Origin of the sequence: Burkholderia sp. BCC0044, assembly GCF_902832955.1 — a bacterium.
Taxonomy (GTDB): Bacteria; Pseudomonadota; Gammaproteobacteria; order Burkholderiales; family Burkholderiaceae; genus Burkholderia.
The window spans coordinates 1085221-1142891 of record NZ_CADFDO010000001.1; the positions used below are offsets into that span (position 1 = coordinate 1085221).

General features: G+C 66.6%; 49 protein-coding genes and 2 tRNA genes (1 of these 51 running past the window's edge). 20 read left to right on the plus strand and 31 right to left on the minus strand.

Annotation, left to right across the window (positions count from 1 at the left end):
• The 5 genes from HWX14_RS04770 to wecB all read right to left on the minus strand — a co-directional run.
• Nucleotides 1-596, minus strand: partial view of an HlyD family efflux transporter periplasmic adaptor subunit gene (locus tag HWX14_RS04770; protein WP_175881757.1) — the beginning only. 676 nt of this gene lie to the left of the window's left edge; only the first 596 of its 1272 coding nucleotides appear in the window; its start codon is at nucleotides 594-596; its stop codon lies beyond the left edge, outside the window.
• A 164-nt stretch (nucleotides 597-760) separates the two neighbouring features.
• Nucleotides 761-1003, minus strand: a complete 243-nt coding sequence (locus HWX14_RS04775; protein ID WP_175881758.1) for a hypothetical protein — start codon at nucleotides 1001-1003, stop codon at nucleotides 761-763.
• A gap of 691 nt (nucleotides 1004-1694) precedes the next feature.
• Nucleotides 1695-4019, minus strand: coding sequence for a xanthine dehydrogenase family protein molybdopterin-binding subunit (locus HWX14_RS04780; protein ID WP_175881759.1), 2325 nt, complete (start codon nucleotides 4017-4019; stop codon nucleotides 1695-1697).
• Entirely contained in the window at nucleotides 4016-4477 is a 462-nt protein-coding gene (locus HWX14_RS04785) for a (2Fe-2S)-binding protein (protein WP_175881760.1), read from the minus strand. The genes HWX14_RS04780 and HWX14_RS04785 overlap by 4 nt, the downstream gene beginning before the upstream one ends.
• Nucleotides 4478-4930: 453 nt before the next feature.
• Complete coding sequence (gene wecB / locus HWX14_RS04790) at nucleotides 4931-6148, minus strand: UDP-N-acetylglucosamine 2-epimerase (non-hydrolyzing) (protein ID WP_175881761.1); 1218 nt, start codon at nucleotides 6146-6148, stop codon at nucleotides 4931-4933.
• A 1183-nt stretch (nucleotides 6149-7331) separates the two neighbouring features.
• Here wecB and HWX14_RS04795 point away from each other — a divergent pair.
• From HWX14_RS04795 to glmS, 7 genes are all read left to right on the plus strand, one after another.
• Nucleotides 7332-8894 carry a glycosyltransferase gene (locus HWX14_RS04795; protein WP_175881762.1) on the plus strand — a complete coding sequence of 521 codons (1563 nt, stop codon included), beginning with the start codon at nucleotides 7332-7334 and terminating at the stop codon, nucleotides 8892-8894.
• 3 nt (nucleotides 8895-8897) lie between these two features.
• Nucleotides 8898-9893, plus strand: a complete 996-nt coding sequence (locus HWX14_RS04800; protein WP_175881763.1) for a polymer-forming cytoskeletal protein — start codon at nucleotides 8898-8900, stop codon at nucleotides 9891-9893.
• Between the two features lie 10 nt (nucleotides 9894-9903).
• On the plus strand, nucleotides 9904-10917 hold the full coding sequence (locus HWX14_RS04805; RefSeq protein ID WP_175881764.1) for a YaiO family outer membrane beta-barrel protein: 1014 nt from the start codon (nucleotides 9904-9906) through the stop codon (nucleotides 10915-10917).
• Between the two features lie 13 nt (nucleotides 10918-10930).
• The gene (locus HWX14_RS04810) at nucleotides 10931-11704 is read left to right on the plus strand and encodes a hypothetical protein (protein WP_175881765.1); all 774 of its coding nucleotides are present in this window, start codon (nucleotides 10931-10933) and stop codon (nucleotides 11702-11704) included.
• Nucleotides 11705-12034: 330 nt separating this feature from the next.
• The gene (locus HWX14_RS04815) at nucleotides 12035-14173 is read left to right on the plus strand and encodes a polysaccharide deacetylase family protein (RefSeq protein ID WP_175881766.1); all 2139 of its coding nucleotides are present in this window, start codon (nucleotides 12035-12037) and stop codon (nucleotides 14171-14173) included.
• 92 nt (nucleotides 14174-14265) lie between these two features.
• Nucleotides 14266-15354 (plus strand): hypothetical protein, encoded by a 1089-nt coding sequence (locus HWX14_RS04820; RefSeq protein ID WP_175881767.1) that lies wholly within the window; start codon nucleotides 14266-14268, stop codon nucleotides 15352-15354.
• Nucleotides 15355-15403: 49 nt separating this feature from the next.
• Entirely contained in the window at nucleotides 15404-17221 is a 1818-nt protein-coding gene (gene glmS / locus HWX14_RS04825; RefSeq protein WP_175881768.1) for a glutamine--fructose-6-phosphate transaminase (isomerizing), read from the plus strand.
• A gap of 51 nt (nucleotides 17222-17272) precedes the next feature.
• Here glmS and HWX14_RS04830 read toward each other — a convergent pair.
• Both HWX14_RS04830 and HWX14_RS04835 read right to left on the minus strand, forming a co-directional pair.
• A tRNA-Arg gene (locus HWX14_RS04830) sits at nucleotides 17273-17349 on the minus strand.
• Between the two features lie 185 nt (nucleotides 17350-17534).
• On the minus strand, nucleotides 17535-18365 hold the full coding sequence (locus HWX14_RS04835) for an undecaprenyl-diphosphate phosphatase (protein ID WP_021157259.1): 831 nt from the start codon (nucleotides 18363-18365) through the stop codon (nucleotides 17535-17537).
• Between the two features lie 479 nt (nucleotides 18366-18844).
• Between HWX14_RS04835 and HWX14_RS04840 the strand changes: the two genes are divergently transcribed.
• The 5 genes from HWX14_RS04840 to HWX14_RS04860 all read left to right on the plus strand — a co-directional run bounded on the left by HWX14_RS04840 (nucleotide 18845) and on the right by HWX14_RS04860 (nucleotide 24362).
• On the plus strand, nucleotides 18845-19756 hold the full coding sequence (locus tag HWX14_RS04840; protein WP_175881769.1) for an aldose epimerase: 912 nt from the start codon (nucleotides 18845-18847) through the stop codon (nucleotides 19754-19756).
• 131 nt (nucleotides 19757-19887) lie between these two features.
• Complete coding sequence (locus tag HWX14_RS04845; protein ID WP_175881770.1) at nucleotides 19888-20589, plus strand: peptidoglycan DD-metalloendopeptidase family protein; 702 nt, start codon at nucleotides 19888-19890, stop codon at nucleotides 20587-20589.
• Between the two features lie 367 nt (nucleotides 20590-20956).
• The gene (locus HWX14_RS04850) at nucleotides 20957-22576 is read left to right on the plus strand and encodes an acyl-CoA synthetase (protein WP_175881771.1); all 1620 of its coding nucleotides are present in this window, start codon (nucleotides 20957-20959) and stop codon (nucleotides 22574-22576) included.
• Between the two features lie 72 nt (nucleotides 22577-22648).
• On the plus strand, nucleotides 22649-22972 hold the full coding sequence (locus HWX14_RS04855; RefSeq protein ID WP_175881772.1) for a DUF2288 domain-containing protein: 324 nt from the start codon (nucleotides 22649-22651) through the stop codon (nucleotides 22970-22972).
• Between the two features lie 10 nt (nucleotides 22973-22982).
• Complete coding sequence (locus HWX14_RS04860) at nucleotides 22983-24362, plus strand: MATE family efflux transporter (protein ID WP_175881773.1); 1380 nt, start codon at nucleotides 22983-22985, stop codon at nucleotides 24360-24362.
• Nucleotides 24363-24381: 19 nt separating this feature from the next.
• Here the strand turns inward: HWX14_RS04860 and HWX14_RS04865 are convergent, their stop codons facing one another.
• Nucleotides 24382-24558, minus strand: coding sequence for a hypothetical protein (locus HWX14_RS04865; protein ID WP_175682797.1), 177 nt, complete (start codon nucleotides 24556-24558; stop codon nucleotides 24382-24384).
• 136 nt (nucleotides 24559-24694) lie between these two features.
• On the opposite strand from HWX14_RS04865, the gene HWX14_RS04870 reads away from it, so the two are divergent.
• Nucleotides 24695-24865, plus strand: coding sequence for a hypothetical protein (locus HWX14_RS04870; RefSeq protein ID WP_006476323.1), 171 nt, complete (start codon nucleotides 24695-24697; stop codon nucleotides 24863-24865).
• A gap of 206 nt (nucleotides 24866-25071) precedes the next feature.
• Here HWX14_RS04870 and HWX14_RS04875 read toward each other — a convergent pair whose 3' ends face one another.
• The gene (locus tag HWX14_RS04875; RefSeq protein ID WP_175881774.1) at nucleotides 25072-25878 is read right to left on the minus strand and encodes a GNAT family N-acyltransferase; all 807 of its coding nucleotides are present in this window, start codon (nucleotides 25876-25878) and stop codon (nucleotides 25072-25074) included.
• Nucleotides 25879-26048: 170 nt separating this feature from the next.
• Complete coding sequence (gene sixA / locus HWX14_RS04885; protein WP_175881775.1) at nucleotides 26049-26510, minus strand: phosphohistidine phosphatase SixA; 462 nt, start codon at nucleotides 26508-26510, stop codon at nucleotides 26049-26051.
• A 160-nt stretch (nucleotides 26511-26670) separates the two neighbouring features.
• On the opposite strand from sixA, the gene HWX14_RS04890 reads away from it, so the two are divergent.
• Nucleotides 26671-26747: transfer RNA gene (locus tag HWX14_RS04890), tRNA-Pro, on the plus strand.
• A 219-nt stretch (nucleotides 26748-26966) separates the two neighbouring features.
• A complete protein-coding gene (locus tag HWX14_RS04895) occupies nucleotides 26967-27404 on the plus strand; it encodes a hypothetical protein (RefSeq protein ID WP_175881776.1) in 438 nt (145 codons plus the stop codon).
• A 132-nt stretch (nucleotides 27405-27536) separates the two neighbouring features.
• Here HWX14_RS04895 and ppx read toward each other — a convergent pair whose 3' ends face one another.
• Nucleotides 27537-29051: an exopolyphosphatase gene (gene ppx / locus HWX14_RS04900; protein ID WP_011545094.1), complete on the minus strand. Its 1515-nt coding sequence runs from the start codon at nucleotides 29049-29051 to the stop codon at nucleotides 27537-27539.
• 281 nt (nucleotides 29052-29332) lie between these two features.
• On the opposite strand from ppx, the gene ppk1 reads away from it, so the two are divergent.
• Nucleotides 29333-31396 (plus strand): polyphosphate kinase 1, encoded by a 2064-nt coding sequence (ppk1, locus tag HWX14_RS04905; RefSeq protein ID WP_175881777.1) that lies wholly within the window; start codon nucleotides 29333-29335, stop codon nucleotides 31394-31396.
• A gap of 93 nt (nucleotides 31397-31489) precedes the next feature.
• Here ppk1 and phoR read toward each other — a convergent pair whose 3' ends face one another.
• The 11 genes from phoR to HWX14_RS04960 all read right to left on the minus strand — a co-directional run bounded on the left by phoR (nucleotide 31490) and on the right by HWX14_RS04960 (nucleotide 43715).
• Nucleotides 31490-32809, minus strand: coding sequence for a phosphate regulon sensor histidine kinase PhoR (gene phoR, locus HWX14_RS04910; RefSeq protein WP_175881778.1), 1320 nt, complete (start codon nucleotides 32807-32809; stop codon nucleotides 31490-31492).
• 57 nt (nucleotides 32810-32866) lie between these two features.
• On the minus strand, nucleotides 32867-33568 hold the full coding sequence (phoB, locus tag HWX14_RS04915) for a phosphate regulon transcriptional regulator PhoB (protein WP_006750313.1): 702 nt from the start codon (nucleotides 33566-33568) through the stop codon (nucleotides 32867-32869).
• 29 nt (nucleotides 33569-33597) lie between these two features.
• Complete coding sequence (gene phoU, locus HWX14_RS04920) at nucleotides 33598-34302, minus strand: phosphate signaling complex protein PhoU (protein WP_006476334.1); 705 nt, start codon at nucleotides 34300-34302, stop codon at nucleotides 33598-33600.
• A gap of 18 nt (nucleotides 34303-34320) precedes the next feature.
• Nucleotides 34321-35169, minus strand: a complete 849-nt coding sequence (gene pstB / locus HWX14_RS04925; RefSeq protein ID WP_006490515.1) for a phosphate ABC transporter ATP-binding protein PstB — start codon at nucleotides 35167-35169, stop codon at nucleotides 34321-34323.
• A gap of 15 nt (nucleotides 35170-35184) precedes the next feature.
• On the minus strand, nucleotides 35185-36078 hold the full coding sequence (gene pstA / locus HWX14_RS04930) for a phosphate ABC transporter permease PstA (protein WP_175881779.1): 894 nt from the start codon (nucleotides 36076-36078) through the stop codon (nucleotides 35185-35187).
• Nucleotides 36075-37061 (minus strand): phosphate ABC transporter permease PstC, encoded by a 987-nt coding sequence (gene pstC, locus HWX14_RS04935; RefSeq protein ID WP_175881780.1) that lies wholly within the window; start codon nucleotides 37059-37061, stop codon nucleotides 36075-36077. Before pstC ends, pstA begins: the two co-directional genes overlap by 4 nt.
• 94 nt (nucleotides 37062-37155) lie before the next feature.
• Entirely contained in the window at nucleotides 37156-38190 is a 1035-nt protein-coding gene (pstS, locus tag HWX14_RS04940; protein ID WP_175881781.1) for a phosphate ABC transporter substrate-binding protein PstS, read from the minus strand.
• A 447-nt stretch (nucleotides 38191-38637) separates the two neighbouring features.
• Nucleotides 38638-39993 (minus strand): phosphoglucosamine mutase, encoded by a 1356-nt coding sequence (glmM, locus tag HWX14_RS04945; protein ID WP_175881782.1) that lies wholly within the window; start codon nucleotides 39991-39993, stop codon nucleotides 38638-38640.
• Between the two features lie 27 nt (nucleotides 39994-40020).
• Entirely contained in the window at nucleotides 40021-40962 is a 942-nt protein-coding gene (folP, locus tag HWX14_RS04950; RefSeq protein ID WP_175881783.1) for a dihydropteroate synthase, read from the minus strand.
• Between the two features lie 28 nt (nucleotides 40963-40990).
• Complete coding sequence (gene ftsH / locus HWX14_RS04955; protein ID WP_175881784.1) at nucleotides 40991-42886, minus strand: ATP-dependent zinc metalloprotease FtsH; 1896 nt, start codon at nucleotides 42884-42886, stop codon at nucleotides 40991-40993.
• A 166-nt stretch (nucleotides 42887-43052) separates the two neighbouring features.
• Nucleotides 43053-43715 carry an RlmE family RNA methyltransferase gene (locus HWX14_RS04960; protein ID WP_050015207.1) on the minus strand — a complete coding sequence of 221 codons (663 nt, stop codon included), beginning with the start codon at nucleotides 43713-43715 and terminating at the stop codon, nucleotides 43053-43055.
• A gap of 193 nt (nucleotides 43716-43908) precedes the next feature.
• On the opposite strand from HWX14_RS04960, the gene HWX14_RS04965 reads away from it, so the two are divergent.
• Entirely contained in the window at nucleotides 43909-44436 is a 528-nt protein-coding gene (locus tag HWX14_RS04965; protein ID WP_126360703.1) for a YhbY family RNA-binding protein, read from the plus strand.
• A gap of 69 nt (nucleotides 44437-44505) precedes the next feature.
• On the opposite strand, the gene HWX14_RS04970 is transcribed toward HWX14_RS04965, so the two are convergent.
• From HWX14_RS04970 to gloB, 8 genes are all read right to left on the minus strand, one after another.
• Nucleotides 44506-44964, minus strand: a complete 459-nt coding sequence (locus tag HWX14_RS04970; RefSeq protein ID WP_175882350.1) for a DUF4149 domain-containing protein — start codon at nucleotides 44962-44964, stop codon at nucleotides 44506-44508.
• A gap of 14 nt (nucleotides 44965-44978) precedes the next feature.
• Nucleotides 44979-45455 carry a transcription elongation factor GreA gene (gene greA / locus HWX14_RS04975; protein ID WP_027784079.1) on the minus strand — a complete coding sequence of 159 codons (477 nt, stop codon included), beginning with the start codon at nucleotides 45453-45455 and terminating at the stop codon, nucleotides 44979-44981.
• A gap of 118 nt (nucleotides 45456-45573) precedes the next feature.
• Complete coding sequence (carB, locus tag HWX14_RS04980) at nucleotides 45574-48828, minus strand: carbamoyl-phosphate synthase large subunit (RefSeq protein WP_175881785.1); 3255 nt, start codon at nucleotides 48826-48828, stop codon at nucleotides 45574-45576.
• A 49-nt stretch (nucleotides 48829-48877) separates the two neighbouring features.
• Entirely contained in the window at nucleotides 48878-49537 is a 660-nt protein-coding gene (gene leuE, locus HWX14_RS04985; protein WP_175881786.1) for a leucine efflux protein LeuE, read from the minus strand.
• A 37-nt stretch (nucleotides 49538-49574) separates the two neighbouring features.
• Entirely contained in the window at nucleotides 49575-50720 is a 1146-nt protein-coding gene (carA, locus tag HWX14_RS04990; RefSeq protein ID WP_175881787.1) for a glutamine-hydrolyzing carbamoyl-phosphate synthase small subunit, read from the minus strand.
• 365 nt (nucleotides 50721-51085) lie between these two features.
• Nucleotides 51086-52303 carry an MFS transporter gene (locus tag HWX14_RS04995; RefSeq protein ID WP_175881788.1) on the minus strand — a complete coding sequence of 406 codons (1218 nt, stop codon included), beginning with the start codon at nucleotides 52301-52303 and terminating at the stop codon, nucleotides 51086-51088.
• 157 nt (nucleotides 52304-52460) lie between these two features.
• Entirely contained in the window at nucleotides 52461-54038 is a 1578-nt protein-coding gene (locus tag HWX14_RS05000) for a transglycosylase SLT domain-containing protein (protein WP_175881789.1), read from the minus strand.
• 151 nt (nucleotides 54039-54189) lie between these two features.
• Nucleotides 54190-54996 carry a hydroxyacylglutathione hydrolase gene (gene gloB, locus HWX14_RS05005; RefSeq protein WP_175881790.1) on the minus strand — a complete coding sequence of 269 codons (807 nt, stop codon included), beginning with the start codon at nucleotides 54994-54996 and terminating at the stop codon, nucleotides 54190-54192.
• A gap of 18 nt (nucleotides 54997-55014) precedes the next feature.
• Here gloB and HWX14_RS05010 point away from each other — a divergent pair, with 18 nt between their 5' ends.
• From HWX14_RS05010 to dnaQ, 3 genes are read left to right on the plus strand one after another with little or no spacing between them, the layout of a single operon-like run.
• On the plus strand, nucleotides 55015-55827 hold the full coding sequence (locus HWX14_RS05010; RefSeq protein WP_208456174.1) for a class I SAM-dependent methyltransferase: 813 nt from the start codon (nucleotides 55015-55017) through the stop codon (nucleotides 55825-55827).
• A complete protein-coding gene (gene rnhA, locus HWX14_RS05015; RefSeq protein ID WP_050015189.1) occupies nucleotides 55824-56267 on the plus strand; it encodes a ribonuclease HI in 444 nt (147 codons plus the stop codon). The genes HWX14_RS05010 and rnhA overlap by 4 nt, the downstream gene beginning before the upstream one ends.
• Before the next feature lie 40 nt (nucleotides 56268-56307).
• Nucleotides 56308-57042 (plus strand): DNA polymerase III subunit epsilon, encoded by a 735-nt coding sequence (dnaQ, locus tag HWX14_RS05020; RefSeq protein ID WP_175881791.1) that lies wholly within the window; start codon nucleotides 56308-56310, stop codon nucleotides 57040-57042.
• A 27-nt stretch (nucleotides 57043-57069) separates the two neighbouring features.
• Here the strand turns inward: dnaQ and HWX14_RS05025 are convergent, their stop codons facing one another.
• Nucleotides 57070-57402 (minus strand): YnfA family protein, encoded by a 333-nt coding sequence (locus HWX14_RS05025; protein WP_011545077.1) that lies wholly within the window; start codon nucleotides 57400-57402, stop codon nucleotides 57070-57072.
• Between the last annotated feature and the right edge of the window lie 269 nt (nucleotides 57403-57671).

Consider the following 57671-nt stretch of genomic DNA (forward strand, 5'->3'; position numbering starts at 1 on the left):
GCCTCGCGCTGCTGCGCCTGGTCCTTCGAGATGTAATCCTGCGCGAGCAGGCCGCGATAGCGCGTCGCGCCGTCGGCCGCGATCGACGTGCGCAGCCGCTGGGCCGCGAGCTGGTCGTCGATTTGCGCGAGCGCGCCTTTCAGGTTCGCGATCTTCGCGCGCAGCGTGTCGCGCTCGTCCTGCTGCAGGCTGCGCGTCTTGTCGATTTCGGTGAGCAGCGACGCCTTGCGCTGTCGCGCCTGCGCGATCAGCGCGGCTTGCGTGGCGCCTGCCGCCGCGCTTTGCAGGTCGGTCGACACCGTATAGAGCGTCTGCCCGCGCGTCACGCGCTGCCCTTCCTTCACGTCGCGCTCGACCACGATGCCCGGCTGCAATGCATAGACCTTGACCAGCCCGGAATCCGGCATCACCACGCCGCTGACCGTCGTGCGCCGCGTATAGGTCCCGAACGCGAAGAACAGCACCACGCAGGTGGCCATGACCAGCGCGACGGCCGTCAGCAGCGTCATGGACATCGGGTGCACGAGCACGATGTCGCCCATCACGCGCATCCGTTGAGCCTGTGCCGCTTCAGAACGAAAGAGACCGAACTCCATTTTCACCCAGCGTATCGCCACATTTCGGAATCAGCTTCCACCCGCTGCCACGCATCGGAACCGGCAAAAGCGATCCGGTATACAAGGAAGACCCGTGCATACCGGATCGTCGGTTCCATCATCGGGAAACGCGGCGGCTACCGCGTCGCCTCAATGGCGGCAACTCAGTAAATCGGGCCGCCGAACAGGCCGTCGAGCAGGTTCACGGCGGCGGTCGTGATCGTCTCGCCGATGTTGTATGCCTGCTTGACCGGTGCGGCGAAGATGCCGAACGTCAGCGCATTGCCGATGCTCTCCGCGGTGCTGCCGCCCCATTCGATGATGTTGCCCAGTGCGGAGGGGATACCCGGGCCGCTGTAGTAGCCACCGGCAACCTGGGCGATTTCCTGCTGATTCAGCTCTTGCATTGCATTTCTCCAGTTTTAAAATGCTAGATAACCCATCTAGCGAGGCATCGAACCACGCCGCGATTGCGACGCAGATCAATACGTTAAATACATTTAAACTTTCGAACGGCGCAATCGCATCGTTCGAGCCGATTTAAACTGATGCACTTATTCCATTCGAATGGCGCGCAAAACCCCGACGACTCGAATCAATCGATCGACTTTTCACCCTGATCGGCAACCGGACAGTGATCGACTGACGACCCGCGATTATTCCTCGCCTCGCGCGGCGCCCGGCCAGAAGGCCGCCGGGCAACGGACGCGCAGGCGCCACCGTGCATGGATGCCGCGGCGTCCGCACGTCGTGAAACTCGAAAAGTGAAATGAGTACGAATACCCGCCCGAGGATCGACCGAGAATAATCGCGTGCTAAATGTCGTTCACCGAATCAAACCAAACATCATTGAACGGCCGATCGACACCAGATATCCCCTCTGAAATTTTTACCGCACTGAATTCGACGGCCCAATGATCGGACACTTTCCGTACGCTCTTTGTACGATACCGCACCATCGGGCTAACCCGATATTTCGAGGCGATTCATTCTATTTTTATTGAGAATGCCTAACTTGAATACGGCGATTGAATGCCCTCAGTTGATTCTCGAAAGTGCGCGCCGGGCCATGCAGACGGCCCGGCGCGCAACACGTCACTACGCCGCCTTCGGCTTCGACAACTGATCCGCGACGGGCAGGCTGCGGATGCGCGTGCCGGTCGCCGCGAAGATCGCGTTGGTCAGCGCCGGTGCCACGGGCGGCAGGCCCGGCTCGCCCACGCCGCCGAGGGGCGTCGCATAGTCGTCGGGCGCCACCAGATGCACGCGGATTTCGCGCGGCGCCTCGTTCATCCTCAGCACCTGGAAGCCGTTGAAGTTGCTCTGCTCCGGGTGGCCGTCCTTGAACGTGATCTCGCCGTGCAGTGCAATGCCGAGCCCCATCACCACCGCGCCCTCGAGCTGCGAGCGCACGCGCTCCGGATTGACCTGCGGCCCGCAGTCGATCGCGATGTCGACGCGCGGCACCGAGATCTTGCCGTCCGCGCCGACCTGCACCTCGCACACCACCGCCGTGTACGACACGAAGCTGCGATGCGCGGCGATTCCGAGCCCGTGCCCCTTCGGCCGCTTGCGCCCCCAGCCGGCTTCGCGCGCGACCGTCTCGACCACGCGCCGCAGCCGGCCCGTGTCGACCGGATACAGCGCGGGATCCTCGCCGTAGTTCACGTTCTTCACCGCGATGTGCGGCTCGAAACGCCGCGCGGGCCCGATCAGGTCGAGCAGGAAATCCTTCGGATCGCGGCCGGCCGCATGCGCGAGCTCCGACACGAAACTCTGGATGCCGAACGCATGCGGGATGTTGTACACCGAGCGGAACCAGCCGATCCGCGTGTGCGCTTGAGCGGCCGGATTCTCGATCCGCACGTTCGGAATCGCGAACGGCAGATCCGCGATGCCTTGCGCGAGCTCGCCGGGCTGCTCGTGCACGACGCCGGCGCGAAACGTCGACTGGATCGACGGCGCGACCGTGCGATGCTGCCACGCGACCACCTTCCCCGCCGCATCGATCCCGCCGTCGAATGCTTCGAGCGATACCGCGTGGAAGTAGTCGTGCGCGATGTCGTCCTCGCGCGTGAACGTCAGTTTCACCGGCGCGCCGACCGCCTTCGACAGCAACGCGGCTTCCACCACGTAATCGGGCTTCGACTTGCGGCCGAAGCCGCCGCCGAGCAGCGTCACGTTGACCGTCACGCGCTCGGTCGGCACGCCGAGCGCCTTCGCGATCTCGTCGCGCGTGGTCTGCGGCGCCTGCGTGCAGGTCCACACCTCGCAGCGGCCGTCGGCCACGCGTGCGACGGCCGCGGGCGGCTCCATCGTCGCGTGCGCCAGATGCGGGATGTAGTAGGTCGCGCGCACGCGTTTCGCGGCGCCGGCGAGTGCGACCGCCGCATCGCCGTCGTTGCGGATCACGTCGCCCGGCTGCGCGGCGGCCGCTTCGAGCGTCTTGCGATACGCGGCCGAGTCGTAGTCCGCATGCGGCCCGCGCTTCCAGTCGATCTTCAACTGCGCGCGGGCCTGGATGGCCGTCCACGTATCGCGCGCAATGACGGCCACGCCGCCGAGCGGCTGGAAGCCGAACGGCAGCGGCGTCGACGCCAGTTGCACGACCTTGACGACACCCGGCAGCTTTTCAGCGGCCGTTGCGTCGAATGACCCCACCGTATCGCCATAGACCGGCGGGCGCGCGACGACCGCGTACAGCATGCCGTCGAGCCGCGTGTCGATCCCGTACTGCGCACGGCCGCCGACGATGTCGCGTCCGTCGATCAGCGCCGTCTTGCCCTTGCCGATATAGCGGAAGTCGGCGGGCGCCTTCAGCGCCACGCTTTTCGTATCGGGCACCGGCAGCGCGGCGGCCCTCGCGGCCAGTTCGCCGAAGCCGAGCGTGCGTCCGGTTTTCGTGTCGACGACCTCGTGCACCGTCGCCTTCACCTGGCGCACGTCGACGCCCCACGTCGCTGCCGCGGCCTGCTCGAGCATCGTGCGCGCGGCCGCCCCCGCGCGGCGCAGCGCGGCGAAGCTCTGGCGCAGGCTGCGCGAACCGTCGGTGTTCTGGTTGCCGTAGCGCGGCTCGTCGCCGACCGCTTGCGCGACCTTCACGCGCGCCCAGTCCGCGCCCAGCTCGTCGGCCACCACGAGCGCGACGCTCGTGCGCACGCCCTGCCCCATCTCGGAGCGGATGCAGGTCACCGTGACGGTGCCGTCCGGTGCGATCGCAACGAACAAGTTCGGATCGTCGCGCAACCCGTGCGGCATTCCCGCGCCGCCATACTGCGGATTCGCGCTGACGGGCGGCTGCACCGGCGCGGCCGCCTGCGCGAGCGCCGGCACGCCGAACGCGAGCAGCAGCCCGCCGGAGGCGAAACCGCGCAGCAGCGCGCGACGGCTTTCGTTGTGGACGGAGAGTTCGGGCGCGCTCATGCGGCACCTCCGCGGCGCACGGCCAGCCGGATCGCCGCGCGAATGCGCGTATAGGTGCCGCAGCGGCAGATGTTGCCGGACATCGCATCGTCGATGTCGGCGTCGCTCGGATGCGGATTCGCCTTCAGCAGCGACGCGGCCTGCATGATCTGCCCGGACTGGCAGTAGCCGCATTGCGCGACGTTCAGTTCCTGCCACGCCTGCTGCAGCGGATGCGTGAGATCGGTCGACAATCCCTCGATCGTCGTCACGCGCTTGCCGGCGGCGACCGCGACGGGCGTGATGCACGCGCGGATCGCGACGCCGTCGAGATGCACGGTGCACGCTCCGCACAGCGCCATCCCGCAGCCGAACTTGGTGCCGGTGTGGCCGAGCACATCGCGCAGATACCAGAGCAACGGCATGTCGGGATTGCCGTCGAAGTGCTGCTCGCTACCGTTGACGGTCAGCGTGATCATCGTTCACCTCCTGGTTGCGATGCCCGCCGGGCAGGCACCGAGTGGGGATTCGAACGGCGCGGCACCCATTCCGAACGACCAGGCAGGCGTGGCGCCGTTTCGTCGACCGTGTCGCGTGCAGGCACGGCCGGGCGGATGCTGCGAACGATGCTGCTGCCGGTTGCTTGCGCAACCTTTCAACCTCACTCGGGCCAGCTGCTCGTCCGCATGGATCGCCGCCCGCATTATCGAACCATTTCGGATTCGACGTCGGATTGGGCGGATTCCGGAGTTTTAGGCAAGCGGGGAGAAAACACGGACGGAAACCGGACGTGTCGGTGGCGAGACTTCCGAATGCAGCGGGGAAATTCGTTCCGGGTCGTACACGCGCAAGCATCCGGCCGACCTTGCGGCCGGACCGGATGCCTGACGACTGGGTAGAACGAGCCGGAAGACGCTAGCGCGCGGGCCGCCTCACGGCGACCGCAACGCCTGCAACCCGAGCGTGAGCGCGTTGAACGACATTTCCGCCGCGCCCATCGAGAAGCTGGTCGTCTTCGTGGGCACGCCGGGCGTACGCATCAGCGCGTGAACGATCCGCTCGCTCGCATGGCCGTCGCCGTACGGATTGCTCGCGCGCGACATTTCCTCGTACGCGCTCTCGCTGTCGAACAGCCGCGACGCCTCCCACACGATCCGGTCCTGATCGGTGCCGACGAGCCGCGCGGTGCCGGCCTGTATCGCTTCGGGCCGCTCGGTCGTCTCGCGCGTGACGAGCACCGGCTTGCCGAGCGCGGGCCCCTCTTCCTGAATGCCGCCCGAATCCGTGATGATGAAATGCGCGCGCGACATCAGGAATACGAACGAAAGATATTCCTGCGGCTCGATCAGGTAGATGTTGGGCACGCCGCCGAGCCGCGCGCGCGCCGGCTCCCGCACGTTCGGGTTCAGGTGCAGCGGATAGACGAACTGCGCATCGCGATAGCGGCTCGCCAGCGTGCACAGCGCGTCGCAGAAATGCCGGAACGGTTCGCCGAAACTTTCGCGACGATGCCCGGTGATCAGCACGACGCGCCGCGACGGTTCGAGAAACGGGAAGTACGCGGCGATCTTGTCCGACAGCGCGGCGGTGCGATCCAGCATGCGCTTGACCTCGTGCAGCGCATCGATCACGGTATTGCCGGTCAGCGAGACGGCCCCACCTGGCACGCCCTCGCTCAGCAGGTTGTCGCGTGCCTGCCCGGTGGGCGCGAAATGCCATGACGACACCGCATCGGTCACGCGGCGATTCAGCTCCTCCGGCCACGGCGACCAGATGTCGCCGCTGCGCAAGCCGGCTTCCACGTGACCGACCGGCAGATAGCGATAGAACGCGGCAAGGCTCACCGCGAGCGTGGTCGTCGTATCGCCGTGCACCAGCACGACGTCCGGCCGAAAATCGTCGAAGACCACGCCGATCGCCTGGAGAATGCCGGTCGTCACGTCGGTCAGCGTCTGGCCTTGCCGCATCAGGTTGAGATCGTAGTCGGGCTTGATGTCGAACAGCGTCAGCACCTGGTCGAGCATTTCCCGATGCTGCGCGGTCACGCACACCCGGGCGTCGACATCCGTTTGCGCCTTCAGCGCACGCACCAGCGGCGCCATCTTGATGGCCTCCGGCCGAGTCCCGAACACAAGCAAGATCTTCTTCATCGTTATCCTCGTTTAGCCGCCTCGCGCCCGGCGATCCCGCACGCGGCGCGAAGCATGTATTCGGGCGGCGCATCCCGTGCTCGCACGCGATCGACACGCGGCGATGTTGCCGGGCGAGCGCACCGCTTCGTCCGCGCGGTCCGGGCCGCGCGAATCGTCGTACCACCGGCGTCCCGTTGCACTGAATCCATCACGTCATGAGCCGTTCCTCGCTGTGTCGAGCGTCACGTCCTCCCACTACAGCAATATTCAAACCAACCGGCCCGCATCCCGGCCCGCTTCGTTCCGCGGCCATCGCGCGCGGACGGTGCGTTACGGAATGTTTCACAACTGCTACGGACGGTCGCATCGCCGGATCGACACGACAACGATAAACAGCCGGACGCCCGCGCGATCCGTCTGACGCCGTCGTCCGACGAATCGCGCATGCATGTCGAGCATTCGTCACGACGCGAATCGCGCGTACCTTTCGATGCGCTTTGCGTCGCCTCGATTCGCCACTTTCGTCTGTGCAGCGCATCGCGCGTGCGCGAGCGTCGACCGCCGTCGCGCACGCAGGAATTCGTCCGTCACCGACGGTGCTTGCGTCGCACGAATCCGGTCGCGGGAAATGTTGCGAATGTGTAACGCCGATCCGAAACCGGCAAATACATCGGAGTCCCGTCTATTCGTCACATGTGATGGCCGCAATCGTTCCGACCGCCGGACCGACGCGCACACGACGAGCGACACACGGCGCCCCGTCGTGCCAAGCGACACCCGGCAAGACATCATCGACAGGTTCGACGACCCGGTCGCCGCACGATGGGCGTGATGCGCGCGCCCGACCGTGCGGGGTCGCATGCGACGCATGCACGCTGATTCGTCATTGAATCAAAACACGCCGACCGCACGCGTGCTGCATCCGTTTCCCGTGCGCGGCCCCTTGCTGCACGGGGCATCGCGGCAGATGGCTCACGCCTTGCTTAATGTCAGACAGGTACGTCCCGAAGCACTCGCATGGCAGCAGACAGACGGGGACGCCATAGCAACGAAGCCGGGAGGCGACGCGACGCGTCCGTCCGGGGCAACCGACGACCGCCCCGATGCGACGAACGCGCCACCGCTTCCCATTGACGTCCGCGCGATCCACGGAGCGCCTTCAGCTCTCATCGGTCGTCGTCGCGGGCACGGGGACGAGGACATGAAACGAACGCGGGCGGCGTCACTCTGCGAGCAAGGCATCCTGCTGCTGATCGTGCTCGCCTGCTCGCTGCTCGTGCACGACACCGCATCGCAGGCGAGCGCCGAACCGGCCGGGTTCGGCGTGCCCGCCGCAACCGCCCCGACCACCGCAACCGCCGCGATTGCGATGGAGCACACCGCACTCGATAGCGCGACGCTCCCGCTCGCAGAGCAGGCCTCGCCCGATCCGGATGCATCGCTCGCGCCGCCGCCCGCCCGCACACCGGACATCACGTTCGATCCCGAGCTGTTGCTGATGCCGTGCGTGGCGTACCTGTGGCTGTTCACGCTGCTGACGTGCGGGTACGCCGCACGGCACTACGTATTCAGCCTCGACCGCCTGTTCAAGCCGCAGCATGCGCCCTACCGGACGATGACCCACGGCGACTGGCCGCGGCTCACGGTCTTCGTCGCCGCCCACAACGAGGAAACCGTCATCGTCGATTGCCTGATGGCGCTGCTGGCGACGACCTACCCGCGCGACCGGCTCACGATCGTCCCGGTCAACGACCGCTCGACCGACAACACCCGCGCATTGATCGACGAAGTGCGGGCGCTCGCGCCCGAACTGATCCAGCCGTTTCACCGCGAAACCGGCAAGCCGGGCAAGGCAGCCGCGCTGAAGGATGCGCTGCGCTTCATCCGCGGCGACATCATGGTGGTATTCGACGCCGACTACCTGCCGCGCCCGGGGCTGCTGAAGGAACTCGTCGCGCCGTTCTTCGATCCGGAAGTCGGCGCGGTGATGGGCCGCGTGGTGCCGCAGAACGCCGACAGCAACCTGCTCGCGCGGCTGCTCGATCTCGAGCGCGCGGGCGGCTATCAGGTCAACCAGCAAGCCCGCAACAATCTCGACCTGGTGCCGCAATACGGCGGCACGGTCGGCGGCATCCGCAAGGGCGCGCTCGACGCCGTGGGCGGCTGGTGCGACGACACGCTCGCCGAAGATACCGACATGACCTACCGCCTGCTGCTGAGCGACTGGCGCACGGTCTATCTGAACCACGCCGAATGTTATGAGGAAGTGCCGGAGCGCTGGGCCGTCCGCGCGCGGCAACTGACGCGCTGGGCGAAGGGCCACAACCAGACGATGCTGCGCTATCTGGTGCCGGTGCTGCGCAATCCGCTGATCTCGCGGCGCTGCCGGCTCGACGGCGCACTGCTGCTCGGCGTGTTCGCGATGCCCGCGCTGCTCGCGCTCGCGTGGAGCGCCGCGCTCGCGCTCTACCTGTTCAACGGCGTCAACTCGACCGAGCTCGGCCTGCTCCTGTCGCTGTTCGCGCTGTTCTCGTTCAGCACCTTCGGCAACTTCGGCGTGTTCTTCGAGATCGTCGTCGCCGCCCGGCTCGACGGCCGCGCGACGCGTTTGCGGCTCGTGCCGGTCAACGTCGTCGGCTTTTGCGTGACGATCGCGGCGGTCGTCTCCGCGCTCTGGGGGCTCGCGCTCGACGCCGTGTTCCGCCGCGAACTGAAATGGGACAAGACCGAGCGTTTTCGCCGGCAGTTGAAACCGGAGCGATGATCGATGACGACCTTCAATGTGATGGTGCCGGTGGCCGGCGTGCTCACCCTGCCGTTCCTGCCGATGCTGCATGAACTGATCCGGCGCAGCGACGTCGCGGCGCTGCCGATCGGCGACGGGCCGTTCGTCGATCAGCCGCTGCTCGCCGCGCGCTGGCACGACGCGCTGCGCGCGCACGTGGCCGGCACGCCGCCGCCGGATGCGTCGATTGCGCCGCCGTGGCAAGCGCTCGGGCTGGCCGTCCAGCACGCGGATGCAATCCAGGTCGCACGCGACGCGCATCGCGACGACGTGCTCTACGCCGATCGCACGGTCACGCTCGACGAAGGCGCGCGGGCGGCGTACGCATTCGCCGACCAGCGCATCGACATCCGCGCCGGCGCGACGATCGGCACGCTCGCGCATGCGCCGCTGATCGACGTCGACGATGCGGTGCTGCGCGGCGTCGTGGTCGGCGACACGGTGCGCCTGCGCGGGGCCGGCGGCTTCGCGTGCCTGTATGGCGAGCCGCTCGTCTTCGGCGCGGCGCCCGACCCGCGGCCCGCGGATACACCGGCCGCCCCGCGCCGCGCGGTCTCGCTCACCCGCCACTTCGCGTCGCTGCCGCATCGCTTCCTGCACGGTCGCTACCTGCTGCCGTGCGACGTTCGCCTGCCCGCGCACACGGTCGTGCAAGGCAACCTGATCGTCGAAGGGACGGTCGTCCTCGGCGAAGGCTGCGTGCTGCGCGGCAGCGTCAAGGCGCATCGCGTCGAACTCGAGCGCCACGCGTTGCTGCACGGCGCGGTATTCGCGCGCGACGACGTGCTGCTCGCCAGCGCAAGCTGCATCGACGGCGTCGTGTCGGCCGGCGGCCTGCTGCGACTGACGGGTGCGCGCATCGGGGTCGCCGGTCATCCGGTCAGTGCGTGCGCACGCGACGTCTCGATCGTCAATCATGCCTGCGTGCATGGCGATCTCGTGGCGTGGCGCAGCGGCTGGTTCCACACATCCCGTTAAGGAGCGCCTCATGTCCGATCGCCCCAGCCATCGCGGTCCGCGCGTGCCGGTTGCCACCCTCGCGATGCTGTGCGGCGTCGCCTTCGGCGCGCCCGCGGCGCTGGCGGAGCAGCCGGACGATGCCGCCGCCGCGCCGGCCGTGCAGCCGCCGGACCCCGCGACCATCATCACGCCACGGATGCGCGACGAGTCGATGTTCGTGCGCGTGGAGGCCGAAGGCCTGCCGGACGGCGTGCCGCTCGCGGAGTTCACGCCCGAGGACACGAACCGGCCGCCGCTGCCCGATGCAGTCGTCACACATGTGCAGGCGCCGCAGGAATCGCACACCGAATTGACGCTCGGCTATTCGAACGCACACCTGACGCACGGCTACGGCGACTGGTACGGCGTGCACCTGCGCGGCGTCTATCAGGATGCCGGCCGCACCGTGCTCGGCGAACTGGCGCAATTGCATCGCTTCGGCGAAAACACGCAGCTCGGCGCGCTGACCTACGTACAGGATCTGGGCCCCGACTGGTTCGGCGGAATCGGCTTTTCCGGCACCACGTCAGGCACGATCCTGCCGAGTGCGCGCGTCGACGTGTCGATCAACCGCAAGCTATTGTCCGATCGTTCGCTGGTCGCGTCGCTCGGCGCCGGCTACGCGTGGAACCGCAGCGGCCACCGCGATCAGCTCTATCACGCGGGCGTGATCTGGTACGCATTGCCGAAGTGGATTTTCGAGGCGGGCGCGAACTATACGGTCGATTCGCCCGGATCGGTGAAGGCGCCCGCGTACTACGGCGCCGTCACCTACGGCGAAGTCGGCAAGAGCGTGATCGTGCTGCGCGGCGGCGTCGGCCGCGAGGCGTATCAGGTCACCGGCTCGGGCTCGCAGATCGCGGATTTCCGCAGCCACGAGATCACCGCGAAATGGCGCTACTGGTTCACGCGCAAGTGGGGAACGCAACTCGAATTCGACTATTACCACAACCCGTACTACTCACGAATCGGCGGCGAGCTCAGCGTCTTCTATCGCTGGTAACCGGGCGGGCGCCATGCAGACGCATCCCGTCCGTCCTCCCGTCGATCGTTCGCTGCGCACCCACGCGTATCCGCAGCGCTGGCTGTCGTCGATCGCGCTGCTGACGCCCGCGCTGTACGCGGCGCTGTGGTTCGGATTGCCGCTCGCGTGGCGCTACTGGCGCGCGGTCATGGCGTGGGGCGCGCACCAGATCGATCCGGCGCTTCACGTGATCGTGATCGGCTATCCGCCCGACGCGCCGCGCGTGCCGCTGCTGTCGATCGACGTCGCGGCCCGCATGCCGGGCGGCATGCTGCTGGTCGCCACCGCCGCGCTCTGTGCGATCGGCTTCGCCGTATCCTTCATCCGGCGCACGCGCTGGCTGCCCGTTGCATATCTGTTACGTATCGCGAGCTTCACCCAGCTGCTGATCTGCGCGTACTTCTGGCTCGCGCCGGGCACGTTCCCGTATGTCCCGCAACTGCACCTGCGCGACATGTTCGTGCTGCACGGCGCGGCGATCGCGCTGATCCCGCTGGTCATGGCCGCGCTGTACTACCCGCTCGATTTCTCGCTGCTGCAAAAGGCCGTCGCGTCGCTGCTGGTGCTCGGCTACTTCGTGCTCGCGCTGCCGTTCGTGATGCTGCTGCACGCGACGATCGTCCATCACGGCTCGCTGCTGTTCCTGCCGTTCTGCTATTTCCTGCTCGGCGGGCCGCTGCTGATCGGCCTGCTGGTCACGCTCTACACCTACTGCGCAAGCTGGCCCGGCGCGCTGACGCGCGATCGCGATTCCGTCTGCCGATAGCGCGTCCAAACGCGCCGTATCAGCGATGAAACGAATCCGGCGTGTTTCCGGACCCGCCGCGCGACCCGCGCCGCAGGAAGCCAGCAGGACCGGGCTTCCTGCGCCAATGGCACGTTGTTCGCTTCTTTCACTACGTCGTATCGAGTCCTCTCATCGGCGAAGGCAGCGCGGCACACCGGCGCATGGGCGCAATCCGGCCGCCGTCGACACGCACCGCTCGATACCCGACGAACCGGACAGCCGCACACACCTACGGGGCTGGATTGGTCGACCTGGCGGCACGCGCATCACGGCTGCCGCATGCCCCATTCCTTGAGCGAGGAGCACACCATGTTGGCAAAGTCAGGCAAGTTCTTGCGGATCCTGTTCGCGCTGTTCGCGCTCGCGTTCGCATTCAGTCCGGGCGGCGTTCAGGCGGCCACCAACCAGCTCCTCCTGTTGGTGCCCGACACGCTGACGCTGCCCGATTCGCGCGTGTCCGCATGGCTCGACAGCGCGCAGGAAGAAGGGCTGCAGATCACGGTGATGACCGACAGCCAGTTCATGGCGGCCGGCGCATCGCTGTCGCAGTATCCGGGCCTGATCCTGCCCGACCAGGTGCACACGACGGCCAGCGACACGCTCGTGACGGCGATCCAGAACTACGCGCTGAACGGCGGCAAGGTGATGCTCGTCTACGATTTCGGCGTGCTGAATTCAGCCGGCTTCTACGTCAGCCCGAAATCGCGCTTCAGCAGCATGGCCGGTGTCGACTACGTGCTGTATGACCAATACGGCGGCAACATGATCGGCCTCGGCAACGTGACCGGCATGAGCAGCTGGCTGCGCACGCTCCAGGTGCCTCCCGGCAAGTCGATGGCTTGGAGCACGACTTCGTCGACCACCACGACCGCGAGTGCGCTCGCATCGACGAGCACCTCGGGCGCGTCGACGAACGCGTCGTCGGGTAGCGCACAGTTTCTGGCCGCCAGCCCGTCGAATCCGGGCGGCCTCGCCAATTACAACCACGACGCATGGTTCAAGTACACGACGCCGCCCACGGGCAGCGGCGTGCTGAACCAGACGGCCCCGAAGCTGACCGGCACCGTGACCGGCAAGCTGAAGAAGACCACGGCGTATACCGCCAATTCGCTCCTGAGCACGTCGACCGGCAAGACGGCCAACACGCTCGCGTCCACGCTGGCCACCACCACCGACACGCTCGAAGGCATCTCCGGCTACGTGTACGGCTTCCTCACCTATCCGAGCTTCGTCACGCAGGGGACGTACACCGGCACGACGATCCTGACCTCGCCGACCTTCGGGCTGGTGTCCGGCTACAACACGTATGGCAACGGCGGCGTGCTGTTCGTCAACCTGCCGCTCGCCTACCTCGACGGCCAGACCGACGGCATGCTGATCCACGGCTACCTGCATTATTTCGGCACGCAGATGCTGAACCTGCCGTCGCTGTCGGCGCTGCCGAAGGCGATGGCCGGGCTCGTGTTCAACTGGCACTTCTGCGCGGGCGACCAGATCCAGCCGGCGCTGCAACTGAAGAACCTCGGCGTATGGAATAACGGCCCGTTCTCGCTCGTGATCACTGCTGGCCCGGACGAAGCGACCTTCGGCGACGGCAACGGCATCAACCTCGCGAACAACCCGACCGCTCAAAACCTCGTCAAGTATTTCCTGACCAAGGGCCATCGCGTCGGCAGCCACGGCGGCTGGATTCATGATTACTGGGGGGCGAATGCGAGCGAAACGAACGCGAGCACGTTCACGCAGTACCTCGTGATGAACCATCAGGCCGTCCAGGCCGCGACCGGCCAGCCGGACGTCGAATATGCGGCGCCGGAAGGCAACACGCCGACCTGGTCGGTCAACTGGCTCGAAAGCAACGGCTTCAACGGCTACTACTTCACCGGCCACACCGGCTCGGCACCGACCCGCGCATACCGCAACGGCGCGCTGCTGAACCCGGGCCTGTGGGCTTACCCCGTGATGCCGTTCGGCAAGTACGCGACGTTCGAGGAGTTCCAGCAATACGCGGTGCCGACGGCCGACGTGAACAACTGGTACGCATCCCTGATGAACTTCGTCGTCGCGAACCGCACGAGCCGGCTGATCTACGCGCATCCGCTGGGCGCGTCGTCCTACACGTCGACGTTGTCCGCGATCTTCTCGCAAGCCAATACGCTGAAACTGACGGGTCAATTCAAGTGGTACACGATGAGTGACATCACGACCTTCGATCGTGCACGCCTGAACGTCACGTGGTCGGCCACCGACACGGGCAGCGGCTGGACGTTCGCCGCCAGCCACCCGACCAGCCTCGCGAACATGACGTGGCTGCTGCCGAAGAAGGGCTTTGCAATGCCGGTCATCACGCAAGGCTTCGGCAGCGTCGGCATCACCGACTCGACGTACTGGCTCGTGACCGCGAACAGCGGCACCAGTCTCAAGTTCACCAGCGCCAAGGTGCACTGAGCCGCGACATCGACACACCCGCCGGCGCGCGACGCGGCCAACGCCGCGCCCGGCGGGATTTGCGCAAGACTATCGCGCAGGAGCCCCCCATCATGAACCGGCCCGCGCTTTTCCCGGCCGCACGCGCACGCGCGGCGGCCATCGCCCGGCTATGCCGCCGGTGGTGCGTCGCCTGCTGTGTCGCCGCATGCGGCGGCGCGCTGCAGGCGAGCGCCGCCGAACTCCAGCTCAACGGACTCTACCAACGCCCCGACGGCGCGATCACCGTGCGCCTGAACGGCGCCGGCATCGATCCTTATTTCGCGGCGAAGGCGCTGCTCGGCGCCGCCGATGCGGGGCTCGACGCGCATCAGGCCGCGCTCGCATGGATTGCGTGGCTGTTGCCGCGCCAGCGTCCAGACGGCGGCTTCGATCGCTACTGCATGAAGAGCGGCCAGTACAGCTCGTGCGCCGAAGCCGACGCCGACGACGCGATGATGGCGACCTGGATCGAACTGCTCGCCCGCTTCGCGCCGCCCGAGGGCCTGCCCGCCGCATGGGAACTCAGCCTGAATCGCGCGGGTGCGCATCTGGATACGCTGCTCAGCAAGCCCACCGGCGTCTACCAGATCTCGTCGACGCTGCACGTCGCGCTGCTGATGGACAACGTCGAGGTACACAGCGCGTTCCAGGCGCTCGCCGCGTACTACGTCCGCCATGCCGACTACACGCACGCCGGCCCGTGGAGCCAGCGCGCCGACCGGCTGGCGTCCGCGATCCTGAAGGTGTTCTGGCGGGGCACGCAGTCCGGCTTTCGCGCGAGCACGCAGCGTATCAGCGACACGACGTTCTATCCCGCCAAAGTCGCGCAGGTCTTTCCGCTCCTGTCCGGCATTCAGGTTCCCGAACAATCGAGCGAGGCGATCTACGGGCAGTGGATGCAGAAGTACGGCAAAACCTGGCTGCAACTCGCAGGCTCCGATTATCCGTGGGGCTTGATCGCACTGGTCGCATTCAAGATGCGCGACTGGAACACGGTCGCGTGCTGGCATGCCCGATCCGGCCCGTACCGTCACGGCGCCCACTGGAACGTACTGGAGGAGGCGCTTTATCTGGCATTCGAAAGCCGGATGGCCGACCCGGTCGCACCCGCTCAATGCGGCTTCACGACGGCGGCGACAACGGAGACCGCGTCACGCTGATCCACGCGTGCGCACGGTCCGGGGACATCTACAGGGAAGGAGACGTGTCATGTGTGGCATCGTCGGCGCGGTCGCGCAACGGGATATCGTCCCGATTCTGATCGAAGGTTTGCGCCGCCTTGAATATCGCGGCTACGATTCATGCGGGGTCGCGACGGTCGTCGACGGCCAGGCACGCCGCGAGCGCAGCATGTCGCGCGTCGCCGATCTCGACGCCCACGTGCGCAGCGCCGGCCTGACCGGCAGCACCGGCATCGCGCATACGCGCTGGGCAACCCACGGCGCGCCGGCCACCTGCAACGCGCATCCGATTTTCTCGCGCGACGAAATCGCACTCGTGCACAACGGCATCATCGAGAACCACGAAACGTTGCGCAAGCAACTGTCTGACGAACACTACGAGTTCGACGGTCAGACCGACACCGAGGTGGTCGCGCACCTGATCCACAGCAAGTATCGCGGCGACCTGCTCGCCGCCGTACGCGATGCGACCTCGCAACTGCACGGCGCCTATGCGATCGCGGTGTTCAGCAAGCATGAGCCGCAGCGGCTGATCGGCGCGCGGGCCGGCTCGCCGCTCGTCGTCGGCGTGAAGGACGGCGAATGCTTTCTCGCGTCCGACGCGCTCGCGCTCGCCGGCATCACCGACCGCTTCATCTTTCTCGAGGAAGGCGACATCGTCGAACTGACGCCGGGCGGCGTGCGGGTGCTCGATCGCATCGGCGCGCCGGTCGAACGCGCGATACAAACCGTTTCGTCCACGCAGGGCGTGGTCGAGCTCGGGCCATACCGGCACTTCATGCAGAAGGAAATCTTCGAGCAGCCGCAGGCCGTGGCCGCGACCATCCCCGACGCCGGGCTGTTCGATCCCGCGGTGTTCGGCCCGGACGCCGCGCGCGCGTTCGAGCAGATCGACAACGTGCTGATTCTTGCGTGCGGCACGAGCCATTACTCGGGCCTGACGGCACGCCGCTGGCTCGAGACGATCGCGCGCATCCCCGCGCAGGTCGAGATCGCGAGCGAATACCGCTACAGCGACGCGCTCGCGATGCCGAATACGCTGGTGGTCAGCGTGTCGCAATCCGGCGAGACCGCCGACACGCTCGCCGCGCTGAAGTACGCACAGGCGCTCGGCCACATCGACACGCTGGCGATCTGCAACGTGCCGACCAGCGCGATGATGCGCCAGACCGGCCTGCGCTTCCTGACGCGGGCCGGCCCGGAAATCGGCGTCGCGTCGACCAAGGCGTTCACGACGCAGCTCGTCGCGCTGTTCATTCTCGCCGTCACGCTCGGGCGGCTGCGCGGCTATGTCGACGACGCGCAGCTCGCGCGCTATACGATGCAGTTGCGGCGCCTGCCGGGCGCGCTCGAGGACGTGCTGGGGCTGGAGCCGCAAATCGAGCGCTGGGCGGCGGAATTCTCGCGACATGAAAACGCGCTGTTCCTCGGACGCGGGCTGCACTACCCGATCGCGCTCGAAGGCGCGTTGAAGCTGAAGGAGATTTCGTATATCCACGCGGAAGCGTATCCGGCGGGCGAGCTGAAACACGGGCCGCTCGCGCTCGTCACGCATACGATGCCCGTCGCCACGATCGCGCCGAACGACGCGCTGCTCGAAAAGCTCAAGTCGAACATGCAGGAAGTGCGGGCGCGCGGCGGGCAGCTTTATGTGTTCGCGGATGCCGATACGCGAATCGACAACGGCGAAGGCGTGTCGGTGCTGCGGATGCCGGATTACTACGGGTTGTTGTCGCCGATCTTGCACGTCGTGCCGTTGCAGTTGCTCGCGTATCACGCAGCGTGCTTGCGGGGGGCGGATATCGACAAGCCGAGGAACCTGGCGAAATCGGTGACGGTGGAGTGAGGTGTTTTGCGTGCCCGGGGCGGGTGCGCGAAGGTCGTCAAGCGATCAAACTGGCCCGCCCTACACGATTCGAACGTGTGACCTACGGCTTAGAAGGCCGTTGCTCTATCCAACTGAGCTAAGGGCGGTCGGGGAGAAAAGACACAGCCTGACACGGGCCGGCATTCGGCATCGGGCTTTTGAGCAACGGGCAGCGTCAGCAACACCGCCCCCACCCACTCAAACCCCCGAAACAAAACGGGCCCGGCATGAAGCCGAGCCCGAAATTATACCCGATCATCGCGTCAGATCACGCGAGACGGCGCCCGCGCCATCAAACCGGCTGCGGATGCAGCATGAACCAGCCGAGGCAGAACACGCCGGCGATCACGCAATACACGCCGAACGACGCGAGCCGGCCGCGCCCTTCGAAATAGCGCATCAGGAACCGCACGCTCAGGTACGCGGCGATCGCCGTCAGCACGCCGCCGAGCAACGCATCGGCGAGCTGGTCGCGCGCATGGAACAGCTTCGGCAGTTCGAGCACGCCCGCGGCAAAGATGATCGGCGTGCCGAGCAGGAACGAGAATTCCGCCGCCTTCTCCGCCGTCAGCCCGGCCGCATTGCCGGCGATCATCGTCAGCCCGCTGCGCGAGAAGCCCGGAATCAGCGCACCGATCTGCGCGAGGCCCACGAAGAACGCCTGCTTGAATGTCATCTTCTCGGGCGCCTGATGCGCACGGCTGCGCTGGATGCGATCGCCGAGCCACAGCAACACGCCGTTGACGATCAGCGCGATCGCGACGATCCGCAGATCGTGAAACACGCGTTCGATGCGCTTCTCGAGCAGCAGCCCGACGATGCCGGTCGGAATCGTGCCGATGATCAGCGCCCACATCAGGTGGCCGTCATCGTTCTTGCGGCCGCCGAGCTGCGCGAAGAAACCGCCGATCAGCGCGATCCAGCGCGCGCGGAAGTACCACAGCAGCGCGAGCGCGGTGCCGAGGTGAAGCGCGACGAGGAACGGCAGCAGTTGCGGCGCGTGCTTGTCGATGTGCATGCCGAACAGCGCCGGCACGAGCAGCGTATGGCCGAGGCTGCTGACGGGGAAGAGTTCGGTGACGCCCTGCAGGACGCTCAGGAATACCAGAAACCAGAGGCTCACGCGTCGGTCCTTTTAGTGAAGATCAAGCGGGAAGGAAGGCGGACGACGCGATGCGCGTCCTGGAAAACGCGCCCCGATTATGCCGAGCCAGGATTACTGCGCCAAGGCATTTGGCAGGATATTGCGGCAATGCACACAAACACTTGCAACTTGTAAGCACTCAGAAAGCAAAAAGCCCGCCATTTGCATGGCGGGCCTGTCGACTTCGGCAGGAATTGCCGTCAGCGGCCGAGCTGATAGAAAAATAATACCGTGCTGCCGGTGAACATGCCGAACAGTGCGATTCCCATTGCCATTGCCAGATCCATGGCCCCCTCCACGAAGTGTCATGACCCGGCAACATCACCGGTTTAGAGGCATTATCCCGACCGTCGACAATGTTAAAAACTCGCAATTTCCCCAGAAGGGTTTTCCCCGACCGGCCGCGGCCCGATAATGGAACGCGCATTGCCCCCGTCACCCGCCCAACCCGATTCGCCATGCCGATCTTCCAGCAACACGACATTCACGAACTCCACGCCGGCCCGTCGCTCGTCCGGGTCGCCCCGCAATTCGGCGGCCGCCTGCTGTCCTGGCACGTCGATGGCGAACCGGTGATCTTCTGGCCGGAAACCGCCGACTGGAGCAACCTCGCCCGCGTGCGCGGCGGCAATCCGCTGCTGTTCCCGTTCCTCGGCCGCCACCGTGTCGACGGTGAAATCGGCCGCTGGCGCGATGCGGCCGGCGTCGTCCGCGACCTGCCGATGCACGGTTTCGCGCGCGATCTCCCGTTCGACGCGCACCCGTCGGCCGACGGCGCCGCGCTGTCGATGACGCTCGACGCGAACGACGCGCTGCGCGCGAGCTATCCGTTCGATTTCCGGTTCGAAACGACCTACCGGCTCGCCGATGCGCATACGCTCGACGTCGCGCTGACGACGACCAATCGCGGCGACACGCCGCTGCCCTATTACGCCGGTCACCATTTCTACTTCGCGCTGCCGCACGGCGAGCGGGCCGATACCCTTCTCGAGTTGCCGCCGACGCACCGTTGCCAGCAGCGCGCGGACGGCTCGATCAGCCCGCCCGAACCGGGCGCAGCGCGCTACCGCCTCGACGATCCGGACATCCTCGACCGCTTCCACTGCCTCGACGGCGAGCCGTCCGCGCCGGTGCGCATCGTGATGCCGGGCCGTCGCCGCACGATCGAAATCGCGCTGGACGTGCCGGGTTCGATCCCGTGGTACGCGGTCACGACGTGGACCGAAAAGCCGGATTCCGACTTCTATTGCGTCGAGCCGTGGCTCGGCCTGCCCGATGCGATCCACAACGGCCTCGGGCTGCGCATGATTGCGCCGGGCGCGACCGAAACGGCCGCGCTGCGGATCCGCGTCGCCCCGCTCGCCGGCTGATTCGACGCGCACCGAACCGGGGCACGGCGGCCCGGTTGCCACCGAAACTGCGGTGCGCGGGTCGAACCCGTTAAAATCGGACGTTTTGTGTTGCCTGCCGCGTCACGCGCGGCGGGGTTTTGCGAGGTTCAATGTTCGGAACAACAACGAAGCGACTCTTCGCAGCCGCCTGCGCCGCCCTGCTCGTCGCGTGCGGCTCCGCGCCCGTCGGCCCCGGGTTCTATCGCGTCGAGCGTGGCGACACGCTGTACAAGATCGCGCGCGACAACCGCACGTCGGTACAGAACATCGTGCGCTGGAACCAGATGACGAATCCCGATGCGATCGAAGTCGGCCAGGTGCTGCGCGTCGCGCCGCCGCCCGGCACGGCCACCGCATCGACGCCGTCGACCACCGGCACCGGCAGCGCGGGCCGTGCGCGCCCGGCGCCGTCCGCACCGGTCGAATCGGCCGTAAAGCCGGCCACGAGCATCGCGCTGATCTGGCCGGCGGCCGGCAACGTGGTGCGCACGTTCGACGGCTCGAAATCGAAGGGCATCGACATCGCGAATTCGCCGGGCACGCCGGTGGTCGCGGCCGCGCCGGGTGTCGTGGTCTATGCCGGTAACGGGCTGCGCGGCTACGGCAACCTGATCATCCTGAAGCACAACGCCGATTACCTGACCGCCTACGCGCACAACCGCGCGCTGCTGGTGAAGGAAGGCCAGTCGGTCACGCAGGGGCAATCGATCGCCGAGATGGGCAACAGCGACAGCGATCGCGTCGCGCTGCATTTCGAGCTGCGCTATGGCGGCCGCTCGATCGATCCGTCACGCTACCTGCCGGCGCGCTGAGCGCACGACAGACGACACGCGACGCCGGCGCGCATCGCGTGCCGTCGCGGCGAAAACGGAAAAAATCGCGTCAGCGCTTGCGCAGACGTCCGGTGAAACGGCCGGACAATGGATCGACGTGACGAGCAAACGCTACCAGCACCCCGATTCCGATCAGGCTGAACCCCGCAGCTATCAGAAGCAAATCCATGGTCACACCACTGTTTTGTCTTGATCTTATGCGTCATTGTGGAATCGTGCACTGAGCCTCGCCTATTGGACGAGTCCGAACATTCCCTATCAGCAAACACCATTGTGGATTCGTCCGCGTGAAATCCTGATGTACGCCGTTCACCCGATGCCACGCTGACGCCCAGGAGACCATGCGATGCTGCCCGCCGCCGACCGCTACGACCACCTCCTCGCCCGCTTCCACTGGGGCATTCCGGCGCGCTACAACATCGGCGTGGACGTGTGCGACAAATGGGCCGACGGCAGCGGGCGCGTCGCGCTGATCCACGAAACGGCGCAAGGCGACGTTGTCCGCCTCACGTTCGACGATCTGAAGAATGCTTCTAACCGGCTCGCGAACAGCTTTGCGCGGGCCGGCCTGCGGCGCGGCGACCGGATCGGCATCTTTCTCGCGCAAGGCCCGGAAACGGCGATCGCCCATCTCGCCGCGTACAAGTTCGGCGCGATCGCGGTGCCGCTCTTCACGCTGTTCGGCGTCGACGCGCTCGAATACCGGCTCGCGAACAGCGAGGCCGCCGCGCTCGTCACCGACGCGGCCGGCTACGCGAAGATCGCGCCGCTGCGCGCGCAACTGCCGGCGCTGCATACCGTCTACTGCATCGGCGACGATGCGCCCGACGCGCCCGGCGTGCTGCGCTACGACGCGGCGCTCGCCGCCGGAGCGCCGGATTTCGTGCCGGTGGACACGGCCGCCGACGATCCGGCCGTGATCATCTATACGTCCGGCACGACGGGCAAGCCGAAAGGCGCGCTGCACGCGCATCGCGTGCTGCTCGGCCATCTGCCGGGCGTCGAGATGTCGCAACAATGCTTCCCGCGCGACGCACGCCTGTTCTGGACGCCCGCCGACTGGGCCTGGATCGGCGGGCTGCTCGACGTGCTGCTGCCGTCATGGCATCACGGCGTGCCGGTGCTCGCGCGCCGCTTCGAAAAATTCGACGGCGACGCGGCGTTCGCGCTGATGGCCCGGCACGGCGTCACCCACGCGTTCCTGCCGCCCACCGCGTTGAAGCTGATGCGCGCCGTCGCGGCGCCGCGCGAACGCTACGCGCTGTCGCTGAAGTCGGTCGCGAGCGGCGGCGAATCGCTCGGCACCGAACTGACGGCGTGGGGCCGCGATGCGCTCGGCGTGACGATCAACGAGTTCTACGGGCAAACCGAGTGCAACATGGTGCTGTCGTCGTGCGCGGCGCTGTTCGGCGCGCGGCCCGGCGCGATCGGCAAGGCGGTGCCCGGCCATACGGTCGCGATCGTCGATGCGGACGGCACACCGCTGCCGCCCGGCGCCGAAGGCCGCATCGCGGTGCGCCGCCCCGACCCGGTGATGTTTCTCGAATACTGGCGCAACCCAGAGGCAACGCGCGACAAGTTCGCGGGCGATTACCTGCTTACCGGCGATACGGGCACGATCGACGCCGACGGCTTCGTGCGCTTCGTCGGCCGCGACGACGACGTGATCACGAGCGCCGGCTACCGGATCGGCCCCGGCCCGATCGAGGACTGCCTGCTTACGCATCCGGCGGTGCGGATGGCGGCCGTCGTCGGCGTACCCGACGCGACGCGTACCGAAATCGTCAAGGCGTTCGTCGTGCTGAACCCCGGCCACGTCGGCGACGATGCACTCGTCGGCGCGCTGCAGGCGCATGTGCGCACGCGGCTCGCCGCGCACGAGTATCCGCGCGCGATCGCGTTCGTCGACAGCCTGCCGATGACCGCGACCGGCAAGATCGTGCGCCGCGCGCTGCGCGACGCGTGAGCGGCCGGCCCCCGCTCGGCCCGCCCGGCCGGATGGTTTATAGTGGCGCCACGCAGCTTTTCCAAGAAACCGATGTCCTCTGATCAACACGCCGCCGCGGGCGCGTCGCACAGCCCGCTCTACGCCAAACTCCTCGGCGAAACCGCCAAGATCGACTGGTGCGATCTCGAGCGCTTCTTCGCGCAGGGCAAGTTGCTGTCGATCGCGCGCGACCTCGATCTCGTCAGCGTCGCGGAAGCCGTCGCCAGCGACGACGCCGAACAGGTCACGCGCTGGCTGTCGTCCGGCCTCGTCGCGCGCATGCCGGCCGAGACCGCCGCCGACTACGCGGCGCGCAAGCCGGAACTGTGGGCGGTCGTCGTCTCGCCGTGGGTCTGCGTGCAGGAACGCGCCTGACGCGTCCGCCATGTCCGATTCCGCGTTACCGCACGGAGCCGGCGGCGCGTCGGCCGCCGTCACGCATCGGCGCGTCCTCGCGCTCGCGTTCCCGATCGTCGTCGCGAACCTGACCCAGCCGATCCTCGGCGCCGTCGACACGGCCGTCGCCGGCCACCTCGACGGCGCGCAGTATCTCGGCGGCGTCGCGCTCGGCGGGCTGTTCTTCAATTTCGTGTTCTGGGGCTTCGGCTTCCTGCGGATGGGGACGACCGGGCTCGTCGCGCAGGCGCATGGCGCCGGCGACGACGCCGCGATCCGCCTGAACCTGCTGCGCGCGCTGATCGTCGCGTTCGCGCTCGGCGCCGCGGTGCTGGCGCTTCAGGTGCCGCTGCTGTCGTTCGCGCTCGCCGCGCTCGGCGGCAGCGATGCCGTCCGCGCGACGGCGCTCGCCTACAGCCACGCACGGATCTGGAGCGCGCCGTTCGCGCTCGCGAACTACGTGGTGCTCGGCTATCTGCTCGGCGTGCAGCGCGTCCGGCTCGCGCTCGTCGCGCAGGTGTTCATCAACGCGGTGAACATCGGCGCCGTGCTGCTTTACGTGTACGGTTTCGGCTGGGGCATCGCCGGCATCGGCGCCGCGACCGCCACCGCGGACGCGTGCGGCTTCGCGCTCGGCGCGTGGATGCTGTGGCGACTGCGGCCGCGTGGCCTTGCACCGCTCGCGATGCGCGCGCTTGCCGACCGCGTCGCGCTCAAGCGGCTGGTCGTGCTCAATCGCGACATCTTCCTGCGCACGCTGTGCCTGCTCGGCGCGTTCGGGTGGTTCGCGCATCTCGGCGCGAAACAGGGCGACGCGACGCTCGCCGCGAATGCGCTATTGCTGAATTTCCAGACCTTCATGGCGTATGGCCTAGACGGCTTCGCGCATGCGGCCGAGGCGCTCGTCGGCGCGGCGGCCGGCGCGCGCGATCGCCGCGCATTCCGGCAAGCCGTGCGCGTCACGCTGTTCTGGTCGGCACTCGGCGCGCTGCTGTTCGCGCTCGTTTACTGGGCGGCGGGTAGCTGGATCGTCGCGCGCCTGACCGACCAGGCCGAGATCCGCGCCGTCGCGCTGCGCTATCTGCCGTGGGCCGCGATCTCGCCGATCGTATCGGTGTGGGGCTTTCTGCTGGACGGCGTGTTCATCGGCGCGACGCAGACGCAATTGCTGATGCGCGCAATGCTCGTGTCGTTGTCGATCTTCATCGTGGCCACGCTCGCCACTGTCGGCACGTTCGGCAATCACGGCCTCTGGTTCGCGCTGCTGCTGTTCATGGCGGCGCGCGGCGCGACGCTCGCACGCTACCTGCCGGCGCTGTTACGGCGCATGGGCGCCGACCCGCAGGCCGCGTCCGCGGCCCGCGCGTGACGGCGTGCGCGGCCGACCGTTACTGCACCGGTTTCGGCGGCGGCGCGTCGAGCATCGACGGCGGCGTCATGTCGGTCGGCACGCCGTGATAATCGGCCGGATCTTCCGGCGGGTGGCCGCGGCGCGCCTGACGAGGATCGCTGCTGCAGGCGGCAAGGAGGGATGCGGCCAGCACGGCCAGCACGAAACGGGTCATCAGGTAGGGCTCCGGAAAACGGCGCGCCCATCGCACGCCGGGACCGCGCCGAGTCTAGCGGAAATCCGGTTTCGGGGTTGCGCCGCGCATGTCCTACTATGTACGCATGGCGCTGTGCCGTTGAAAGGAGGCTGCCATGTCGTCTGAGGAAATTGCGGGCCTGATCGGCCTGTTCATCGGTCTGATGGTGCTGGTCGCACTCTCGTACTTCGAGTCGCGCGAATACAAGCGCAGCCACGAAGGCGAAGGGATGATCCACCACTGGATGGCGGAACACCACTTGCTCGACTGGCGGCGCAAGCACTGAGCGCGCCGCTGTCGTCCGGCCCTCCTCTCGGGCCCTCGCGAACGTGCCGCGGCGCGGCACGGTGACAGTTGCGTATCGCTGAAATTATCAGGGCCCGATACGCACACATCGATCGGATGCACGAAGACCGTCGCGCGGCACCTGCCACGCGCCGGTCTTCGTGTGTGCGCTTGGCGCCTCAGGAGGCGCGACGCGATTCGGACCGCTTAGCCCAGGAAGTGGCGGGCGTAGCGCGCGTTGATGTCCGACAGGCGGAACAGCGTCAGGAAATCCGCGCAGTTGAAGTCGGGATCCCAGGCCGGCGCGCCGCAAATCTTCGCGCCAAGGCGCAGATAACCCTTGATCAGCGGCGGCGGCGCGACGACGGTGCCCGTCTGCAGTTCGTCGACCGGCAGGGCCGTGTGCGGGAACGCGCGATACTCGGGCGCCGTCAGCGAGCCCGCCGACAGCGACTGGTACAGGTTCGCCGCGTAGTGGCCGCCGTCGGCCATCGACACGCTCGCGCAGCCGAGCATCGTCTCGTAGCCGTTCTGCATCATGTACGCGCCCAGGCCGCCCCACAGCGCCATGATGACGGCGCCGCTGCGGTAGTCGCTGTGCACGCACGAGCGGCCGACCTCGACCATCTTGCCGCGCAGGTGCGTGAGGCGCGACAGGTCGAATTCGCCTTCGGCGTACAGGCGGCCGACACGCGCCGCCTGGTGCGGCGGCAGCACGCGGTAGGTGCCGACGACTTTCAGCGTGTCGAGATCGCGGACCAGCAGGTGGTCGCAATACGCGTCGAACGGATCGACGTCGAGACCGGACGGGCCGCTGACCTGCGCGCCCATCTCGTCGGCGAACACGCTGTAGCGCAGGCGCTGGGCTTCGCGCAATTCGTCTTCCGTACGCGCCCATGCGGCGCGCAGGCGATACTCCGATGTGACGGTTTCACTGGCGCGCGGCAGGTGGCGCCGCGACATGTCGAGGGGCAGCGAGGCAAAAGGGAGCGTAGGCGTCGGCAGTTCTCGCATTAGGCTTTCCTGATCGTAAGGAATAGGACGACATGCCCGCCAATGTAGTAACCGGCCGTGACCGTTATGTGGCACGACCGTGTCCTTTCAATGACGTGTCGCCGAATTGACTTTAGCAGAAAGCTTGCGAAACCGTACGATCAATCCCTTCAAACCAATTCAGGCGGGCCTCACACGAGTTCGGGCGTCAAAACCGCCCGCAGCACGGCCTGTCGGTTGCCATCGCGCGTGCGGCTCGCGAGCCACACGATTCCGCCCTTCTTGACGCTCCAGCTGTCGTCGTCGCCGGCGATCAATTGCGCGGCGACGCTGCCAAGCGTCGGCTGGTGGCCGACGATCACGACCGTCGGCGCGATGCCTTCGGGCCAACCGGCCGCCGCCAGCACGTCGTCGACGCTGCCGCCCGGCGCGAGCGCGTCGACGGTCCGGTACTGGTCGGTCAGCGCCTCGACGGTCTGTACGGTGCGCGCCGCCGGGCTCGCGAGGATCACGGTATTCGTCTCGAGCCGGCCGCGCAGCCATTTGGCCATTGCCTGCGCGTCCTTGCGGCCGCGCACGGTCAGCTGGCGCGCGAGATCGCTCGTCGCGTAGTCTTCGGCTTCGGCGTGGCGCCACAGGATCAGGTTCATCATGATGTTCTCCTTGCTTCGGCGAGCGCCCGCACGCGCATGCGTGGGGGCGGCCGATCATCCTGTGAATTGTCGCAAATCGCGGACCGCTCGCCGCCGCGGCATTTACCCGCATATCGTGATTGACCGATTCGGCCATTCGACGTTATTATCTTTGGCTCGTCGGAGCGTAGCGCAGCCTGGTAGCGCATCTGATTTGGGATCAGAGGGTCGTAGGTTCGAATCCTATCGCTCCGACCAAGGAATCAAGGGGTTACGGTTGAACGCCGTAGCCCCTTTTTCCGTTTACGGAGCGTTTTTTACCGGCCCTTGAATCGCCGCGCCGTTTCCGTGCTCGCCGCGATACGGGCCGAGCACGGACCAACCGCCGCATCGACGCACCCGCGCCTCCCCGCCCAGCCCGCGCACGGAACTTGCTGGAACACGCGATAATACGCGTGAAACAACCCGCAACCGCGCATGAAAAACAACGTTCTCAAGCCAGCCCTCTGCGCGTCGCTGCTCGTGCTCGCGACCACCGCCGGCTCCGCGTCGGCGAAAGCGCTCGACGACGCGCTCGACTGTCATTCGACCGGCCACAAGTTCGTCGCGCCGCTGCTCGCCGCCGGCGATATCCAGTCGGAGCCGATGCACGTCGAATCGAATTCGGTCAATGCGTTCCGCACGAACCGCTCGCTGACGGCGTACGGCTTCGGCGTCTATGTCGTGCTCGGTTACCAGGCGAACGACCCGATCTTCCGGCCGGGCGACGGCACGCCGATCGGCGACTGGGCTTACGGCGTCGTCGTGCGCGGCACGAAGAGCGCGGTCGAGGAAGCCGTGCGCAAGACCGGCAGCGACGCAACCGTCAAACAGGCGTTCCCGTTCCTGACCGCGATCGTCTGCTCGTCGGATTGAGCGGACCGTCAGCGCCCGCGTGGCACGGCCCGTAACGACCGTACGGAGCGGCGTCCGACGGGTGCCGCCAGCGCAACACATCCTCCGCAGCCCGGAACACCTTCCGGGCCCGCTCTACGCCGCTATCGCCCGTCACGCGCCGGTATAAACCACGCGATACGGGATACCGACCTTCTCCCACTCCGCCGCCTCCTGGCTGAGGCTGTAGTCGGTCAACGGGTTCTGCTCGACCCAGGCGCTCGGCAGACGCACCTCGTACCCACCCTTCTTCATCTGCGAAACGGAAATGTCGGGCAGCCCCGCATCGGTCCGGCGCCGGCACAGCAGCGCCGCGAGCCGCAGGCAGAACAGCAGCGGCCACTCGACCTCGCGCGCCTGCGACAGCTTGCCGAGCTTGCCCGCATGGCCGAGCACGAGCGCGGCGAGCCGCGCCTGGTCGGTACGCGAGAAACCCGGCATGTCCGCGTTGCTCGCGATATAGGCCGAATGCTTGTGATACGCGCTGTGCGAGATCGACAGGCCGATCTCGTGCAACGCGGCCGCCCAGCCGAGGAACATCCGCCCTTCCTCGCGCGCTTCCTCGTCGTCTTCCTCGAGCTCGTCGTAGAAACGCGCGGCGAGCGCCCCGATCCGCTCGGCCTGCGCACGATCGACGCCGTAGCGGCGCGTGAAACCCTCGACGGTCACCGCGCGCATGTCCTCGTGCTGGGTCCGGCCGAGCAGGTCGTACAGCACGCCGAGGCGCAGCGCGCCGTCGGTCGTGTCGACGTAGTCGACGCCCAGCTCCTCGAACACCGCCAGCATGATCGCGAGGCCGCCCGCGAGCACCGGTACGCGATCGGGCTTCAGCGCGATCAGCTTCAGCCGGTTGACGTTCTCCGACTTGATCAGCGCACGCTTCAGCCGCTCGAGGCCGCCGCGCGAAATGCCGTGCGTGATGCCGGGATCGTTGAAGCCGTTCGCCTCGACGAGCTCCGCGAGCGCGCGCGCGGTGCCGGACGAACCGATCGCCTGGTCCCAGCCGGCCTTCTTGTATTCGCTCGAAATGATCTGGATCTCGCGCTTGGCCGCGAGTTCGGCCTGCCGCATCGTGTATTCGTCGACGTTGCCGGCCGGAAAGAAGGTGCGGCTATGGCTCACGCAGCCGATATAGAGGCTTTCCATCACGATCGGTGTGTAGTGCGAGCCGATGATGAACTCGGTCGAGCCGCCGCCGATGTCGACGACGAGCCGCTTGCCGGCGCTCGCCGGCACCGAGTGCGCGGCGCCCGCATAGATCAGGCGCGCCTCTTCGCGGCCCGCGATCACTTCGATCGGGAACCCGAGCGCCGCCTCGGCCTCGCCGAGGAATTCGGCGGCGTTCTTCGCGACGCGCAGCGTATTGGTCGCCACCGCGCGCACATGATCGGGATGGAAATCGCGCAGGCGCTCGCCGAACCGCTTGAGCGCCTCCCAGCCACGCTCCTGCGACGCGCGATCGAGCATCTTGTCGCTCGACAGGCCCGCGGCCAGCCGCACCGGCTCGCGCAGCGCGTCGACGGGATAGATCTGGCTGCCCGCCGGCGTTTCCTCGACGCGCCCGACGATCAGCCGGAAGCTGTTCGAGCCGAGATCCACGGCAGCCAGCAAGTGGGGAGTTGTAACCATCAGAAGGGGCTCCGTGCGCGTTTTTCCGCGGCAGCCGTTCTTCCGGCCACCGCGGGCGATCAATCAAAGGCGACATTTTAAGCGTGGAACGCTTGCCGTTGCCACGCTTCACGGGCATGCACACGGCTCCATTCCATATAGCCGAAACATTTATGCGACGAAAGAGTTAGCGCGTAGAATTTCCCGATATAAAACCAGTATTGTCATCAGCACGTCATCGTACCGTGAGAGTTTCCGAGCGTCCTTTCGAATCATCGCCTGAATTACCCCCTACTCTGCCGATGTCCGTCCGTTACCCGCTTCTCAATCGTGAACTCGGCATCCTCGGTTTCAACGAGCGCGTGCTGGCCCAGGCGGCCGATCCGCAAGTCCCGTTGCTCGAGCGCCTGCGCTTCATCTGCATCACCAGCAGCAACCTCGACGAATTCTTCGAAGTCCGGATGGCCGGCCTGCAGGAACAGATCCGCGACAACCCCGGCGCGCTCACGCCCGACGGCATGTCGTTGCAGCACGCTTACGATCTCGTCGTCGAACGCGCGCAGCGGCTCGTTCACCGACAGTACACGATGCTGCACGAAACCGTGCTGCCCGCGCTCGAACAGGAAGGCATCTACTTCCACGCGAGCGACTCGTGGAACGACGAGCAGCTCGAATGGGCGCGACGCTACTTCCTCGACGAACTGCTGCCCGTGCTGACGCCGATCGGCCTCGACCCGGCCCACCCGTTCCCGCGCGTGCTGAACAAGAGCCTGAACTTCGTCGTCGAGCTCGAAGGCCGCGATGCGTTCGGCCGTCAGGCCGTGATGGGCATCGTGCAGGCGCCGCGCGCGCTGCCGCGCGTCGTGCGCATGCCGCATGCGCTGTCGGGTTTCGAGCACGGCTTCGTGCTGCTGAGCTCGTTCATGCAGCGCTTCGTCGGCGAACTCTTTCCGCAACTCGTCGTGAAGAGCTGCAACCAGTTCCGCATCACGCGCAACAGCGAGCTGTTCGTCGACGAAGACGAAATCACGAACCTGCGTGTCGCGCTGCAGGGCGAACTGCCCGCGCGCCACCTCGGCAACGCGGTACGCCTGGAAGTATCGGCCGACACGCCGCTGCACATCGTGCGACGCCTGCTCGAGGAAAGCGAACTCGGCGACAAGGACTGCTATCGCGTCGCGGGTTCCGTGAACCTCGTGCGCCTGATGCAGATTCCCGATCTCGTCGACCGTCCCGACCTGAAGTTCGCGCCGTTCACCGCGTCGACCCCGGCCGTCATCGCCAACGCGCCGACGATGTTCGACGCGATCGACGCCGGCGACATCCTGCTGCACCACCCGTACGAGAGCTTCCAGCCCGTGCTCGAACTGCTGCAGCAGGCCGCGAGAGACCCGAGCGTCGTCGCGATCAAGCAGACGATCTATCGCACCGGCACCGACTCGCCGCTGATGGACGCGCTGATGGAAGCCGCGCGCAACGGCAAGGAAGTGACCGTCGTCGTCGAGCTGCTCGCGCGCTTCGACGAGGAAACCAACATCAACTGGGCGTCGCAGCTCGAAGCCGTCGGCGCGCATGTCGTGTACGGCGTGGTCGGCCACAAGTGCCACGCGAAGATGATGCTGATCGTGCGGCGCGTCGTGCAGGGCGGCAAGGCGTCGCTGCGCCGCTACGTGCACCTCGGCACCGGCAACTACCATCCGCGCACCGCGCGCCTCTACACCGACTTCGGGCTGATGACGGCCGACCAGAAGATCTGCGAGGACGTGCATCACGTGTTCCAGCAACTGACCGGGATCGGCGGCGAACTGACGCTGCACGAGCTGTGGCAGTCGCCGTTCACGCTGCATCCGCGCATCATCGATTCGATCCGCGCGGAGATCGACAATGCGCAGGCCGGCAAGCGCGCGCGCATCGTCGCGAAAATGAACGCGCTGCTGGAGCCGTCGGTGATCGCCGCGCTGTACGAAGCGTCGCAGGCCGGCGTCAAGGTCGACCTGATCGTGCGCGGCGTCTGCGCGCTGAAGCCCGGCGTGCCGGGGCTGTCGGAAAACATCACGGTGCGCTCGATCGTCGGCCGCTTCCTCGAACACCACCGCATCTACTATTTTCATGCGGGCGGCGCCGAGGAGGTCTATCTGTCGAGCGCCGACTGGATGGACCGCAACCTGTTCCGCCGCGTCGAAGTCGCGTTCCCGATCCGCGAGCGCAAGCTGAAGCGCCGCGTGATCGCCGAAGGGCTGTCGGTGTGCCTCGGCGACAACCAGTCGGCATGGCAGATGCACAGCGACGGCCACTATCGCCGGCGCCGCACCGGCAAGACGATCCGCAATGCGCAGCTCGGGCTGCTCGCGAAGTTCTGCTCGTGAGCCGTCGGCGCGATGCAAATCGCGCCGACGCATCGCCATGAAAAAAGCAGCCCGCGGGCTGCTTTTCTTGAACGCCGACGAGCCGCTACACGATCATGCTTCGTAAGCGGCCGGCCGGATCGCGATGACGCGCGAGCCCGGGAACCGCGCGGTGAACGTACTGCTGCGCCCTTCCTCGCTCTGCACGTACAGATGCGCATCGTGCCGCTGCAGCACGTGCTTGACGATCGCGAGCCCGAGTCCCGTGCCGCCGGTATCGCGCGAACGGCTGCGATCGACCCGGTAGAAGCGCTCGGTGAGCCGCGGCAGGTCGGCGGCCGGAATCCCGAAGCCGCTGTCCGTGACCGAAAACACGCCCTGCGCGCCCTCGCGCCGCCACGACACGACGATCTTGCCGCCGTCCGGCGTATAGCGGATCGCGTTCGTGACGAGATTCGCGAACGCGCTGAACAGCTCCGTCTGCGCGCCCGTGACACCGAGCGTCTCGTCGATCGAGAACGCGATGTCGTGATGCCCGTTCGACAGCGTGTGCGCATCCTCCTTCAGATGGTCGAACACCGCGCGCATGTCGATCGCGTGATCGACCGGCGGCTTGCTCTCGCCTTCCAGCTTCGCGAGCACCAGCAGGTCGGTCACGATATGCCGCATCCGCGACGCCTGCTGCTCCATCATGTCGAGATAGCGCGCGCGGTCGTCCTCGTTCAGCGGCAGCTCGCGCATCGTCTCGAGGAAGCCCGACAGCACGGTGAGCGGCGTCTTCAGTTCGTGCGACACGTTCGCGACGAAGTCGCGCCGCATCGCGTCGGTGCGCTCGAGCTCGGTGATGTCCTGCGTGAGCAGCAGCTTGCGGTTCTCGCCGTACGGAAACACCTGCACGGCCAGCACGTTCTGCCGCGCGTCGCCCATGCCGCGCATCAGCAGCGTCTCGTCGTAATGCTGCGCGTTCAGGTAGCGGACGAAATCGGGATGGCGCACCAGGTTCGTGATGTGCTGGCGCAGGTCGCGCTTCGCATCGAGGCCGAAATGGACTTCGGCGATCGCGTTGCACCACTCGATCTGGTCGTGGTCGTCGAGCATCGCGACGCCGTTCGGCGACGCCTGGATCGCCTGGATGAAGCGCGAATGCTGCTGTTCGACCTGCCGCACCTGCGCATGCCACTGCTTCGCGAGCTTGTGCAGCCGATAGTAGATTTCGCCCCAGATGCCCGGCGCGCTCGGCACTTCGCCGTACACCGGCGCATCGAGCAGCCGCCACAGACGCTGCGTATGGAAGGTGCTGAAAAAGCCCTGCGCGATCAGCATCACGACCACGAACACGAGGCCCGCGGTCGGGCCGGCGAAGACGCCGACCAATACGCCGATCAGCACGAGCAGCACGAGCGACACCAGGAAGCGCGCCCAGATGATGTTCATGATTCAGCGTCCGAAAGAATGAACGGCATGCCGCGGCACGCTGCATGCCCGAATACGTTACGCGTGCTTGGCGAGGCGGTAGCCGCTGCCGCGCACGGTTTCGATCATCGCATCGCAGCCGGCCGGTTTCAAGGCCGCGCGCAATCGTTTGATGTGCACGTCGACGGTACGCTCCTCGACGAACACGTGGTCGCCCCACACCTGGTCGAGCAGCTGCGTGCGGCTGTGCACGCGCTCCGGATGCGTCATGAAGAAATGCAGCAGGCGGAACTCGGTCGGGCCGAGATCGAGCTTGATCTCGCTGCCGTCGCCGTGCGCGGCGACGCGATGCGTGGCCGGGTCGAGGCGCAGCCCGTTGATCGACACGACGTCCTCGGTCAGCTGCGGCGCGCGACGGCGCAGCACGGCCTTGATGCGCGCCATCAGCTCCTTCGGCGAGAACGGCTTCGTCACGTAGTCGTCCGCGCCGATTTCGAGGCCGAGCACCTTGTCCTGCTCGTCGCCGCGGGCGGTGAGCATGATGATCGGGATGTGCTTGGTCCGTTCGTTGTTGCGCAGGTCGCGCGCGAACGCGATGCCGGACTTGCCCGGCAGCATCCAGTCGAGCAGCACGAGATCGGGCAGCACGTCGCTGATCAGGTTCTGCGCCTGTTCGGCGTTGTACGCGCGGATCGGGCAGTGACCGGCGTGCTGGAGATTCACCGAGATCAGTTCGGAAATCGCGGGCTCATCTTCAACGACGAGAATGTTGCTGGGCATCGGCACCTCTGTTCTTCCTATGGAGTCGATTAACTGTTGGCTTCGCGATCGAGCGTGTCGCGCGGCTGGTGCCGCACGTCGGTGCCCTTCACGATGTAGATGATGAATTCGGCGATGTTCTTCGCGTGGTCGCCGATCCGTTCGATCGCCTTCGCGATGAACAGGTAGTCGAGGCCGACCGAGATCGTGCGCGGATCTTCCTGCATGTACGACACGAGCTTGCGCACGAACGCGCGAAATTCCATGTCGATTTCCTTGTCGTCCTTGACGATCTGCGCGGCGGCCACCGTATCGAGGCGCGCGAACGCGTCGAGCGCGCGGCGCAGGATCGTCACGGCCATCTCGCCCGACACCTTGATCTCGGCGATGTTGACCGCGCGCGCGGCCGGCTCGTCGACCAGGCGGCGCACGCGCTTAGCGATCTTCTCGGCCTCGTCGCCGGCGCGCTCGAGGTTCGTAATCGTTTTCGAAATCGACATCAAAAGACGCAGGTCACGCGCGGCAGGCTGCCTCCGCGCGATGATGTTGCCGCATTCCTGGTCGATGTCCACTTCCATCGCGTTCAGCGTTTCCTCGGCCGCGATCACCTTCTCGGCCGTATCGCGATCGAATTCGTTCAGCGCGCGCATCGCGCCGACGATCTGCGACTCGACGAGTCCGCCCATTTCCAGCACTTTCGACGACACGGCATTCAGGTCCGCGTCGAACTGGCTCGACAGATGTTTATCCGACATGGTTGTTGTTCTCCGTCATCAGCCGAAGCGGCCGGTGATGTAGTCTTCCGTTTCCTTGCGCACCGGCTTGATGAAGATCTTTTCGGTCTCGCCGAACTCGATCAGCTCGCCCAGGTACATGTAGGCCGTGTAATCCGAGCAGCGTGCGGCCTGCTGCATGTTGTGCGTGACGATCACGACCGTGTAGTCGCTCTTCAGCTCCGCGATCAGCTCCTCGATGCGGCCCGTCGAGATCGGGTCGAGCGCCGAGCACGGTTCGTCGAGCAGCAGCACTTCCGGACGGATCGCGATGCCGCGCGCGATGCACAGACGCTGCTGCTGGCCGCCCGACAGCCCGTAGCCGCTCTGGCCCAGCTTGTCCTTCACTTCGTTCCACAGCGCGGCCTTCGTGAGCGCCCACTCGACGCGGTCGTCCATTTCCGAGCGCGTGAGCTTTTCGAACATCTTCACGCCAAACGCGATGTTGTCGTAGATCGACATCGGGAACGGGGTCGGCTTCTGGAACACCATGCCGATCCGCGCGCGCAGCAGCGAGATGTCGCGCTTCGTCGTCAGCAGGTTCTCGCCGTCCATCAGGATTTCGCCTTCGGCGCGCTGCTCCGGATAGAGCGCGAACATCTTGTTGAACGTGCGCAGCAGCGTCGACTTGCCGCAGCCCGACGGGCCGATGAACGCCGTCACCTTCCCTTCGGGAATGCGCAGGTTGATGTTCTTCAGCGCGTGGAACTTGTTGTAGAAGAAGTTGAGGTTGTTGACCTCGATCTTCGCGTTCAGCGGCGCGAGCGGACGGCCGTGCGCCGCGTCTTGCGTGCCGGCGGGCGCAGCGGTGCGCTCGACGGGATTCAGGTGGCTTTCTGCCATATTCATCGGATTGCTCCGCCGTTACTTTTTCGAGAAGATCGAGCGCGCCAGGACGTTCAGTCCGAGCACCCCGAGCGTAATCAGGAACACGCCCGCCCACGCGAGCGACTGCCATTCCGCGAACGGGCTCATCGCGAACTTGTAGATCGTGACCGGCAGGTTCGCCATCGGCTGGCTCATGTCGACCGAGAAGAACTGGTTCGACAGTGCGGTGAACAGCAGCGGCGCGGTTTCGCCGGCGATCCGCGCGATCGCGAGCAGCACGCCCGTCACGATCCCGCCAACCGACGCGCGCAGCGTGATCTTCAGCACCATGCGCCACTTCGGCGTGCCGAGCGCGACGGCCGCCTCGCGCAGCGCGTTCGGCACGAGCTTCAGCATGTTCTCGGTCGTGCGGATCACGATCGGGATCTGCAGCAGCGCGAGCGCGATCACGCCGGCCCAACCGGAGAAGCGCCCTGACTTCGCGACGACGATCGCGTACACGAACAGGCCGATGACGATCGACGGCGCCGACAGCAGGATGTCGTTGATGAAGCGGATCGTGCTCGCCAGCAGGTTCTTCTGCCCGTATTCGGCGAGATAGACGCCCGCGAGGATGCCGATCGGCGTGCCGACCAGCGTGCCGAAGCCGCACAGCAGCAGGCTGCCGACGATCGCGTTCGCGAGACCGCCGCCTTCGGTGTTCGGCGCCGGCGTCGATTCGGTGAACAGTTGCAGCGACAGGCCGCCGACGCCGAGATGCACCGTCGTGTAGAGAATCCACACGAGCCACAGCAGGCCGAAGGCCATCGCGCCGAGCGACGCGGTGAGCGCGATCGCGTTGACGGCCTTGCGCTTGCGCTGCAGGCGGTTGCGCATCGCATCGAGCGCGGCGCCGCTCGGCCCCGGGAAATTCATGATGGGCTCGCTCATTTCTTGCCCTCTCCCTTCTCGAGACGAAGCAACAGCAGTTTGGAGATGGACAGCACGATGAACGTGATCACGAACAGGATCAGGCCGAGTTCCATCAGCGCGGACGTATGCAGGCCCGGCTGCGCTTCCGCGAATTCGTTCGCGAGCGCCGACGTGATGCTGTTGCCCGGCGCGAACAGCGACACGCTGTCGAGCAGGTTCGTGTTGCCGATCACGAAGGTCACGGCCATCGTTTCGCCGAGCGCGCGGCCGAGGCCGAGCATCACGCCGCCGATCACGCCGGTCTTCGTATAGGGCAGCACGACCTTCCATATCACTTCCCAGGTCGTGCAGCCGATGCCGTACGCCGATTCCTTCAGCAGCACCGGCGTGACCTCGAACACGTCGCGCATCACCGATGCGATGTACGGGATGATCATGATCGCGAGGATCACGCCGGCCGCGAGGATGCCGATGCCGATCGGCGCGCCGGACGTCAGCGGGCCGAGCACCCACACGTCCTTGAGCAGGCGGCCGAGCGGCTTCTGGAAGTATTCGGCGAAGATCGGCGCGAACACTAGCAGCCCCCACATGCCGTACACGATCGACGGAATCGCGGCGAGCAGCTCGATCGCGATGCCGAGCGGACGGCGCAGCCACACGGGCGCCAGCTCGGTGAGGAACAGTGCGATGCCGAAACTGACCGGCACCGCGATGACGAGTGCGATCAGCGACGTCACGATCGTGCCGTAGATCGGCACGAGTGCGCCATAGATGTCCGAGTTGGGATCCCACTCGGATTGCCACAGGAAGCCGACGCCGAACTTCTGGATGGTCGGCAACGACGCAATGATCAGGGAAACGATGATCCCGCCGAGCAGCAGCAGGGTCACGATCGCGGCGAGCCGCGCAAGGCCGCCGAACAGGACATCCCCGAGACGGCTCGGCGCGCGCTGCTGCGCACTGTCGGGCGATCGGGAGGACGTGTATGAAATATCAGACATGGGTGCCTGCTTTTGATTGCCGGGCGCCGTAACGCCCGGCTTTACCGCACACACTGCCCGACCGGCACGGCCGGGCAGCGAACCGCTGCAATGCTTACTCGGCGGCGACCGGCTTGCCCGAAGCGTCCGTCACCTTCGTCTTCCACTGCTTGCGGATTTCCGTCTCGACCGTCGCCGGCAGCGAGATGTAGTCGAGGCTGTCGGCAGCCTTCTCGCCGTTCTTGAACGCCCAGCTGAAGAACTTCAGCGTTTCCGCGCCCTGCTCCGGCTTGTCCTGCTTCGCGTGCAGCAGCACGAACGTCGCGCCGACGACCGGCCATGCTTCCTTGCCCGGCTGGTTCGTCAGGATCTGGTAGAACGACTTCGACCAGTTCGCGCCGGCTGCCGCGGCCTTGAACGTTTCCGTCTTCGGCTCGACCACCGTGCCCGACGAGTTCTTCAGCGCAGTGTAGGTCATGTTGTTCTTCTTCGCGTACGCCCACTCGACGTAGCCGATCGCGCCCGGCAGGCGCTGCACGAAGGCCGCGACGCCGTCGTTGCCCTTGCCGCCCGTGCCCGTCGGCCAGTTGACCGTCGTGCCTTCGCCGATCTTCGACTTCCACTCGTCGTTGACCTTCGACAGGTAGTTCGTCCAGATGAAGCTCGTGCCCGAACCGTCAGCGCGGCGGACCACGGCGACGTCCGTATCCGGCAGCTTGACCTTCGGGTTCAGCGCGGCGATCGCCGGGTCGTTCCACTTCTTGATCTTGCCGAGGTAGATGTCGCCGAGCACCGGGCCCGACAGCGTCAGTTCGCCGGCCTTCACGCCCGGCACGTTGATGACCGGCACCACGCCGCCGACCACCGTCGGGAACTGGAACAGGCCTTCCTTCGCGAGTTCTTCATCCTTCAGCGGAGCGTCCGAACCGGCAAAATCGACCGTCTTCGCGACGATCTGCTTCAGGCCGCCCGACGAGCCGATGCCCTGGTAGTTGACCTTCGAACCGCCGGACTGCTGGTAGTCGGCAGCCCATTTCGTATAGATCGGCATCGCGAACGTGCTGCCTGCGCCCGTGATGTCGGCAGCGTGGGCGGCGACGGCGAAAAGCGCGCCAGCCAGGCCGGCAATCGCGGTTTGCATCAATTTCATGAGACCTCCAGTGTGTGAGCGGATGACTACGGCACCGCGAAGGTTAGGGGCTGCTCATGACGGTAATGTGACAATCGATGAAACTGGCGTGACAGTAACATGACTGGTTGAAAGGGAATATCGGGCGGGCGCGTCGGGACGACGGAGCGGTGGTGGCGGCAAGAATTGCCTGGCGCGGAGGGCGGATAGGCGCCCGTTTTCACGGGCGTGCGCGCGCATCGTAGCGCAGCGTCGGCGGGAGGGGAAGTCCCACCCGACAGCAGGCCCCATTGTGGGGTCGGATGCCTGATTCACGCGGAAAAAGCGTTTGCCGAACGTCGCTTCTGCTTCTATTAGGTACGGCAAACCTTTGCGTCTGACAAAAACGACGGCGCCCGAGGGCGCCGCACACACATTCGTCGGGAGCCAGCGCGCGAGCGGCCGGACCGCCGCGCGCGCCTGCCCGCGTCAGGTCGTCGCCGCGCGCACCGCGTCGGCGATCGTCTCCGCATGGCGCACCGCGTCGGCCGCCTGCTGCGCTTCGACCATCACGCGCAGCACGGGCTCCGTGCCCGACGCACGGATCAGCACGCGGCCGCTGCCGGCGAGTTCGGCTTCGGCTGCATCGATCGCCGCGCGAATCGACGCGCTGCCCTTCCAGTCGGCGCCCGGCTTCATCCGCACGTTGATCAGCTTCTGCGGGAACAGCGTGACGCCGTCGAGCATCTGCGCGAGGGTGCGGCCGCTGCGCTTGAGCGCAGCCAGCACGAGCAGCGCCGACACGATGCCGTCGCCGGTCGAGTGCCGGTCGAGCGACAGGATGTGGCCCGAGCCTTCCGCGCCGAGCTGCCAGCCGTGCTCGCGCAACTGTTCGAGCACGTAGCGGTCGCCGACTGCCGCCCGGACGAACTTCACGCCCTCGCGCTGCAGCGCGACTTCGACCGCGAGGTTCGTCATCAGCGTGCCGACCGCGCCTTCGACGTTGCCGTCGGTCGCGATCCGGTCCTTCACGAGCACGTAGAGCAGTTCGTCGCCGTTGTACAGGCGGCCGCTCGCATCGACGACCTGCAGACGATCGGCGTCGCCGTCGAGTGCGATGCCGAGATCGGCGTGGTTCGCCCGTACCGCGCGCACCAGCGCGTCCGGCGCGGTCGCGCCGACGCCGTCGTTGATGTTGAAGCCGTTCGGCGCGACGCCGATCGGAATGACGTCCGCGCCGAGTTCGTGGAACACGTGCGGCGCGATCTGGTACGCGGCGCCGTGCGCGCAATCGATCACGAGCTTCAGCCCGCGCAGGTCGAACGTGGCGGGAAACGTGCTCTTGCAGAACTCGATGTAGCGGCCGGCTGCGTCGTCGAGGCGCCGCGCCTTGCCGAGGCCGTCCGACGGCGCGCATTCGAGCGGCTTGTCGAGCCACGCTTCGATCGCGGCTTCGGTGTCGTCGGGCAGCTTGTTGCCGTCAGCCGAGAAAAACTTGATCCCGTTGTCGTGATACGGGTTGTGCGACGCGCTGATTACGACGCCGGCCGACAAGCGCAGCGCACGCGTCAGGTACGCGACGCCGGGCGTCGGCATCGGGCCGGCCAGCATCACGTCGACGCCTGCCGCCGAGAATCCGGCCTCGAGCGCGGCTTCGAGCATGTAGCCCGACACGCGCGTGTCCTTGCCGATCAGCACGGTCGGACGCGAGCCTGCCGCGACGTCGGCCGAGCCGGCCAGTACCTTGCCGGCCGCATAGCCGAGACGCAATACGAAATCCGGCGTGATGGGCGCCTCGCCCACCGTGCCGCGAATGCCGTCCGTGCCGAAATATCGACGTCCCATGGAATCCTTCCTCCTCCGTTTTCCGACTTATCGTTGCCGCGCGGCTGCGCGCACGGCATTCCATATTTTGAGTGCATCGACCGTCGCCGCGACGTCGTGCACGCGCACGATCGCGGCGCCGCGCTCGACCGCGCACACCGCGGCCGCCACACTCGCGGCGACACGCTCCATTGGCGGCTTGCCGCCGATCACCGCGCCGAGCATCGACTTGCGCGACATCCCCGCGAGAACCGGATACGCGCGCCCGTCGGGCCGCGCGGGCGCCGTGTCCGGCAACGCGGCCAGCAGCGCATAGTTGTCGTCGACCACCGCCTTGCCGAACCCGAAGCCGGGATCGACGCAAATGCGCTCCGCCGCCACCCCCGCATCGCGCAGCGCCTGCGCGCGCGCGGCGAGAAAATCGCGCACGTCGGTCACGACGTCGCCGTAGTCGGGCTCGCCCGCCTGCATCGTCTGCGGTTCGCCGAGCATGTGCATCGCGCACAGGCCGCTATTGCCGTCGCGCACCGCATCGATCGCGCCCGGCTGGCGGAACCCCCAGATGTCGTTGATCAGGTCCGCGCCGGCGGCCAGCGCCGCGCGCATCACGGCCGGCTTGTACGTATCGATCGACAGCGGCACGTTCAGCGGCCGCAGCGCCTCGACGAGCGGAATCACGCGCGCGAGTTCCTCGTCGAGCGGCACCGGCGGCGCGCCAGGGCGCGTCGATTCGCCGCCGATGTCGATGAGGTCCACGCCGTCGGCGATCATCCGCTCGGCCTGGCGCAGCGCATCGTCGCGCGCGAGGAAGCGGCCGCCGTCGGAGAACGAATCGGGCGTGGCGTTGAGGATGCCCATCACGAGCGGGCGTTCGAACGTGAGTTCGAAGCGGCCGCACCGGAGCGGCGCGGGAATGAACGGGGACACTGCGGAATCGGACACGAGCAACGGACGTGGATGAATGCAAAACGGGCCGGTGTGAAGCCACACCAGCCCGTGAACGGTGCTAAAGCGGAGATTATGCCGCCGGCGTAGCCGGCGCCGGCGCGCTGCCGGGCTTGACTTCGGCGCTGCCGCCGCCCGACGAATCGCCGCCGACAGCCGGCGAGCTCTTCGGCGAGCGCGGCGGACGGCCTTCCATGATGTCGTTGATCTGATCGGCGTCGATCGTCTCCCACTCCATCAGCGCGGCCGTCATCGCCTCGACCTTGTCGCGGTTGTCTTCGAGCAGACGGCGCGCGAGGTTGTACTGATCGTCGAGCACGCGGCGGATTTCCGAATCGACCTTCTGCTGCGTCGCTTCCGAGATCGTGCGCGTGAAGCCGCGGCCGAACGGCGACGCATCGTTCTCGTCGTCGACGTAGACCATCGGCCCGAGGGCGTCGGTCATGCCGAACCGGGCAACCATCGCACGCGCGGTCTGCGTAGCCTTGTTGAAGTCGTCCGATGCGCCGGTGCTGACCAGGTTCATGAACAGCTCTTCGGCCACCCGGCCACCGAACAGGATCGCTAGGCGGTCCAGCAGGTAGTCCTTCGAATACGTCTCGTTGTCATGCTCCGGCAACTGCCACGTGACGCCCAGCGCGCGACCGCGCGGGATGATCGTGACCTTGTGCACCGGATCGGCCTTCGGCAGCAGCTTCGCGATCACCGCATGGCCCGACTCGTGATACGCGGTGGCGCGCTTCGCTTCCTCGCGGATCACGGCCGACTTGCGCTCCGGACCCATGAAGATCTTGTCCTTCGCGTCCTCGAAATCCTGCATCTCGACGATACGCTTGCCGCGACGGGCGGCGAACAGCGCAGCCTCGTTCACGAGGTTCGCGAGATCGGCGCCCGAGAAGCCCGGCGTGCCGCGTGCGATGACCGCCGCGTCGACGTCGTTCGCGATCGGCACCTTGCGCAGGTGCACGCGCATGATCTGCTCGCGGCCGCGGATGTCCGGCAGGCCGACATAAACCTGGCGGTCGAAACGGCCCGGACGCAGCAGCGCCTTGTCGAGCACGTCGGAACGGTTGGTCGCGGCGATCACGATCACGCCCGAGTTCGCCTCGAAGCCGTCCATCTCGACGAGCATCTGGTTCAGCGTCTGTTCGCGCTCGTCGTTGCCGCCGCCCATGCCGGCGCCGCGATGACGGCCGACCGCGTCGATTTCGTCGATGAACACGATGCACGGCGCATGCTTCTTCGCCTGCTCGAACATGTCGCGCACACGGGCCGCGCCGACGCCGACGAACATTTCGACGAAGTCCGAACCCGAGATGCTGAAGAACGGCACCTTCGCTTCACCCGCGATCGCGCGGGCAAGCAGCGTCTTGCCGGTACCCGGCGGGCCGACCAGCAGCACGCCGCGCGGAATGCGGCCGCCCAGTTTCTGGAATTTCTGCGGATCGCGCAGGAAGTCGACGAGCTCGGACACTTCTTCCTTCGCTTCGTCGCAGCCCGCGACGTCGGAGAAGTTCACCGCGTTGTTGTTCTCGTCGATCAGCCGCGCTCGCGATTTCCCGAACGAGAATGCGCCGCCTTTGCCGCCCCCCTGCATCTGCCTCATCATGTAGAACCAGAACACGATGATCAGGATCGTCGGCCCGAGGTAGTACAGCGCGGACATCAGCGCGTTCGGCTCGTCGTCGGCCTTGCCGCTGACCTGCACGCCGTACTTCATCAGATCGCCGACCATCCAGATGTCGCCGGGCGACACGATCTGGTATTTCTGGCCATCAGCCGGAGTGACGGTGAGGTTGCGCCCCTGAACGATGACGTTCTTGACCTTGCCGTTCTTGGCGTCGTCCATGAACTGCGAATAGGACACGCCTTCCTGGACGCGGGGCTTGTCGAACTGCTTGAACACCGTAAACAGCACCAGTGCGATCACCAGCCACACCGCTGCCTTCGAAAACATATTGTTGTTCAAAGCACCACTCCTTCACTCGTAGACGAGCGCCTACATTTTCCTTGCGGCGCCCCTCGGTCATTCTAATCCAGTCCGACCACCCTCGCCATAAGCATTGACAACCGCCGCGATAGCGCTTCGCTTGTCTGGCAAGGGCCGGAGCCCGTTTGCGGCACCGCACTCCGCATCAGCGCGGATGCTTCAGCTGCCGACCCAAAATGAACGTTTCGGACGATTTGTCGCGGGATGCCTTGGGCTTGCGCGGCGCGACAACCTTAAACTGCTGTTTGAACTTCTCGACGATCTGGCTGTAGCCGCTGCCGTGAAAGCACTTCACGAGCAGCGCACCGTCCGGCTTCAGATGGTTCTGCGCGAATTCGAGCGCCAGATCGCAGAGATGCTCGATGCGCGCCGCGTCCGCCGAGGCCACGCCGGAGAGGTTGGGGGCCATGTCGGAAATAACAAGGTCCACCGCGCGGCCTTCGAGCACTTCTTCGAGCTGGTGGAGCACATCGTCCTCGCGGAAGTCGCCCTGCAGGAAGTGGACGTCGGCGATCGGCTCCATCGGCAGGATGTCGAGCGCAACGATCGTGCCGTCGATGCCGCCTTCGCGCTCCGCGTCGCGCTTCCTGCCCTGCGCGAGCTTGTTGCGGGCATACTGGCTCCAGCTGCCCGGCGTGGCGCCGAGATCGACGATCACCTGGCCCGGACGGATCAGCTTGTCCTGCTCGTCGATTTCCTTCAGCTTGTACGCGGCGCGCGCGCGATAGCCCTCCCGCTGCGCCATTTTGACGTACGGGTCGTTGATGTGGTCGTGCAGCCAGTGCTGGTTGAAGCGGTTTTTTGCCATTCGAGAGAGAGATTGCTGCCAATTGCTTCGTGAAGCCGCGCTTTTAGCGGATAATACGCGTCTTCTTCGCGCGGCTGCGGCCCCTTTTCAGGCCCAAGCCGCGATTTTACGTGGTTTCGGCGCACGGCTGACGCGGTAACGTTCCGCGATCGCTTTTCAGTCAGCGCGCCCTTATTTAGATTTCGACATTTCCATGCCCGCCCTTTCGCTTTCTCCCGCCGAGCGCTCCGCGCTGCGCTCCCAGGCCCATGCGCTCAAGCCCGTCGTGCTGATCGGCGCCGAAGGGCTGACCGACGCCGTGCTGAAGGAAATCAAGGTGCACCTCGACGCGCACCAATTGATCAAGATCCGCGTGTTCGGCGACGAACGCGACGCGCGCATCGCGATCTACGACGAGATCTGCGACCGCCTGAACGCGGCGCCGATCCAGCACATCGGCAAGCTGCTGGTGATCTGGAAGCCCGAAGCCGCGGTGGCGGCCCCGACCCGCGGCCGTCGTGCCGGTGCGCTGCCGAGCGCGGCCGAAGCCGTCGACGATCGCAAGGGCCGCGCGCCGCGCACCGTCAAGGTCGTCAAGGTGTCGCCGAACGCGAGCCCCGTGCGCCGTCCGAAGCCGGTCAAGGTGACGGTGCGCGGCAACGAACGCGTGACGGCGGGCGGTACCGTGAAGCGCGCGAAAAAGCGCCAGGCCAGTACCAAGCGGCCGTTCCAGGACAAGTAAAACGCGTGCGCGGCACGGATCCCCGTGCCGTCGTGCCCCGTCGTTGCGCCACGCGCAGCGACGGCGCGCTCAGGCGTCGCGCGCCGGCAGACGCCAGATCAGCATCAGCCCCAGCACGCTCTCGACGAGATAGAACACGCTCGAGACGCCGTGCAGCATCCCGAAACGGCTCGCATACGGCGAATTCGCGATATCGGTGCCCGCATCCATCGCGGCCACCCGCAGCGCGTTCATGAACGGCTGCAGCGCGAAATACCCGACCAGCACGCACACGACCATCGCGGCGACGATCCAGCGCACGCGGCGATATTCGTTGCCGCCGCGCCGCACCTGCTGGTTCGACAACGCGAGCAGCAGCACGCCGCACACGATGCCGAGGATCGCCTCGATGCGGAACAGCTGGGCGGCGACCGAACCGGCCGCCATCCGCCCCAGCGTCTTGAACAATACGGGCGCGACCGCATACCCGATCGTCAGCAGGCTGCCGACCCACACGGCCGACAGCAGACGGAACACGCGATGCGGCATCACGTCGCCCCGTTTCAGACGTAGCTGACCGAGATGATTTCGTACTCGCGCACGCCGCTCGGTGCCTGCACGGCCGCGACGTCGCCTTCGGACTTGCCGATCAGCGCACGCGCGATCGGCGAGCTGACCGAGATCAGGCCATGATCGATATCGGCTTCGTCGTCGCCGACGATCTGGTACTTGACGGTGTCGCCCGACTCGAGATCCTCGAGTTCGACCGTCGCGGCGAACACCACGCGGCCATCGGCGTCGAGCACCGTGGGATCGATGATTTGCGCGGCGGACAGCTTGGACTCGAGTTCCGCGATGCGACCCTCGATAAAGCCCTGCTTTTCCTTCGCTGCGTCGTATTCGGCGTTTTCGGACAGATCGCCCTGTGCGCGGGCCTCCGCGATCGCGTTGATCACGGCCGGCCGCTCGACGGACTTGAGGCGCTGCAATTCATCGCGCAGTTGCTCCGCGCCACGCTTTGTCAACGGAATGGTGCTCATAAACGGCTCAATCGCTAAAAACGGCTATAAAAAAAATCACCGCGATTAAGCGCGCTTCCGATGCACTGGAAACACCGCCTAATCGCGGCACGTGTTGCTTCGACAGGTAACTGACCGCTTAGTTTAGGCGAGCGTGAAGACCTTGTAAATCATAGACTTCCAGATCCTTCAGGTAGCGCAAGCCTTCAACTGCCGCGCGCGCGCCCGACATCGTCGTGTAGTACGTGACCTTGTGCGCCTGCGCGCTCATGCGGATCGAACGCGAATCGGCGATCGCCTGGCGCGTCTCGTCGACCGTCGTGAACACGAGCGCGATCTCGCCGTTCTTGATCATGTCGACGATGTGCGGACGGCCGTCCTTCACCTTGTTCACGACCTTCACCGGCACGCCGGCCGCTTCGATCGCGGCAGCCGTGCCCTTGGTCGCGACGATCGGGTAGCCGAGGTCGTGCAGCATGCGCGCGACTTCGACGGCCTTCGGCTTGTCCGCATCCATCACGGTCAGCAGCACCGTGCCCGACTCCGGCAGGCGCGAACCGGCCGCGAGCTGCGACTTGAACAGCGCTTCGCCGAACGTCTGGCCGACGCCCATCACTTCGCCGGTCGAACGCATTTCAGGCCCGAGGACCGGGTCGACGGTCGGGAACTTGACGAACGGGAACACCGCTTCCTTCACGCTGAAGTACGGCGGCTCGACTTCCTTCGTCACGCCCTGCTGCGCGAGCTTCTGGCCGACCATCGCGCGCGCCGCGATCTTCGCGAGCGGCAGGCTGGTCGCCTTCGACACGTACGGCACCGTGCGCGACGCGCGCGGGTTCACTTCGAGCACGTAGATGACGTCCTGCTTCGAACCGTCCGCCTGCGGTACCTGCTGGATCGCGAACTGCACGTTCATCAGGCCGACCACGTTCAGCGCCTTCGCCATCGCGCCCGTCTGGCGCTTCAGCTCGGCGATGGTTTCCTTCGACAGCGAGTACGGCGGCAGCGAGCATGCCGAGTCGCCCGAGTGGACGCCCGCCTGCTCGATGTGCTCCATCACGCCGCCGATGAACACGGCTTCGCCGTCGCAGATGCAGTCGACGTCGCACTCGATCGCGTCGTTCAGGAAGCGGTCGAGCAGCACCGGCGAATCGTTCGACACCTTCACGGCCTCGCGCATGTAGCGCTCGAGGTCGCGCGGCTCGTGGACGATTTCCATCGCGCGGCCGCCGAGCACGTACGACGGACGCACGACGAGCGGATAGCCGATTTCGTCGGCCAGCGCGAGCGCTTCGTCTTCGGCGCGTGCGGTGCGGTTCGGCGGCTGGCGCAGGCCGAGATCCTGCAGCAGCTTCTGGAAGCGTTCGCGGTCTTCGGCCGCGTCGATCATGTCCGGCGACGTGCCGACGATCGGCACGCCGTGCGCCTCGAGGTCGAGCGCGAGCTTCAGCGGCGTCTGGCCGCCGTACTGGACGATCACGCCGACCGGCTTTTCCTTGTCGACGATCTCGAGCACGTCCTCGAGCGTCAGCGGCTCGAAGTACAGGCGATCGGACGTGTCGTAGTCGGTCGACACCGTTTCCGGGTTGCAGTTGACCATGATCGTTTCATAGCCGTCCTCGCGCATCGCGAGCGCCGCGTGCACGCAGCAGTAGTCGAACTCGATGCCCTGGCCGATCCGGTTCGGGCCGCCGCCCAGCACCATGATCTTCTTGTTCGTGGTCGGCTGCGCCTCGCACTCTTCCTCGTAGGTCGAGTACATGTAGGCCGTTTTCGTCGCGAACTCGGCCGCGCACGTGTCGACGCGCTTGTAGACCGGGCGCACGTTCAGCTCGACGCGACGCTTGCGGACGTCTTCCGGCGTCGCGCCGAGCAGCTTCGCGAGGCGGCGGTCGGAGAAGCCGCTCTGCTTCAGGTAGCGCAGCTCGTCGAACGTCAGCGACGCGAGCGTGCGGCCCGACAGCGCCTTTTCCTTCAGGATGATCTGCTCGATCTGCTCGAGGAACCACGGGTCGATCGCGGTTTCCGCGAAGATTTCCTCGGCCGTCATGCCGATGCGGAATGCATCGCCGACGTACCAGATGCGGTCCGGACCCGGCTCGTGGATCTCGATCGCGATCTCGTCGCGGTTGGTCGACTTCTCGTCGAGGCCGTCGACACCGACTTCGAGGCCGCGCAGCGCCTTCTGGAACGACTCCTGGAACGTGCGGCCGATCGCCATCACTTCGCCGACCGACTTCATCTGCGTGGTCAGGCGCGAATCGGCTTCGCGGAACTTCTCGAACGCGAAACGCGGGATCTTCGTGACGACGTAGTCGATCGTCGGCTCGAACGACGCCGGCGTCTGGCCGCCGGTGATTTCGTTCTTCAGCTCGTCGAGCGTGTAGCCGACCGCCAGCTTCGCGGCGACCTTCGCGATCGGGAAGCCGGTGGCCTTCGACGCGAGCGCCGATGAACGCGACACGCGCGGGTTCATCTCGATGACGACCATGCGGCCGTCCTTCGGGTTGATCGAGAACTGCACGTTCGAGCCGCCCGTGTCGACGCCGATCTCGCGCAGCACCGCGAGCGATGCGTTACGCAGGATCTGGTATTCCTTGTCGGTGAGCGTCTGCGCGGGCGCGACCGTGATCGAGTCGCCGGTGTGCACGCCCATCGGGTCGAGGTTTTCGATCGAGCAGACGATGATGCAGTTGTCGGCGCGGTCGCGCACGACTTCCATCTCGTATTCCTTCCAGCCGAGCAGCGACTCCTCGATCAGCAGCTCGCGCGTGGGCGACAGGTCGAGACCGCGCTTGCAGATCTCCTCGAACTCTTCGCGGTTGTACGCGATGCCGCCGCCCGAGCCGCCGAGCGTGAACGACGGGCGGATCACGACCGGGTAGCCGCTGCCGCCGGTGAGCGCCATGATCTCGGCGTGCACCTGGGTCGCCTCTTCCATCGAGTGCGCGACGCCCGACTTCGCGGAGCCGAGACCGATCTTGGTCATCGCGTCCTTGAACTTCTGGCGGTCTTCCGCCTTGTCGATCGCTTCCGGCGACGCGCCGATCAGCTCGACGCCGAACTTCTCGAGCACGCCGTGGTGGTGCAGGTCGAGCGCGCAGTTCAGCGCGGTCTGGCCGCCCATCGTCGGCAGGATCGCGTCCGGGCGCTCCTTCTCGATGATGCGTGCGACGACTTCCCACGTGATCGGCTCGATGTAGGTCACGTCGGCCGTGTTCGGGTCGGTCATGATCGTCGCCGGGTTGCTGTTGACGAGAACGACCTTGTAGCCCTCCTCACGCAACGCCTTGCAAGCCTGCGCGCCCGAATAGTCGAACTCGCACGCCTGGCCGATGATGATCGGGCCGGCGCCGATGATGAGGATGCTCTTGATGTCTGTGCGTTTTGGCATGGCTTGTGAATTCAATAAGTAATCGTTGTCGTGGGTCGGCCGGCGGCGCTCAGCTCAGGGTCGCGAGCGCCAGCTTCACCGAGAAACCGATGAACAGGCCGCCCACGCTGCTCGCCGCGCCTGCCGCGAGCTTGCGGCGGCGGCGGAAGTGCTCGGCGAGCCGCGCGCCCGCGAAAATCAGCGTGCTCAGGTACAGGAAGCTCGCGCATTGCGCGATCGCCCCGAGCACGACGAACGACAGCGCGGGATGCGGGAATGCCGGGTCGACGAACTGGATGAAGAACGAGATGAAGAACAGGATGGCCTTCGGATTCAGCAGGCTCACGATCAGCGCTTTCCGGAACGGACGCTCGCCGTCGACCGCCTGCGGGACCTCGACCGGTGCGTCGCCGCGCGCGCGCAGCTTGCCCCACGCGCTGCGCAGCATCCCGGCGCCGATGTACAGCAGGTACGCGGCGCCGCCGTACTTGACGACGGAGAACAGCAGCGGGTTCGCCTTCAGCAGCGACGCGACGCCCGCGGCCGACAGCACCATCAGCACGGTATCGCCGACGAACACGCCGCAGGCCGCGCGATAGCCGGCCTTCACGCCGCGCTGCGCGGCAAGCGACAGCACGTACATCGAGTTCGGCCCCGGCAGCAGGATGATGAAGATCACGCCGAACACGTAGGTCCAGATATCCGTGATGCCGAGTGCGTGGCCGAACATGATGTGAATCTCCCGTCCTTCGGTTGCGTCGATGACGTTAAGCGTTGCGCTGCTTCGCCGCGTCCATCAGCGCGGTGAAACGGTCGAACAGATAGCCGATGTCGTGCGGGCCGGGCGACGCTTCCGGATGGCCCTGGAAGCAGAACGCCGGCTTGTCGGTCAGCTCGAAGCCTTGCAGCGTGCCGTCGAACAGCGACACGTGCGTCACGCGCGCGTTGGCCGGCAGCGAATCGGCGTCGACCGCGAAGCCGTGGTTCTGCGACGTGATCACGACACGGCCGTCGCCGAGGTCCTTCACCGGATGGTTCGCGCCGTGGTGGCCCGTCTTCATCTTCAGCGTCTTCGCGCCGACCGCGAGGCCCATGATCTGGTGGCCGAGGCAGATGCCGAAGGTCGGCACGCCGCGCTCGATGAAGGCCTTGGTGGCCGCGATCGCGTAATCGCACGGCTCCGGGTCGCCCGGGCCGTTCGACAGGAAGACGCCGTCCGGATTCAGCGCGAGCGCATCTTCCGCACTGGCTTGAGCCGGCAGCACCGTCACGTGGCAGCCGCGCTCCGCGAGCATGCGCAGGATGTTGTACTTGACGCCGAAGTCGTACGCGACGACGCGGTACTTCGGCGCTTCCTGCATGCCGTAGCCGCCTTCGAGACGCCATTCCGTCTGCTTCCACTCGAACGGCTTGGTGGTCGACACGACCTTCGCGAGATCCATGCCGGCGAGGCCCTCGAACGAGCGCGCGAGCTCGATCGCCTTCGCTTCGTCGTCGGAACCCGCCAGGATGCAGCCGCTCTGCGCGCCCTTGTCGCGCAGGATGCGGGTCAGCTTGCGGGTATCGATGCCGGCGATCGCGACGACGCCTTCGTCGCGCAGGTAGTCGCCGAGCGTGCGGTCCATGCGGAAGTTCGATGCGAGCGTCGGCAGATCGCGGATGATCAGGCCGGCGGCATGGACTTTCGTGGCTTCGACGTCTTCGGCGTTGACGCCGACGTTGCCGATATGCGGATAGGTGAGCGTGACGATCTGGCGCGAGTAGCTCGGATCAGTCAGGATTTCCTGATAGCCGGTGATCGCGGTATTGAACACGACTTCGCCGATCGTATGGCCTTCGGCCCCGATCGAATAACCACGAAAGACCGTGCCGTCGGCGAGTGCAAGCAAGGCGGGAGAAAAAGACGGCAACACGGGAGGCTCCTTGGGGAACACCCTGCTGCCGACCTGTTTACCCTGCCGCGCGAGCGCCGCGCTGCGTGGGCGCGCGTGGTCGCTAGCTGGACGCGGCCTGCGTTGTCGAGACGCGAACCCGGCGCGTGGCGCACGAGGCTTCGCGGCATCGCCCGGCAGGCGGCGTGCGGCGGATGAACGGGATGAATGAGGTAGGCGCTAGGGTGCGAGGTTGATCAGCACAAACTTTCAAATTATAGCCTGAAAATGGCCCTATCTTCAATGGATATGGCCGTCCGATCATGCGCGCGCCGCCTCCGGCCGCGCAGCGCGCGGTGCTGCGGCCCCGTTTCCGCTGCCGCCCTACCCGCCAGCGTACCGCCGGATCAGTGCGCTTGGCCAGCGGCGCGCGCGGGCCACACGTACCAGACCGCGCTCGCAAGTTGCAGCGCGAGCAGCACGCCCCAGGCGGCGAGGTGCGCGGCGGCCGGATAGCGGCCGTCAACGGCCGGCCAGTGCGACAGCACCGCGCCGACGCCGATCTGGAACGCAAAGATCAGCAGGAAGATCACGAGCGTGAGCGTCGTGTTCGCGCGGCCGATCAGATGGGCGGGAAAGTGGCCAGCCATCACCGCGTAGGTCAGGATCCCCACGCCGCCGAACATCCCGTACGCCGCCCACAGCACGGCCGGCGGCAACGGTACGCGCGCGACGATCGCGAACTGCGTCGCGACGAACAGCGCCATGCCGATGCCGCAGGTCGCATAGACCGACACGCCGCGCCGCTCGAACACGCGCGCCGCCGCGCCGAAGCCGACGCAGCCAGCCATCATCGCGAAGCCGAGCACCGACACGAGGCGCGCGGCATGCGGCGCATCGAATCCGCCGACATCGCGCAGATAGGGCCCAACCCACAACGACTGCATCGCGTAGAACACGCCCTGCGTGACGACGGAGAACGACGCGATCTTCCAGAACGCGCGGCTCGTCAGGATGTGCCACGTGCCCTTGAACTGACTGACGAGCCCGCCCTGGTGGCGCGCCTGCTGCGCGTCGGGCGCGCCGAAGCCGATCGACGCCGCGACGGCCACCGTCAGCACCGCGAGGCCGAAACAGATCGCGCGCCAGCTCGTCCAGCCGAGCAGCCAGGTCAGCGGCGAGCCGACCATCACGCCGCCGAGGCCGCCCACGGCCATCACGAGGCCATTGACGAGCGGCAGCCGGCCGACCGGGAAATGCTGCGCGAGCGCCTTGAACGCCGCGCCGAGACACACCGAGACGCCGACGCCGATCAGCAGCCGGCCGATCATCATCGTGCCGATGCCGTGCGCCGCGCCGAACACGGCCGCGCCGGCCGCCGCGAACAGCAGCATGCCGGCCGTCACGCGACGCGGGCCGAAGTGGTCGAGCATCACGCCGGCCGGAATCTGCGCGCCCGCGAAGCCGAGGAAATAGAGGCTGGTGAGCAGGCCGAGATCGGCGGCCGACAGCCCGAGCTCATGCGTGACGAACGGCGCGAAGCCCAGATTGACGCCGCGAAACACGTACGACACGAAATACCCGACCGAAAACAGCGCGAGCACCCTCACCTGCACCGACGACATCGCTTCCCCTTGTCATGTGAAGACGCGTGACGCAGCGCCGCAGCGCCGCGCACAAAAGAAAACGCCGTCACCTCGGTGACGGCGTTTCGCCGAATTCGTCGGATGATAGCGCAATCGTGCGGGCCTCACCGGCCGCTACGCCGCGCGCGACGGCCGCTTACTTCTTCTTGCCCTTGTGCGCGGCGGTCTTGGCCGGCGCGGCTTTCGCGGGAGCGGCTTTCGCCGCCGGCCGGGCCGACGACTTGGCGGCGCCGCGCTTGCCGCCGTGCGACTTGCCGCCCACCGCCAGGCTCGCGCGCTCGATGTGCGCACCGGCGGCCGACGTCGCGATCCGCTCCGGACCGGGTTCCGCCGGCACCGAACGGCCGACCGGCACGTGCAGCACGAGCGCCTGGCCCGGCATCACGAGATCGCGGTGCGTCCGGTTCCACGCCTTCAACTGACCGACCGACACGCCGTAGCGGCCGGCGAGCGCCGCCATCGACTGCTTGCGGCGCACGCGGATCAGCATCTTGCGCGTATCGGGGACGTCCGGCTCCATCGCGAGCGCGCCGTTCTCGGCGACGTCGGCGCTGATGTCCTCGTCGTCGTCATCGCCGCGCGGCACGACGATCGTCGAGCCCGGCTTCAGGCGCATGCCGGCCGGAATCTTGTTGACCGACATCAGCGTATCGGCGTCGACGCCGATCTTCTCGGCGATCGCGGCCGGGCGCGCACGCTCGCTGACCGTGTAGGTGGTCCACGACGACAGCTGGCCGCTGTAGGCTTTCAGGCTCTTCTCGAACGCGGACGCGTTGTCGAACGGCAGCAGGATCTGCGGCTCGGTCGCGCCGAGGATCACGGGCTTCGAGAACGACGGGTTCAGCGAGCGGAACTCGTCGAGCGGCAGGTTCGCGAGCTTCGCGGCCACCGCCACGTCGATGTCGCGCGACGTCGTGACCGTGACGAAATACGGGTGGTTCGGGATATCCGGCAGCGCGAGGCCGTACTGCTGCGGGCTCGCGATGATGTTCTTCACCGCCTGCAGCTTCGGCACGTAGTTGCGCGTCTCGTTCGGCATCCGCAGGCTCTGGTAGTCGGTCGGCAGGCCGGCCGCCTGGTTGCGCGCGATCGCGCGCTGCACGTTGCCTTCGCCCCAGTTGTACGCGGCCAGCGCCAGATACCAGTCGCCGAACATGTCGTGCAGGCGGGACAGGTAGTCGAGCGCGGCGCTCGTCGACGCGAGCACGTCACGGCGCTCGTCCTGCCACATGTTGCGCTTCAGGTTGTACGTGCGGCCGGTGCCGGGCATGAACTGCCACATGCCGGCCGCCTTCGCGACCGACAGCGCCTGCGGGTTGTACGCGGATTCGATGAACGGCAGCAGCGCGAGCTCGGTCGGCATGTGACGCGCCTCGAGCTCCTCGACGATGTGATACAGGTACTTCTGCGAGCGCTCGGTCATGCGCTGCACGTAATCGGGACGCTGCGTATACCAGGTCGTCTGCATGTCGACGAGATCGCTCTGCAGGTCGGGCATCTGGAAGCCGCGGCGGATGCGCGCCCAGAGATCGGAATCCGCAGTGGTCAGGTCGCCGACGGATTGCTTGTCGACGTCGACGGTTTCTTTGGCGGTGGCTGATTTACGGAGGTAGTTGGACGTCGCCTGCGGATCGGCGGCGTTGTTGGCGACAGGGGGCTGGCTCGCACAAGCGGCGAGTAGCAGCACCACCATCGCACTCAATATAAGTCGCATGAAAATCTCTGCTTCCGACGGCTGGAAATTGCAGGCGATACTACGGAAGTGCGTGCTTCACGTCAATAAAAACACCGAAAACTCAGCGAAATCCTACATTTGCAGCAATTTTTACAGACACCGCTTGAGCTTTGGAGTCCTCCGGAAAACGTCATCGGAACCGGTTTTTCCATTCGCGCATCAGCGTGAACGCCGCCAGACGATCCGTCACCGTTTCGTGCAGCTCGGCCTCGAGCGTCGCATGAATCGCCGCGCTGTCGGCCCGCATGAACGGGTTGACGGCACGCTCGTGCGCGATCGTCGTGGGCAGCGTCGGCACGCCGCGCGCACGCAGCGCCTGCGCGTCGTCGCGCCACGCGGCGAGCGCCGCATTGCCCGGCTCGCACGCGAGCGCGAAGCGGATGTTCGACAGCGTGTACTCGTGTGCGCAATGTACGTGCGTGCTGCCGGGCAGCGCCGCGAGCGCGTCGAGCGATGCGAGCATCTGCGCGGGCGTGCCTTCGAACAGGCGGCCGCAACCGCACGAGAACAGCGTGTCCCCGCAGAACACGTGCGGCACCGCGTTGCCCTGCCCGGCCGCCTGAAAGTAAGCAATGTGGCCGCGTGTATGGCCCGGCACGTCGAGCACGTCGAATGCGACGACCGGCGCGTCGAGCGTCACGCGATCGCCGCCTGAAAGCGGCCGGGTGACCACGCCGATCGCCTCGGCCGCCGGGCCGTAAACCGGGAGCGGCGCATCGTCCGGTTGGCTATTACGCAGCGCTTCGACACCGCCGACGTGGTCGGCGTGGTGGTGCGTGAGTAAAATAGCGGTCAACCGCCAGCCACGTTCGGCAAGAACCCGGCGTACGGGCGCGGCTTCACCCGGGTCGACGGCGATCGCATCGCGGCCGTCCGAGACGAGCCAGATATAGTTGTCTTCGAATGCCGGAACCGGCACGTATTCCAGCTCGTTCATAGGCGCGCAATCATCGTTATGTCTGACCGTCAAATTATAGACTGGCCCGCCTGGACCGACTCGCCGCCCGGCCGTTACGTGCTGGGCTGGGAGCAGGCGCAGCTCGACCGGATCGTATCCGACGTCTTCGGGTTCCACGCGCTGCAGCTCGGCCTGCCGCAGCTCGACGCGCTGCGCGAGAACCGCATGCCGTATCGCGGCCTCGTGCTCGACCCGGCGAGCGGCGCGAGCGCGCCGTACCAGTATCCGTGGGCGCGCGAAGCGCATACGGCGGGCCATGCGCCCGCCGATCGCAGCACGACCTGGTGCGACCTGCTCGACCTGCCGTTCGAATCGCAGAGCGTCGACCTGATCGTGATGCCGCACACGCTCGAATTCACGTCCGACCCGCACCGCCTGCTGCGCGAGGCCGAGCGCGTGCTGATGCCGGAAGGCCAGCTCGTGATCACCGGCTTCAACTCACTGAGCCTGTGGGGCATGCGGCAGTCGTTCGGGCGCATGGCGAACCGCCCGTTCGTGCCGGCCACGCGCGACCAGATCGCGTTCATCCGGCTCAAGGACTGGATCAAGCTGCTCGGTTTCGACCTCGAACGCGGCCGCTTCGGCTGCTACCGGCCGCCGCTCACCACCGACCAGTGGCTGGCCCGCTACGGCTTCATGGAGGCCGCCGGCGACCGCTGGTGGCCGATCTTCGGCGCCGTCTACATGGTGACGGCCGTCAAGCGCGTGCGCGGCATGCGCCTCGTCGGCCCGATCAAGATGAAGAAGCCCGTGCTCGCACCGGGCCTGACGCCGGCGGCCTCCCCGACCACTCACCAAGAACGTTCATGACCATCGACACCATCGACATCTATACCGACGGCGCCTGCAAGGGCAACCCCGGCCCCGGCGGCTGGGGCGCGCTGCTGCGCTACGGCGACAAGGAAAAGGAACTGTTCGGCGGCGAGCCGAACACGACCAACAACCGCATGGAGCTGATGGGCGTGATCGCCGCGCTCGAAGCGCTGAAGCGGCCATGCCGCGTGATCGTGCATACCGACTCGCAATACGTGCAGAAAGGCATCAGCGAGTGGATCCACGGGTGGAAGAAGAAAGGCTGGGTCACCGCGGCGAAGACGCCCGTGAAGAACGCCGACCTGTGGAAGCGGCTCGATGCGCTCGTCGTGCAGCACGAGATCGAGTGGCGCTGGGTCAAGGGCCACGCGGGCCATCCCGAAAACGAGCGCGCGGACGCGCTCGCGAACCGCGGCGTCGAATCGCTGGCCGCCTGACCGCCGGCCGCCCTCTCCTGTTTTTGTTGTTTTCCCCGACATGCGCCAGATCATTCTCGATACCGAAACCACCGGCCTGAACGCCCGCACGGGCGACCGCCTCATCGAAATCGGCTGCGTCGAGCTGCTGAACCGGCGGCTCACCGGCAACAACCTGCACTTCTACGTGAACCCCGAACGCGACAGCGATCCGGGCGCACTGGCGGTGCACGGCCTCACGACCGAATTCCTGAGCGACAAGCCGAAATTCGCGGAAGTCGCCCACCAGATCCTCGACTTCGTGAAGGACGCCGAGCTGATCATCCACAACGCGCCGTTCGACCTGGGCTTCCTCGACGCCGAATACGCGCGGCTCGGCCTGCCGCCGTTCACCGAGCATTGCGGCGGCGTGATCGACACGCTGGTGCAGGCCAAGCAGATGTTCCCCGGCAAGCGCAACTCGCTCGACGCGCTGTGCGACCGGTTCGGCATCAGCAACGCGCACCGCACGCTGCACGGCGCGCTGCTCGACTCGGAGCTGCTCGCCGAGGTGTATCTCGCGATGACGCGCGGCCAGGACAGCCTCGTGATCGACATGCTCGACGACGCGGGCGCCGGCGGCGGTGCGGCGAACGGCCAGCGCGTGTCGCTCGCCGCGCTCGATCTGGCCGTGGTGGTCGCGAGCGACGACGAGCTGGCCGCGCACCAGGCTCAGCTCGACGAGCTCGACAAGTCGGTCAAGGGCACCTGCGTGTGGCGCCAGTCCGCCGACACGGATACCGCCGAAGCCGCGTAATACCCGCGGCCCGCGCCGCGGCCGCGCTCATGCGCGCGGCTGCAGCGCGATGACGGCCATCCCGCCGAGCGCGAGCACCGCGCCGGCCACGTCCCAGCGGGTCAGCGCGACGCCGTCGACCACCCGCAGCCAGATTAGCGCCACCGCGATGTACACGCCGCCGTACGCGGCATACGTGCGCCCCGCCGCGCTCGGGTGCAGCGTCAGCAGCCACGCGAACAGCGCGAGCGACAGTGCGGCCGGCACCAGCAGCCAGGCCGGGCGCCCGGCCTTCAGCACGAGCCACGGCAGGTAACAGCCGACGATTTCGGCCAGCGCAGTCGCGGCGAACAGCGCCGCGATCCTCATCAGTTCGGTCATCCGGTTCCTCGCGAATTCAGCCCCGTCGCGGCGGCCGGCATGGCCGCGCCGCGCGCCGCCGATCATACCCGAGCGGGCCGCGCCGGATGCCCCGCCAGACGGGCGATTCCGGGCAATTTGCACGATCGTCCGTCATCGTGCTATCATGTCGCCTGTTTCAACATTCAATCTCTGTCTTTTCGATTTTGAGCGAAGTCCGTCCGCGCGCTGCGGGCCGGTGCCTCGATCGAAATTGCATCCACAGGAAAGCCCGCCCGACAGGCCCGCTT

Excerpts from the sequence above, each read along its gene's own strand:
- HWX14_RS04775 (WP_175881758.1), bottom strand. The coding sequence starts at position 1,003 with ATGCAAGAGCTGAATCAGCAGGAAATCGCCCAGGTTGCCGGTGGCTAC.
- HWX14_RS04780 (WP_175881759.1), bottom strand. The coding sequence starts at position 4,019 with ATGAGCGCGCCCGAACTCTCCGTCCACAACGAAAGCCGTCGCGCGCTG.
- HWX14_RS04785 (WP_175881760.1), bottom strand. The coding sequence starts at position 4,477 with ATGATCACGCTGACCGTCAACGGTAGCGAGCAGCACTTCGACGGCAAT.
- wecB (WP_175881761.1), bottom strand. The coding sequence starts at position 6,148 with ATGAAGAAGATCTTGCTTGTGTTCGGGACTCGGCCGGAGGCCATCAAG.
- HWX14_RS04795 (WP_175881762.1), top strand. The coding sequence starts at position 7,332 with ATGAAACGAACGCGGGCGGCGTCACTCTGCGAGCAAGGCATCCTGCTG.
- HWX14_RS04800 (WP_175881763.1), top strand. The coding sequence starts at position 8,898 with ATGACGACCTTCAATGTGATGGTGCCGGTGGCCGGCGTGCTCACCCTG.
- HWX14_RS04805 (WP_175881764.1), top strand. The coding sequence starts at position 9,904 with ATGTCCGATCGCCCCAGCCATCGCGGTCCGCGCGTGCCGGTTGCCACC.
- HWX14_RS04810 (WP_175881765.1), top strand. The coding sequence starts at position 10,931 with ATGCAGACGCATCCCGTCCGTCCTCCCGTCGATCGTTCGCTGCGCACC.
- HWX14_RS04815 (WP_175881766.1), top strand. The coding sequence starts at position 12,035 with ATGTTGGCAAAGTCAGGCAAGTTCTTGCGGATCCTGTTCGCGCTGTTC.
- HWX14_RS04820 (WP_175881767.1), top strand. The coding sequence starts at position 14,266 with ATGAACCGGCCCGCGCTTTTCCCGGCCGCACGCGCACGCGCGGCGGCC.
- glmS (WP_175881768.1), top strand. The coding sequence starts at position 15,404 with ATGTGTGGCATCGTCGGCGCGGTCGCGCAACGGGATATCGTCCCGATT.
- HWX14_RS04840 (WP_175881769.1), top strand. The coding sequence starts at position 18,845 with ATGCCGATCTTCCAGCAACACGACATTCACGAACTCCACGCCGGCCCG.
- HWX14_RS04845 (WP_175881770.1), top strand. The coding sequence starts at position 19,888 with ATGTTCGGAACAACAACGAAGCGACTCTTCGCAGCCGCCTGCGCCGCC.
- HWX14_RS04850 (WP_175881771.1), top strand. The coding sequence starts at position 20,957 with ATGCTGCCCGCCGCCGACCGCTACGACCACCTCCTCGCCCGCTTCCAC.
- HWX14_RS04855 (WP_175881772.1), top strand. The coding sequence starts at position 22,649 with ATGTCCTCTGATCAACACGCCGCCGCGGGCGCGTCGCACAGCCCGCTC.
- HWX14_RS04860 (WP_175881773.1), top strand. The coding sequence starts at position 22,983 with ATGTCCGATTCCGCGTTACCGCACGGAGCCGGCGGCGCGTCGGCCGCC.
- HWX14_RS04865 (WP_175682797.1), bottom strand. The coding sequence starts at position 24,558 with ATGACCCGTTTCGTGCTGGCCGTGCTGGCCGCATCCCTCCTTGCCGCC.
- HWX14_RS04870 (WP_006476323.1), top strand. The coding sequence starts at position 24,695 with ATGTCGTCTGAGGAAATTGCGGGCCTGATCGGCCTGTTCATCGGTCTG.
- HWX14_RS04875 (WP_175881774.1), bottom strand. The coding sequence starts at position 25,878 with ATGCGAGAACTGCCGACGCCTACGCTCCCTTTTGCCTCGCTGCCCCTC.
- sixA (WP_175881775.1), bottom strand. The coding sequence starts at position 26,510 with ATGATGAACCTGATCCTGTGGCGCCACGCCGAAGCCGAAGACTACGCG.
- HWX14_RS04895 (WP_175881776.1), top strand. The coding sequence starts at position 26,967 with ATGAAAAACAACGTTCTCAAGCCAGCCCTCTGCGCGTCGCTGCTCGTG.
- ppx (WP_011545094.1), bottom strand. The coding sequence starts at position 29,051 with ATGGTTACAACTCCCCACTTGCTGGCTGCCGTGGATCTCGGCTCGAAC.
- ppk1 (WP_175881777.1), top strand. The coding sequence starts at position 29,333 with ATGTCCGTCCGTTACCCGCTTCTCAATCGTGAACTCGGCATCCTCGGT.
- phoR (WP_175881778.1), bottom strand. The coding sequence starts at position 32,809 with ATGAACATCATCTGGGCGCGCTTCCTGGTGTCGCTCGTGCTGCTCGTG.
- phoB (WP_006750313.1), bottom strand. The coding sequence starts at position 33,568 with ATGCCCAGCAACATTCTCGTCGTTGAAGATGAGCCCGCGATTTCCGAA.
- phoU (WP_006476334.1), bottom strand. The coding sequence starts at position 34,302 with ATGTCGGATAAACATCTGTCGAGCCAGTTCGACGCGGACCTGAATGCC.
- pstB (WP_006490515.1), bottom strand. The coding sequence starts at position 35,169 with ATGAATATGGCAGAAAGCCACCTGAATCCCGTCGAGCGCACCGCTGCG.
- pstA (WP_175881779.1), bottom strand. The coding sequence starts at position 36,078 with ATGAGCGAGCCCATCATGAATTTCCCGGGGCCGAGCGGCGCCGCGCTC.
- pstC (WP_175881780.1), bottom strand. The coding sequence starts at position 37,061 with ATGTCTGATATTTCATACACGTCCTCCCGATCGCCCGACAGTGCGCAG.
- pstS (WP_175881781.1), bottom strand. The coding sequence starts at position 38,190 with ATGAAATTGATGCAAACCGCGATTGCCGGCCTGGCTGGCGCGCTTTTC.
- glmM (WP_175881782.1), bottom strand. The coding sequence starts at position 39,993 with ATGGGACGTCGATATTTCGGCACGGACGGCATTCGCGGCACGGTGGGC.
- HWX14_RS04960 (WP_050015207.1), bottom strand. The coding sequence starts at position 43,715 with ATGGCAAAAAACCGCTTCAACCAGCACTGGCTGCACGACCACATCAAC.
- HWX14_RS04965 (WP_126360703.1), top strand. The coding sequence starts at position 43,909 with ATGCCCGCCCTTTCGCTTTCTCCCGCCGAGCGCTCCGCGCTGCGCTCC.
- HWX14_RS04970 (WP_175882350.1), bottom strand. The coding sequence starts at position 44,964 with ATGCCGCATCGCGTGTTCCGTCTGCTGTCGGCCGTGTGGGTCGGCAGC.
- greA (WP_027784079.1), bottom strand. The coding sequence starts at position 45,455 with ATGAGCACCATTCCGTTGACAAAGCGTGGCGCGGAGCAACTGCGCGAT.
- carB (WP_175881785.1), bottom strand. The coding sequence starts at position 48,828 with ATGCCAAAACGCACAGACATCAAGAGCATCCTCATCATCGGCGCCGGC.
- leuE (WP_175881786.1), bottom strand. The coding sequence starts at position 49,537 with ATGTTCGGCCACGCACTCGGCATCACGGATATCTGGACCTACGTGTTC.
- HWX14_RS04995 (WP_175881788.1), bottom strand. The coding sequence starts at position 52,303 with ATGTCGTCGGTGCAGGTGAGGGTGCTCGCGCTGTTTTCGGTCGGGTAT.
- HWX14_RS05000 (WP_175881789.1), bottom strand. The coding sequence starts at position 54,038 with ATGCGACTTATATTGAGTGCGATGGTGGTGCTGCTACTCGCCGCTTGT.
- gloB (WP_175881790.1), bottom strand. The coding sequence starts at position 54,996 with ATGAACGAGCTGGAATACGTGCCGGTTCCGGCATTCGAAGACAACTAT.
- HWX14_RS05010 (WP_208456174.1), top strand. The coding sequence starts at position 55,015 with ATGTCTGACCGTCAAATTATAGACTGGCCCGCCTGGACCGACTCGCCG.
- rnhA (WP_050015189.1), top strand. The coding sequence starts at position 55,824 with ATGACCATCGACACCATCGACATCTATACCGACGGCGCCTGCAAGGGC.
- dnaQ (WP_175881791.1), top strand. The coding sequence starts at position 56,308 with ATGCGCCAGATCATTCTCGATACCGAAACCACCGGCCTGAACGCCCGC.
- HWX14_RS05025 (WP_011545077.1), bottom strand. The coding sequence starts at position 57,402 with ATGACCGAACTGATGAGGATCGCGGCGCTGTTCGCCGCGACTGCGCTG.